Consider the following 57,671-nt stretch of genomic DNA (forward strand, 5'->3'; position numbering starts at 1 on the left):
CGAACGCCTCGGGGGCGTCCGCGGTGGCGAAATTGAGTCCCTGCGCGGCGGCCTCACCGGCCAGCGCCTCACGCAGGGTGTGCGCGGCCCCGGCATTGAGCAGCGCCTTGGTCTGGGCCAGCGCGACCGACGGACCCGAGGCCAGCCGTGCGGCGAGATCACGTACGTACGAATCGATCTCGTCCTCGGGCACCACCCACGTCACCAGGCCCAGTTCGCGAGCCTGAGCCGCATCGATGGTCTCGGCCAGCAATGCCAGCCGCTTGGCCTGCTGCAGGCCGACCAGTTTCGGCAGCAGCCACGAACCACCCAGATCCAGGGACAGGCCGCGCTGAGCGAAGATCTGCGAGAATCTCGCCCCCGGCGACGCGACGACCAGGTCACACCCCAGGGCCAGATTCCAGCCCGCCCCGACCGCGACCCCACGCACCTGGGCCACCGTCGGAACGGGCAACTCGTGCAGCAGCAGGGCGACATCGGTGAGTTCGCGCATCCGATACACCGGATGACTGTTGTCGGGCGGCGTGGAGATGTCCGCCCCGGAACAGAACTCCCCGCCCGCACCGGTGATCACCACCGCCCGCACCGAACGATCGGCCGCGGTGTGCCGCAACGCATCCGCGAGGGCCAGCCACAATTCGTGGTCGATGGCATTCTTGCGTCGGGGGCGGTTCAGGGTCAAGGTCCGCACGCCGCCGGTGTCATCGACCCGCAGGACAGGTTCGCCGGACATTACACCTCCTGAATCGTTGCAGCGCTGCGGAATTCGCATCGCCTCGTGGATCGGGTACAAGCCCTTTCGGGCCATGCGGCTTCGACGGACCGGCATGCCGGGTCCGCAGGTCCTGGGAGCAACACCGAGCACACCGCGATCACGCCGACTCCCGGCGTGGCTGCTCGTACCGCGCGCCGACTGCTCCGCTTTCCCTGAGTCCAGCGATATCATCAGCACTGCAACCGAGTTCGGCGAGCAGGTTGTCGGTGTGCTCGCCGAGGCCGGGCACCGGCCCCATGGGCGGTTCGAAGCCGTCGATCACCGCTGGAGGAAGTACCGCGACGATGCGACCGCCCGGGGTGTCGATGGTGCGCAGGCGATGCCGGTCCACCAGTTGCGGGTGGTTGATCACCTCGCTGGGCCGGTTGTAGCGGGAGTTGCCGATTCCAGCGGCATCGGCGACCTTCTGGATATGTGCCAGATCATGTGCGGCACACCAGCTTCCGATGGCCTCGTCGAGTTCCCCGCGATGTTCGCAACGGCCGGAGTTGGTCGCGAAGCGGGGGTCGCCGGCCAGGTCGGGGCGGCCGAGCAGATCACGGGACAGCCGCTGCCATTCCCGATCGTTGGTGGTGCCCAGGACGACGGTCTGGTCGTCCGCGGTGCGGTAGGCGCCGTAGGGGGCCACCGCCGGAGAGCTCATCCCCAACGGCACCAGATCCACGCCGGAATACCGCGCGTAGTTGAGGTGATACCCCATCATCTCGGCCATCATGTCGAACAGGCTCACCGCGATATTCGTCCCCGGGCCGGGCCCGTTGCGCAGCCGGCCGCACAGGGTGGCCAGAATCGACAGCGCCGCATACAGTCCCGTCGTCACATCCGCCATCGGCGGACCGGGTTTGGCGGGTTCCCCGGCGGTGCCGGTCACCGCGCACACCCCGGACTCGGCCTGCACCAGCAGGTCGTAGGCACGTTTGTGAGACAGCGGCCCGCCCGCGCCGAATCCATCGATCTCGACCGCGATCAGCCCCGGATGCCGCGCCGACACATCCTCCGGAGCCAAGCCCAGCCGCGCGGTCGCCCCGGGCGCCAGATTCGACACCAGGACATCGGCCCGATCCAGCAGCCGATGCAGGAGTTCCACGCCCGCATCGGATTTCAGGTCGAGAGTCACCGATTCCTTGCCCCGGTTGCACCACACGAAGTGGGCGGCCTGGCCGTGCACCACCTCGTCGTAGTAGCGGGCGAAATCACCGCCCGACGGATTCTCGACCTTGATCACCCGCGCCCCGAAATCGGCCAGGGCGCGCGTGCACATCGGCGCGGACACGGCCTGTTCCAGTGCGACGACGGTGATTCCGGCCAGCGGACCGGCGCTGCGCTCCAGCATCACATCACCATGCCGCCGTCCACCGGCAGCACCTGGCCGGTGATGAAGGAGGCGGCGTCGGTGGCCAGGAAGACGAACGCGCCCGCGACCTCCTGCGGATCGGCCCAGCGCCGCAACGGAATCCGGTTCAACATCTGCTTGGCGAACTTCTCGTCCGTGCGGATGGTATCGGTCATCGGGGTGGCCGCCAGCGGCGCCAGCGCGTTCACCAGGATGTTCTTGCGAGCCAGTTCGCGGGCAAGGGATTTGGTGACGCCGATGATGGCTGCCTTGGCGGCGGAGTAGTTCACCTGCCCCAGGGTGCCGACGATTCCGGCGGAGGAGGTGACGTTGATGATCCGGCCCTTGCCGTCGGTCGGCAGATAGGGCAGCGCCGCCTGCGAGCAGTTGAAGGTGCCCATGGTGTGGATCTCCAGCAACCGCCGCACCGAATCCGCGGTGATATCGGCGAACATGTGCGGATCGGTGACACCGGCGTTGTTCACCAGGATATGCAGGGTGCCCCCAGCCAATTCGGCCGCGCGGGCGGCAGCGGCATCGGCGGCCTCGCGATCGGACACGTCCAAGGCGAAACTCGCCGCGGTGCCGCCGTTTCCGGCGATCTTCTCCGCGACCGCCGCGGCGGCCTCACCGTTCACGTCGGTGACCAGCACCGCCGCGCCCTGGGCCGCCAGTGCCTCGGCGACCGCCGAGCCGATGCCCCCGGCGGCTCCGGTGACCAGCGCCGCCCGCCCGCTCAGATCGAACAATCCGTTGTTGCCTGCCATCGGCCGACTCCCTGTGTCTCTAGGTGATTCGTATACCGGGTGACTCCGCGTCCCGGGTCACTCCGCGTCTTTCCTGTCGCGCTCGCGACACCCATCGGTTCCAGCAGCCCGTGGCAGGGCTCGGAAACTCCTGCGGCTCAATAGCTCCGGGGCAGGCCCAGCGTGTGCGAGCCCAGATAGTTCAGGATCATCTCCTGGCTGATCGGCGCGATCCGCATCACGCGCGCCTCCCGGAAATACCGCGCCACGTGATACTCCTCGGCATATCCCATCCCGCCGTGGGTCTGCAGCGCCCGGTCCGCGGCGGTGAATCCCGCGTCGGCGCAGAGGTATTTGGCGGTGTTCGCCTCCCGCCCGCACGGCTTGCCCTGGTCGTAGCTCCAGGTCGCCTTGCGCAGCACCAGTTCCGCGGCATCCAGGTGCGCCAGCGAATCCGCCAGCGGGAATTGCAGGCCCTGATTCATCCCGATGGGCCGGTCGAATACGACGCGCTCCTTGGCGTATCGCACGGCCCGATCCAGGGCCACGCGCCCCAGTCCCAACGCCTCGGCGGCGATCAGCATGCGTTCGGGATTGAGCCCGTCGAGCAGATACTTGAAGCCCATCCCCTCCTCACCGACTCGATCCTCGACCGGAATCCGCAGCCCGTCGATGAACAGTTCGTTGGAGGTGACCGCATTGCGACCCATCTTCGCGATCGGCCGGATGTCCACGTGCGCGCGATCCAGATCGGTGAGGAACAGCGTCATGCCGTCGGTCTTCTTGGCGACCTCGTCGTAGCGCTGGGTACGGGTCAGCAGCAGGATCTTCTCCGACTCCATCGCCTTGGAGATCCACACCTTGCGGCCGTTCACCACATAGTGGTCACCGTCGCGCTTGGCGAACGTGCTGATCCGCGACGTGTCGAGTCCCGCACCGGGTTCGGTGACGCCGAAGCATACGTGCAGATCACCGTTGGCGATCCGCGGCAAGGTGCGCCGCTTGAGCTCGTCCGAGCCGTGCACGACCACCGGATGCATGCCGAAGATCGACATGTGGATGGAGGTGGCCGCGTTCATCCCGCCGCCCGAACGCGAGACCTCCTCGGCCAGCAGGGTGGCCTCGGTGATGCCGAGGCCGTGGCCGCCGTACTCCTCGGGAATCGTGATGCCCAGCCAGCCGCCCTTGGCGATCGCCTCGTAGAACTCGGTCGGGAACTCGTGCGCGGAATCCTTGGCCATCCAGTACTGGTCGTCGAACTTGCGGCACAGCTCCGCGACGGTCGTGCGAATCAGCTGCTGATCCTCGGTGAGCTCGAAATTCATGCCGCAGCTCGTCATCGTGGGACTCCTTTCCGCCCGCAGGGGCCGGACTCTTCGACTCGGGCCCGCCGACGAGCCGGGCACGCAACACTAGGGAAACTATATTCTCTTATTTGGAGAATCACCATCCGATCCCGGGACAAACAGGGTGGAACCGACAGCACGCCAGGTCGAAGCACACTCTCCGTGGCCTCGATTTTCCCAGGCCGCAGCCCCGGCGTTGACTAACGCACGGCTTCATGGAAATCTAGTCCTCAGTTTTAGAGAATCCGATTCTCACGAGAGGAGGTCGGCATGCGCCTGCCGCCGCTACCGGCGGACCAGTGGGACGACCGCACCCGCGACGCGTTCCGCGCCCTGCTGCCCCGCGCGATGCGCAACCCCGAGTCCGCGGGTCCAGCCATGGCACCGCTGGCCCGGCACCCGGACCTGACCGAGGCATTCCTGGGCTTCAGCGTCCATCTGCTCTTCCGGTCCACCCTGCCGCCCCGTCTGCGGGAACTGGTGATCCTGCGGGTGGCCCACAACCGCCGCTGCGACTACGAGTGGGTGCACCACATCGCCTTCGCCAAGGAGGCAGGACTGACCTCCGCGGAGATCGACGCCGTCGCTCGCGGGGAGGGGACCGACGAGTTCGATCGCCTCATCCTGTCCTGTGTCGACGAGCTCGACGCGAAATCCGAACTGTCCGACGAGACCTGGGCCGCCCTGGCCGAGCGCCTGGACGAGAAACAACGCATGGACCTGGTCTTCACCATCGGCGGCTACATCGCGATGTCCATGGCGCTCAACACCTTCGGCGTACAGCCCGAGCCCGATCACTGAGAGGTAAATCCCTTGCCACACTTCACAAAACCGGCTGCCGGCAGCTGGACGGAGAATTATCCCGAACTGGGAACCGAGGTGGTCGACTTCACCGACTCCACCGATCCCGCCTTCTACGCCGACGAGCAGGAGGCGATCTTCAAGAAGAGCTGGCTCAACGTCGGACGCGTCGAGCGCCTGCCCAAGGTCGGCAGCTACTTCACCCGCGAACTCGCCTGCGTGAACGCGTCTTTCGTCGTGGTCAAGGACCACGACAAGCAGATCCGCGCGTACTACAACATCTGCCGCCACCGCGGTAACAAGCTGGTCTGGGAGGACTACCCGGGCGAGGAGACCGCCGGAGTCTGCCGCCAGTTCACCTGCAAGTACCACGCCTGGCGGTACAGCCTCGAGGGCGATGCCACCTTCGTCCAGCAGGAGAAGGAATTCTTCGACATCGACAAGAGCAAGTTCGGGCTCAAGTCGGTGCGCTGCGAGGTGTGGGAAGGGTTCATCTTCATCAACCTCGACGACAACGCGCAGCCGCTCGAGGACTACCTCGGCGCGTGGGCGAAGGGGCTGGAGGGCTACCCCTTCCACGAGATGACCGAGGTCTACAGCTACCGCGCCGAGATCGGCGCCAACTGGAAGCTGTTCATCGACGCGTTCGCCGAGTTCTACCACGCACCGGTGCTGCACATGAAGCAGGCGGTCAAGGACGAGGCCGACAAACTGCTCGAGGTCGGCTTCGAGGCGCTGCACTACGAATGCTGGACCCCGCACTCGATGGTCTCCTCGTGGGGCGGCATGGCCCCGCCGAAGGACCCGAACATGGTCAAGCCGATCGAGCGGGAGCTGCGCAGCGGCCTGTTCGGACCATGGGACCGCCCGGACATCGAGGGCCTGGACCCGCTGCCGTCGGGCGTCAACCCCGCGGGCCACAAGGCTTGGGGCGTGGACGAATTCGAGGTCTTCCCGAACTTCGGCATCCTGATCTGGGCGCCGGGCTGGTATCTGACCTACCACTACTGGCCGACCGCGGTGAACAAGCACATCTTCGAGGCGAATCTGTACTTCGTGCCGCCGAAGAACGCCCGCGAGCGGCTGCGTCAGGAATTGGCCGGGGTGACCTTCAAGGAGTACGCGCTGCAGGACGCCAACACCCTCGAGGCGACCCAGACCATGCTCGAAACCGGTGCGATCACCGAATTCCCGCTCAACGACCAGGAGGTGCTGCTGCGCCACCTGCACATCACCGTCCAGAACATCGTGAAGGAGTACCGCAATGCCCGCGCAGCCAGCTGAGACCAAGACCCTGCCCGCCGAATTCGCCGACCTGCAACGGTTCTCCGACTGGATCCTGGCGACCGAGCCCGAGCGCTACGCCAAGCGACTGGCCTCCTCGATGGAGCAGATGCAGGACGTCTACGAGACCGTCTTCCCGCGGTTGCAGGAGGCGCTGGATCACATCGAGAAATTCGATTGGAACGATCTGCCCGACGAGCAGCGCCACCTGTTCCACCTGCTGCAGTCGCTGGTGATGGTGTCCTTCCCGGTGGAGGTGTGGAAGCAGCCCCGGGTGCCGGACTCCGGCGCGGCCTATCTCGATGTGATCGCCGAGCCGGTGGTGTAGGCCATGCTCACACTCCAAGCGGCCGGTCTGCTCGACATCGACACCGGCGAGATCATCCGGCCCGGCGTCGTGCACGTCGAAGGCGATCGCATCGTCGGGCTGGGGGGTCCGGCGCGCGGCGAGGTCTTGGACCTCGGTGATGTCGTGCTGCTGCCCGGGCTGATGGACATGGAGGTCAATCTGCTGATGGGCGGTCGCGGGGAGACCGGCCTGTCCTCGAGTGTGACAGATGATCCCGCACTGCGGATGCTGCGTGCGGTGGGCAACGCCCGCCGCACGCTGCGTGCCGGTTTCACCACCGTGCGCAACCTCGGCCTGTTCTGCAAGACCGGTGGTTACCTGCTCGACGTCGCGCTGGGCAAGGCGATCGACCGGGGCTGGATCGACGGCCCCAGGATCGTGCCCGCCGGACATGCGATCACCCCGCTGGGCGGACATCTGGATCCGACCATGTTTTCCGCCTTCGCCCCCGACGTGCTGAAGCTGACCCTCGAGGAAGGCATCGCCAATGGGGTCGACGAGGTGCGCAAGGCGGTGCGGTACCAGATCAAGTACGGCGCGCAGCTGATCAAGATCTGCGTCTCCGGCGGCGTCATGTCGCTCACCGGAGCCCCTGGCGCGCAACATTATTCGGACGACGAACTGCGCGCCATCGTGGACGAGGCACATCGGCGCGGCCTCAAGGTCGCCGCGCACACGCACGGCGCGGAGGCGGTCCGGCACGCGGTCGACTGCGGAATCGACTGCATCGAACACGGATTCCTCATCGACGACGAGACCATCGACATGATGGTCGAGCACAACACCTGGCTGGTGCCGACCACCCGCCTCGCCGACGCCATGGACATGTCCCACGCCGACGAAGCGCTCAAAGCCAAAGCGGCCGAGATGTTTCCGAAGGCACGCAGCTCGGTTCTGGCCGCGTACAAGGCGGGCGTGCGGATCGCGGTCGGCACCGACGCACCGGCCATTCCGCACGGCAAGAACGCCGACGAACTCGTCGCGCTGGTCTCGCGCGGGCTCGATCCCTTGGACGTCGTGCGCGCGGCGACCGTGAACGCCGCGGATCTCATCGACGCCGAGGACCGCGGACGGCTGGCCGAGGGGATGCTGGCCGACATCATCGCCGTGCCCGGCGATCCGATCCAGGACATCACCGTCACCCAGAACGTGCGGTTCGTGATGAAAGGCGGCAAGGTCTTTGTCCAGCGATAGCGGTTCACGATACGAGGACCTCCTCGACATCCAGCAGTTGCTCGCCCGGTACGCGGTGACCATCACCAAGGGTGATATCGACGGCGTGGTCGGGGTGTTCACCCCCGACGGCAGTTACAGCGCATTCGGCGACACCTATACCCTGGACCTGTTCCCGGACCTCGTCGCCGCCGCACCCAAGGGCCTTTTCCTCACGGGCACACCGCTTCTGGACATCGACGGGGATACCGCCACCGGCACCCAGCCGCTGTGCTTCATCGACCACAGCACGCACGACATGCGGATCGGCTACTACAGCGACACACTCGTGCGCACCGAGGACGGCTGGCGGCTGCGCACCCGGAAGATGACCTTCATCCGGCGCAACGGCGACCACGATTCGGGCATTCCGCACGCATTCGAGAACACGCGGCAGTAATGCAATCCGGTGGAATGACCGGGGCAGCAACGACTCCGGCCATCCGCGTCACCGCCAACCGCGGGCGACACCAGCCGATCGGTCCGGGTGACGGGCGGTAATTCATCGGGCCGGGCCGCCAGGCGAGGTCCAGGCAGCTCCGAAGAGAGTGCAAAACACATGGATATCAATGAGTTTCGGTCGGGGGTGCGCGCCTGGCTGGACGAGAACGACCTGTCGCCCGGCCCCGATCACTCGCTCGACGGCGAGCTCGAGCAGCTGTGCCGCGTGCGTCGCGCGCTCTACGACGCGGGATGGATGCGGTACGGCTGGCCCGCCGAGGTCGGCGGGCTGGGCGGCCCGGCCGTACTGCGGGCGATTCTCGGCGAGGAGGTCGCCATTCGCGACCTGGCCGAACCCGGGAACTACTCGATGATCGAGGTGCTCGCACCGACGATGATCTCCTATGCCCGCCCCGAACTGGCCGCGGAGATGGTACCGCGGCTGCTGTCCGGGCGCGAGCAGTGGTGCCAGGGGTTCTCCGAGCCCGGCTCGGGCAGTGATCTGGCCTCGCTGAGCACGAAAGCCGTTCCGGACGGCGATCATTGGGTGGTCAACGGGCAGAAGGTGTGGACAAGTCTGGCCCAGTACGCGGCGCGCTGCGTCCTGCTCACCCGGACCGCACCCGGCCACGACGGGGTCACCGCCTTCTTCCTCGATATGGACACTCCCGGCATCACCGTGCGCCCACTGCGCACGATGCACGGCGTGGACGAATTCGCCGAGGTGTACTTCGACGACGTCCGCATCCCGGCCGACCGCATGCTGGGACGTCCGGGCGACGGCTGGCGGGTGGCGATGGATCTGTTGCCGCACGAACGCTCGACCTGCTTCTGGCATCGGATCGCCTACCTGTTCACCCGATTGGACCGAGTGCTCGACCAGACCACGATCGCCGACGACGCCGAACTCGGGGCGGCCTATCTGGCCCTGCACACCGTCCGATGCCGATCGCGGGAAACCCAGCGGCGCTTGGCATCCGGCGCGTCGTTGGGTCCGGAGACCTCGGTGGACAAGATCCTGCTGGCGACCGCCGAGCAGCAACTGTTCGACACCGCCCGCGACCTGCTGCCCGGCGCGGTGGAACTGCGGGATTCCCCGTGGCGCACCGAATTCCTGTACTCCCGCGCGGCCACCATCTACGGCGGCACCGCCGAGATCCAACGCAATATCGTCGCCCGGCGACTGCTGGATCTGGGGAAAGAACAGTGATGCGCGCTGGGCGGGTCGGACAGCACACGAACCCTGATCGCTCCGCCGGCCGAGGTCTCCGCGCGCCGAGGAAGGAAAGTCCCGATGACCGACACCGATTCCGCAGAAATCGAGCTGATTGCCGAGAGTTTGAGTAAGGCGATGGGCTCCGCCTCGGGAGCCGCGCTCGATCGTGCGCTGGGTGAGCTGGGGTGGACCGAGATGCTCGCCGAGATGCCCGATGTCGCGATACCTCTGGTGTTCCGGCTGCTCGGGGAGACCGGTGCGCATGCACCGGTGCTCAACGACGTACTCGCGCAGGCTTCCGGAAATCCGTTGGGCGGCACCGTGGCTCTACCGTTCGCCGGTGGATCGTGGGTCGTCTGGGAGCGCACGGACCAGCCCGGCGGCACGGTCGACGAGGATCTGCCGCTGCATCCGACGGCACCGGGTGCGGATATCCCGCTCGGCCCGGGACGTCGGGCGCTGGCCTGGTGGCTGATCGGCAGCGGCCGCACCATGCTGGCGCTCGCACGACGACATGCCCTGGACCGCAAGCAGTTCGGACGTCCGGTTGCTTCATTCCAAGCGATCCGGCACCGGCTGGCCGAGACGCTGGTCGCGCTGGAGGGGGCCGAGGCGACGCTGAGCACCGCCGACGACGAATTCGGCGCCCTGCTGGCCAAGGCCGCCGCCGGACGGGCGGCACTGCTGGCCGCGAAACATTGCCAGCAGACGCTCGGCGGGATCGGGTTCACCGCCGAACACGAGTTACAGGGACATATTCGGCGCGTTCTCGTGCTGGACGGATTGCTGGGCAGCACAAGGGAATTGACTCGCGAAGCCGGGGCACGAATCCGCGCGGAGGGATCCGCGCCCCGGTTGGCGCAGCTGTAGAACCGGTGATCCGCGGCAGAAGGGCCGGTGCGGATCGCACCGGCCCTTCACTCGTCCGCGCCGAACCAGGCTCAGCTACAAGCCGGCGACTTGCCGCCCTGCATCGTCATCAGCTGGCAGAAGGTGGCCGCGGCGACCTTCCACTTGCCGCCGTCCTGCACCGCCTTACCGGACTGGTTGGGCAACACCGGACTTCCGCCCATCAGGATCGTGTACGTCACCGAGGCGTGGGTGGGATCGTCGAGGGTCACGGCCGACACGGAGGCCGAGGTGCCCTGTGCCTGCGGGTTGCTCGCCTGGGCCTGGAGCACCGGCGCGAACGCGTCGCCCTTCTCCACCAGGGCGGCCTTGTCCGCGGCGGAGGTCTTGGCGTCGAAGAACTTCGTGAAGACCTCGGTGATCGCCTGCGTGGTCGCGGCGTCTGCCTTGGTCCCGGCGCTCGACGTGGTCGCCGCCGCGGAACTGGTCGCGGCCGCCGTGGTCGATTTGCTCGTATCGCTGTTCGACGAGCCGCAGCCCGCCAGCACGGAGGCGCCGACGGTCACCAGGACGGCGCAGATCGCGGTCCGGCGGAAAAGGGTATCGCGCATGGGTATATTTCTTTCCGGAAGGAATTTCGGACTGGGTGATATTCCGCCGCGGGTGCTTCGGCGGAATCGATCTATGCGGTCGATACGAGCCGCGAGCACCGATCCGGCGCATCGCCGACCCGAGATTCGTGTATTCAACTGCTTCGCCGCCGTGTCACGTATGGCGAAGCACTGCCGGCGTATTCGAGTGGGATGCCGACAGCAGCCATGTTAGCCAAATACTGGTCCGAGGTGTGCGAATCTCGCGATTCCGCCGGAAATACTTCCAATTATTTCAACTTCTCCTTCATCTCGGCCAGATGCGCGAGAATCGGCATACCGGTATGACTCAGCGCGTTGCCGTGGCCGGTCTGATGTACGTCGAACACCGATTGAATGGCCGCGTAGAAGCCCTGGATATCAAGGGTCTGATTCACCGCGCGTTTGGCCTGGCGCAGGCCGAACGGCGGCATCGTGGCGATGTGCCGGGCCAACTCGGCGGTCTCGTCGTCCAGCGACTCACGCGGCACCACCTTGTTCACCATGCCCACCTGCTCGGCCTCCCGCGCGGTGACCGGACGTCCGGTGAACAGGATCTCCTTGGCCTTGCGCGGACCCAATTCCCAAGTGTGCCCGTGGTATTCGACCCCGCCGATGCCCATCAGCACCACCGGGTCGGAGAACAGCGCGTCCTCGGACGCCACGATCAGATCGCACGGCCAGCACAGCAGCAGCCCGCCGGAGATGCACCGCCCCTGCACCGCCGCGATCGACGGCTTGGGAACATTGCGCCAGCGCAGCGAATATTCCAGATATCGGCGCGCCTCGGTCGTGTAGATCATGTCGAGCGTGATCTTGTCCGGCCATTTCCCGCCGCCGCGCAGATCGTGCCCGGAAGAGAAATGTTTTCCCTCGCCCCGCAATACGATCACCGTCACGTCCTCATCGGCCGCAGCGCGCGTCCAGGCCTGATCGAGTTCGTCGAGCAGCTCCGGGTTCTGCGCATTGGCGACCTCGGGGCGATTCAGGGTTATGGTCGCGACCTTGTCGGCGACCTCGTAGCGGATCAACAAATCGGGCTCCTCACCTATCGGGGGAGGCCGAGTACGCGCTCGGCCACAATATTGCGCTGAATTTCCGAGGTGCCGCCGGCGATCGTCCCGGCGAAACTCCGCACATACCGTTCGAACCAGCTGCTGACCATATTGTCGTTGTTGAGCGGAGTGAACGGCGCGGTCATCGCCGGATGATCCAGACCGTCGATTCCCTTGGCGTACAACGCCGAATCGGCCGCACTCTGCACCGCCTCCGAACCCAGCAGTTTTAGCACCGACAGCGAGGCCACGTCCTGTTCGCCGCGCGCCTCGCGGGCCAGCGCCGCCGAACCCAGCAGCCGCAGTGCCTGATTGTCCATCGCGAGCGTCGCGTACCGGTCCCGGTCCAGCACCGTCCTGGGCCGGAAGTCCTCGAGCAGTTCCTGCAGCCGATCGGCGAAACTGAGCCACAACAGGGTGCGTTCGTGCCCGAGCGAACCGTTGGCGACGCCCCAGCCGCCGTTCAGCGGGCCGACCAGATTCTCCGCGGGCACCCGGACGTTCTCGAAGAAGACCTCGTTGAAGTCCAGATCGTGCGGTCCGCAGATGGAGGCGAACGGCCGCCGGGTCAGTCCGGGCGAATCGGTGGGGATCAGCAGCACGCTGATTCCCTTGTGCTTGGGCGCATCCGGATCGGTGCGGACGAAGGTGAGCAACACGTCGGCGTCGTGCGCGCCCGAGGTCCACACCTTCTGTCCGTTGACCACGAAATCATCGCCGTCGCGCACCGCGCGGGTGCGCAGCCCGGCCAGATCCGAGCCCGCACCCGGTTCGCTCATCCCCAGCGCCGCGGTGATCTCCGCGCGCAGAATCCTTCGCGCCCAACGGGTCTTCTGCTCCTCGGTGCCGAAGGACAGCAGCGAGGCCGCGATGATGCCCAGACCCTGTGGGTTGAAGCTCGGGTAGATGCGGCGGTACGAGAGCTCCTGCAGATGTACGTACTGCTGCAGGATTCCGGCGTTGCGGCCACCGAATTCGGGCGGGTTGCCGGGCAGCAGCCAGCCGTTGTCGAACAGCAACCGCTGCCACTCACGCGCCCAGGGCGGCACCTCGGCACTCGAGATCGGCCGATCCGCGGCGGCGGCGACCTTGTCGGGCAGGTTGTCGGCGAGGAAGGCGGCGAATTCGGCCCGGAACTCCTCGACCTCGGGATCAAAACTCAGTTGCACGGTACTCCTCGGCGATCAGTGCGCGGTGCTCGGCGGCGCCGCCGAGCAGCAGCTCGCCGGACTTGGCCCGTTTGAGCGCGAACTGCAGGTCGTTCTCCCAGGTGAAACTCATCGCGCCGAACAGCTGCATGCCGTGGCGGAAGACCAGCGCCTGGCACTCCCCCGCGGCGGCCTTGGCCATCGCCGCGGCGATGCGCCGCCGCGGGTCGTCCTCGCGAATGGTCAGCGCCGCGAAATAGGCCAGGGCACGGGCTCTTTCGATGGCGATGTGCATATCGGCGGCCTTGTGTTTGACCGCCTGGAACGAGCCGATCGGCACCCCGAACTGCTCGCGGGTGCGCACATGCTCCAGCACCAGATCCAGGACGCGGCGGCAGGCGCCGACCATGGTCAGCGCCATCCCGGTCAACGCCACATGGCGGGCGCGCTCGGTATCGGGGCGCAGATAGTTCTCCTCGCGCACCCGCGCACCGGCCAAACTCACCTCACCGATGTGCAGCACCGGGTCGAACACCATGCTGCGGCGGGCACTCACCTCGGCGGCGGGCACCACGAACACTCCGGCATCGGTCACCACCGCGAACTGTTCGGCACGATCACCATCCAGCACGTGCCGCGCGGTCCCGGTGAGGACCCATCCTCCGGCATCACGGAAGGCGTTGACGCCGTCGTAGATCGCCGTCCCGGAAACTTCCGGCCGCGCGAATTCCGGTGCCAGCGGCGCGAATTGGGTCATCGTGGCCAGATAGGGCGTCGGATCGGTCGCGTATCCGAGTTCTTCGAGCACGATCCCCAGCTCGACCGCGGCAGCCGGATCGGTCAGCTCGGTCCAGCCGTGCCCGATGTAGTTGCGCCACAGCGCATCACTGTCGGCCCCCTTGTCGGCGATCTCCCGAATCAGCGCCGGCGGGCACTGTTTGGCCAGCACCTCGCGCACCGTGTCGTGCCACAGCCGCTGGTCGGAGTCGAACTCCAAAAGCATCGCGGACAGCCTCCTTGCCGGCAGATTTTCCCGGGCAGCGCAGCGGCACGAGCCAACGCTCGGCCGCCACGGCTGCCTTTCATCGTTCTGTAGCGAGAATAACATTCTCGCTCAGTGGAAGTAATAGTCTCCAACATGTCGCAGAACACGCCACCCAGCAACCCGATGGAAATACGTTCTCCGGTACAGTGCATTCATGTTCTCTTCACATAACCGAGGAGCCGTGAGCCCGTGAGTGAGTCCGCGAGCACACCGACGACACAGCCGTGGGCGTCCCACGTCGAGGTGCAGTCGTGAGCAGCCCCAGCGAAGAGCCCGCCTGGAAGCAGCGCGCCGTCGAGCGTTCGCTGCGCACCGCCAAGTTGCGCGCCGAGCAGCGCGTGCAGCGGTTTTTGGATGCCGCCCAGGCCATCATCACCGAGAAGGGCACCACCGACTTCACCGTCCAGGAGGTGGTGGACCGCTCCCGCCAGTCACTGCGCAGCTTCTATCTGCAGTTCGACGGCAAACACGAACTGCTGCTGGCACTGTTCGAGGACGCGCTGAACCGCACGGCCGATCAGCTGCGCGCCGCCGCGGACGCCAAGAGCGACCCGCTGGAGCGGCTACAGGTCACCGTCGAGCTGCTGTACGAGCTGTGCCGTCCCGATCCGAATGCCCAGCGCCCGCTGTTCACCGATTTCGCACCGCAGCTGCTGGTCTCGCATCCCTCCCAGGTGAAGGTCGCGCACGCTCCGGTGCTCGCGCTGTTCACCGAGCTGATGGAACAGGCACAGGAGGCCAAGCAACTGCGCAGCGATGCCAATCCGCGCCGAGTGGCGGCCATGGTGATGCAGACGGTCATGTTCACCGCGCAGTCCAATGGCGGCACCGACGAGGAGACCACGCACCCGATCAGCGCCGCCGAGGTCTGGAGCTTCTGCGCGCACGGCTTCGCCCGCAAGTGAGAATCTTATTCTCAATCTTCGAGAGTTTCACTTACACTCGGGTGTATGCCCGACCTGTGGAGTGATCTTCTCGCCTGCCTCGAACTGTCGACCCGGTCGTCCCTGGACGATGAGATCGTCTTCGAGGGCGCCAACCAGCAGCTGGAGTACTACCGCGTCTTCGGCGGGCAACTGCTGGGCCAGTTCGTCCGCGCGGCCGCGCTGAGCTGTCCGCACAAGTCGGTCAAATCGGTGCACGCGCTGTTCGCGCGGGAGGGCCGCACCGACGAGCCGATCCGCTACCGGGTGCGTCGCCACCACGAGGGCCGTTCGTTCGCCACGGTGAGCATCGTCGCCGAACAGGATTCCGGTGTCGCGGCCACCGCCTCGATCTCGCTGCACGCGCCCGAGGACGGACCCGAGCGGCAGAGCGTGCCCGCGCCCGCCGTGATGCTCGGCGACGAGCACAAGGTGGAGTGGGGCCTGCTGCCGTGGGAGACCCGCGCGGCCGCCGATCTGGACGATGCCGCCTCCGGGCCACCGGAATTCGAGTTCTGGATGCGCACGCCGCAGGTCTCCCCGGAACTGGCGCCGGCGATCCTGGCCTACGCCACCGACCTCAATCTCATCGGCACCGCGCTGCGTCCGCTGGAGGGAATTCGCCAGAGCGGCAACGGAACCGCCTTCCGTTCGGCGGTGACCTCGCACAGCCTGTGGTTCCACCGGACCTTCCGCACCGACGAATGGCTGCTGCTGCGTCAGGACAGCCCGATCATGTCCGGCGGCCGGTGTTTCGGTCGCGGCGATGTCCTCACCGAGGGCGGGCAACTGGTCGCCTCGTACGCGCAGGAGGCCATGGTCCGCTTCCCGCAACCCGGCACCGAGTCGGCGGTGAAGTGAATAATGGAGCCGAATACGTTGCTGGACCACACTTCTCACCGCGATCCGGATAAGCCCCGATACCGGGTGGTGCAGTGGGCGACCGGCACGATCGGCACCCGTGCGCTGCGCGGGGTGATCGAACATCCGGATCTGGAACTCGTCGGCCTGCTGGTGCACTCGCCCGACAAGGCCGGGCGGGACGCGGGTGAGCTGTGCGGTCTACCGCCGACCGGCGTCCTCGCGACCGACGACATCGAGCGGATCATCGATCTGGACGCGGACTGCGTACTCTACATGCCGCTGATCTTCGACGGCGACACCGTGGTCCGCCTGCTCACCGCCGGCGCGAATGTGGTGACCACCTGCGGGGCCTTCCACCATCCCGCGAGCATGGATCCCGCGCTGCGGCACCAGGTTCAGCACGCGTGCGGGCTCGGTCGGTCCTCGGTGCACAGCACCGGGAGCAGTCCCGGATTCATCAGCGAGGCCGTACCGCTCGTGCTGTCCTCGATTCAGCGCCGCTTGGACCGCCTGGCGATCGACGAGTACGCCGACCTGTCCCGACGGGATTCGGCGGCCATGCTGTTCGACATCATGGGTTTCGGCCGACCGCCGACGGAATTCGATCCCGCCCGGGCCGAATATCTCGCCGCGAGCTTCGGCCCGTCGCTGCGCCTGGTGGGCGACGCCCTGGGCCTGCCCGTCGACTCGCTCACCGCACACGGCGAGGTCGCCACCGCACGCGAGACGTTCACCATCGCCGCGGGCACGATCGAGCAGGGAACCGTTGCGGCGCAACGCACCACGATCACCGGCCTGGTCGGCGGCCGACCGCTGCTGAGCTTCCGCGCCACCTGGTACTGCGGCAAGGACATCGAACCCGCCTGGGACCTGCACGACACCGGCTGGCACATCTCGGTGGAAGGCGACGCCCCGCTCGAGGTCACGCTCCACTTCCCGGTCCCGCTCGAGCGCATGGCGGAGATCTCCCCCGCCTACACCGCCAACCGCGCGGTCAATGCCGTGCCCGCGGTGTGCGCTGCCGAGCCCGGTATTCGCACCACACTGGACCTACCGCACATCATCACGACACTGGGCTGAGCCTCACGAAACCGGGCTGAGCCTCACGAAACTAGGCTGAGCGCGATTCGATTGCGGCGCACTGTACTGCACTTCAGACGGCCGTAATGCGCACTCACCGTGCGTAACTCGCAGTCACCGCATATGACGAGCCGCTCACGGTTGTGCCGCCCTGGACGGGCGCACGTATGCACAGATGCGTTTGGGCACAGAGCAATTCGCATCGGATGGCTTGGCCCGGAGTTAGTGGCCGTCGGCTGCCAGATCTGCGAGCAACGCGTCCACCCGGGCCTGGGCTCGCTCGGCGACGCCCGCGCCGGGCGCGGCGTGGACGCGCCCCTGTTCCACTGCTGTGAGCGCCGCCTCGGCTACCTCTCGAGGAGAGAGGATTCCGCCGCGGGCCGCGGCCAGGGTGCGCATCGAGGGGGCGGGGGCGTCGGCGGGCGGGGGTGTGATCGCACCGAGGGTGGCCGAGTTCCGGCCGAGCGGGGTGTCCACCAGCCCGGGGCACAGGACGGTCGCGCCCAGGTTCGGTGATGCCTGTTTCAGTTCCAAATCCAGGGTTTCGGTGAGACCGACGACCGCGTGCATCGTACCGGTGTAGGGGGTGCGATCCGGGAGCGGGGTCAGGCCGCCGGAGGAGGCGGTGTTGAGGATGTGGCCGGCGCCCCGGGCGATCAGCAGCGGCGCGAAAGCCTTGACGCCGTGGATGACTCCGAGCATCTTGATGCCGATCATGCGCTGCCAGGTGCGCGCGTCCTGCTCCCACATCGGGGTCGCGGGGCAGACGACTCCGGCGTTGTTGCAGACCAGATCCACGCGGCCGTAGGCGGTCATGGTGGCCCGGGCGAGCGCCTGCACCGAGGGCTCGTCGCTCACGTCGGCGACCACGGCGGTGACCTCGGCTCCGGCGCCGCGCAGCGCGGCCGCGGCTTCGGTCAGGCCGTCCTGCCGGATGTCCGAGAGGATCAGGCGGACCTCGCGGGCGGCGAGCGCCTCGGCCAGGCCGTAGCCGATACCGCTGGCGCCGCCGGTGATGACGGCGACCTGGCCCGACCGTATCTGCATCACGGCTCCTCTTCATCGGAACCCTTGCGGTGCAACGGGCTCGAACGTGCATGGAAACTACATTCTCAATAAATGTACACACCATTCTCACGCCTGTGAACAGCCGGCGCGCCGAATCGAAGGTATTGCTTTCGCTATATCTTACGATATAACTTGAGAGCGTGAGTCCACGACGACCTCCTATTCCAGGCGGCATCGGCCCGGGTCCGGGGCGGTTCTTCGGGCCCGGTGAGCTGCGGCTGGCATTGCTCGCGCTCATCGCCGAGCAGCCCGGCCACGGCTACGAACTGATGTCCCGGCTGGAGGATCGCTGCCGCGGCGCGTATCGCCCGAGCGCGGGCGCGGTCTACCCCACCCTCCAGCAGTTGGAGGACGAGGGGCTGGCCACGCTCGAGATCGACAGCGGCAGAAAGGTTTTCCACATCACCGTCGCGGGCCGAACCGAGGTGGACGCACACGGCGAGACCGTGGAACAGATCTGGGACCGCGCCACCGAACGCGGTGAGTGGGGCATGTTCCGCGATCCCGACGCCGCCGAGATCGTCGGCCCCGCACTGCGTCTGTTCAAGACCGCGGTCTCGGTGATCGTGCACTCCCACGGCGACCCGGAGGTCGTCGACCGGGTCCGGGCGGTCCTGACCGAGGCCACCGGCGAGCTGCGGCAGCTGAAGACCGAGATCAAACACGCACACCGGGCTCATCATCAGCAGCGGCGTCGCGGCCGCCGCACCGAGTGATCGCATCTCCCGATACGAAGGTATTCCCATGGCGCACAACGACACTCCCGCGCACACGACCATCGCCGAGGCGAATCCGCCGACCGACTCGCCCCGCGGCCTGCGGAACCGCCTGATGGACCGCTTCTTCCTGGAGGGCCAGGTCCTCGAGACCGAACAGATCGCCGCGCGCATGCGCCGCATCCGCATCGGCGGACCGGCCCTGCGCGGCCTGAATTGGTCTCCGGGACAGCAGATCCGGATCGCGACCGGCGATCCGAACGCCGAGGGCGTCATGGGTCGGATCGGCGATCTGCGCACCTATTCGGTCTGGCACTACGATCCGGACGCCGCCGAGATCCACATCTGCGTCATGGATCATGGCGAGGGCCCCGGCGCCGTCTGGGGCCGCCAGGCGAAACCCGGTCTCGCCGTGCGCTTCCGCGGCCCCGAGGGCTCGTTCACCCTCCGCCCGGACGCTCCGTACCACCTGTTCGCCGGGGAGGAGACCGCCTCGGCGGCCTTCGGCCCGATGTTGCGCGCGGTCCCCGGCCACGTCCCGGTCTACGGCGCGGTCGAAACCGCCACCGAGACCGACCGCCTCCCCCTGCACCGGGCCGTGGCCCTGACCCGCCCGCTGCGCGGCACCGCCTCGGCCGCCCGGTCGCAGACACTGCTCGACGCGGTCCGCGCGATCGACCTCCCGGCCGAACCCGGTATCGCCTACCTCGCCGGAGAAGCCAGGACTATCCAGATGATCTCCGGATATCTTGTCCGGGAACGGCATTGGCCGCGACGGTCGGTCGTCACCAAACCGTTCTGGACACCCGGCAAGCGCGGCATGGACTGACAGCGCGGCGCGCGTACAGACCGCCGTGCCGGGTCCGGCCGCGAACTCCGCCGACAGCGACCGCCGCCACTCAGCACAGCGCCCATTGGGCCGGAATCCGGTCGGCTGCAAACAGACCCAGGTCGATCAGGGGTGCCCTCACGTACCGCGAACTACCGGGCCGCCGACCGGCGAACTCAGCGCTTGGCGGCGGTGAGCTTCGCGATATTGGCCTTGAAGTCCTCGCTCTGGAAGGTGAGATCCTCTGCGGTGAGCGCGAAATCGAGAGTCTGCAACACCGTGTGCTCGAGCTGCATGTTGAACAGGCGTTTGGTGCTCTCCACCGCCTGCTGGGGCAGTTCGAGAATGCGCTGCGCGCAGGCCAGGGCCTCGGCGACCGGATCGGCGACGACGTGGTTGGCCAGACCCATCTCACGGGCCCGCTCGGCGGGGATGCGCGCACCGGTGATGGCGTACTCCTTGGCCAGCAGCATGCTGGTGTGCAGCGGCCAGGTGAGCGGGCCGCCGTCGGCGGCGACCAGGCCGACCTGCACATGCGGATCGGCCAGGTACGCGGTCTCGGCGATGTAGACCAGATCGCTCAAAGCGACCAGGCTGCAACCCAATCCGACGGCAGGTCCGTTCACCGCGGCGATCACCGGAATCCGGCAGCGCGCCATCCCGAGCACGATGTCGCGGCCGTCGGCGATGGACTTCGCGCGCAGGTCGCGGTCGTTGCTCAACTCGTCGAGATAGCTGAAATCCCCGCCCGCGGAGAACGCGCGCCCGGCGCCGGTCAGCACGGCGACTCGCGCGGTGGGATCCGCGCTGAGCCGCGGCCAGAGCCGGGCCAGCCCCGAGTGCAGCGAATCGTTGACCGCGTTGAGTGCGTCGGGACGGTTGAGGGTGATGATCCGGACCGGCCCCTCGGCGCGGACGTCGATTTCGGCGGGCATGTCGTACATGTCAAACTCCCAATCCCAGGATGCGTGCGGCGATGATGTTCTTCTGAATCTGCGAGGTGCCACCCATGACGCTCTGCGCCCGGCTGTACATGTACGAGCCGAGCAGTTCGGGATCGCGGCTGCCGCCCACACTCAGCGCGGCATGTCCGACCGACTGATCGACCCAGGTCATGAGCAGTTTGTCCAGCGATCCGTCCGGACCGTGGGTCACCCCGTCGAGCTGCTCGGAGAGCCTGCGGCGCACGTGCAACCGCAGCATCTCGGTCTGCACCGCGGCCCAGGCGAGTTCGGCGGGCGGCGGCCCGTCCACTCGGGAGGCCAACTGGCGCACCAGCTTTCCGTATCGCGCGGCGAATCCGAGGGTGGAGGGCTCGCGTTCGTGCCCGACCACGGTCATGGCGAGCTTCCAGCCGTCGCCGGGTTCGCCGACGATCTGATCGGCGGGCACCGTCGCGCCGTCGAAGCGCACCTGCCCGAACTCACGGGTGACACCGCTGATCATCTTCAGCGGCCGCTGTTCCACGCCCGCCTGATGCATCGACAGGATGAACGCCGAAATCCCCTTGTGCCGAGGCACATCCGCATCGGTGCGGGCCAGCAGCAGACACCAGTCCGCGACATCGGAGTAGCTGGTCCAGATCTTGTGCCCGTGGATGACGTAGTGGTCGCCCTCGCGGGTGGCGGTGGTCGTCAGCGAGGCCAGATCCGAGCCCGCACCCGGTTCGCTGAAGCCCTGGCACCAGCGTTCGGTGCCGTTGATCATCCCGGGCAGGAAGCGCTGATGCAATTCCTTGCTGCCGTGCCGCCCCAGCCCCTGCACCAGATAGCCCAGGCTCGGGCGCGGCGGCGCTCCGGCGATCGCCAGTTCCTCGTCCAGGATGACGTCGAAGACCGGCGGCAGCTCCTGCCCGCCGAACTCCCGCGGCCAGGTCACGCCGAAGAATCCCGCCGCGTACAGGGCCTGATGCCATTCGCCCTGCCGCGCCCAGTACTCATCGCCCGAGGTCGGGAAGCGTCCGGCGGTCTCGGCCAGCCAGTCGCGCAGGCGCGACCGGAATTCGGCCTCTTCGGGTGAATCACGAAAGTCCACAGTCGATCTCCTCCAGACGCACAGGGAACAGTTCTGTCGAGTTCAGCGCGCGCCGCAGATAGACGTGCGCCAGGCATTCCCAGGTGTTGCCGATACCGCCGTGCACCTGGATGGCCGTCTCGCACACCGTCAACGCGGACCGCGCGCAGTACAGCTTGGCGATCTGCCCGGCCCGGATGGCCTCGCCGGGAGTGAGTTCGTCCACCGCCCACGCCGCATGTCGCAGCACGCTGATCGACCCCTCGATCAGCGCCTGACTCTCCGCGAGCAGATGCGCGACGGCCTGATAGGAGCCGATCGTATTGCCGTACTGCTCACGCACTTTCGCGTAGTCGACCGCGAGAGCCTGTGCGCCACGGGCACATCCGACCAGGTCGGAACTGGTCGCGGTGAGCGCCAGCGCCTGCCAGCGGCCGAGCTGGTCGGCGCCGAGTTCGCCCAGCGGTTCGGGGACACCATCGATCAGCGCGTCATGTCTGGTCAGGTCCGCGCCGGGTGAATCCTCGCCGACGCCCGCGGCCAGCAGCCGGGATCCCGCCACGATCAGCACCCGGTCGGCAGCGCGGGCATCGATGGCCCGATCGTCGACGGCCACGGTCCAGCGGGTATCGGCCTGGCCGGACTGTCCGCGCAGGTCATCGGCCAGGACCGGGCCGAGGAACGGCACGTCCACCAGTCCGCGCGCGAACTCCTCGGCGACGATCGCGACCTCGACACCGGTGGCCCCGTCCGAGCGCAACGCTCGCCAACCGGTCTGCGCGACCGTCGACTCCAGCCTGTGCACCCGGGCCTGGTCGTCCAGCCCCAGCACCGAGCCCGGTCCCAGGTCGTCGGCCAGTTTCGCGGCGGCGTCACGCAGCTGCCGCTGTTCACTCGTGTATCTGACGTCCATACTGCTCCTTGAGAATTCGGCGCAACACCTTGCCCGACGGCAGGCGGGGGATCTCGGATACGAAGACCACGCGGCGCAGCCGCTTGTACCCGGCCAGACGGTCCGCGACCAGCGCGGCCAGTTCGTCGGCGGTGACTTCGGCGGCGCGGGTGACCGCGGCGACGATCGCCTCGCCGTCGCCCGGGTCGGCCACACCGAACACCGCGCAGTCGGCCACGGCCGGATGCGCGTGCAGTACGGCCTCGATCTCGGCCGGTGCGACCTGGAAGCCGCGCACCTTGATCATCTCCTTGGACCGGTCGGTGAGCCGGATCCAGCCTTCAGCGTCGATACTGCCGACGTCGCCGGTGCGGTACCAGCCCTCGTCGAACGCGCTCGCGGTCGCCTCGCCGGGGAGATATCCGGCCATGAGCGAGGGGGCGCGAGCCTGTAGTTCGCCGATCTCCCCCGGGCCCAGCGGTTCCCGGGTCTCCAGCGAGATCACGCGCATCCGCACGCCCGGCGCGGCCTTGCCCACACTGTCCAGCCGCGCACCGCCGATCGGGCTGCACGCGATGACCGGCAACTCGCTGGCGCCGTAGGCGGGCAGCCAGGGCACACCCGTTCGGGCGGTGACGGTTTCGGCGACACCGGGTGCGACCGGCGTCGCACCCCACATGATGTAGCGCAGCGAGGACAGATCGTAGGACTCGAGTCCGGGATGGGCGGCCAGCGCCAGAGCGATGGGGGCCACGGCCATTTCGACGGTGATCCGGTCCTCGGCGATGCAGCTCAGCATGCGTTCGAGGTCGAAGCGCCGGTGCAGCCGCATCCAGGCGCCGGCCTGCAGGACGGTGACGATGTTCAGCAGGCCCAGGATGTGCGAGGGCGGGGTGAGGATCTGCAGGCGGTCATAGGAATTCAGCTCGAGCACGCTGATCCAGTGCTGTACCGCCGCGGCCATCGAGGCGTGCGTATGTCGCACTGCCTTGGGCAGACCCGTTGTGCCGGAACTGAACACGAGTACCGCATCGGACTGCGGATCGGGCCGGGTGGCCGGATGCGGACGCGGGGTGATCGGCTCGTCCAGATGCCGCATCGGCAGCGCCTGCGCGAGCAACGGCGAATCGCCCACGCCGAGAACGGGTTCGGTCAGTGCCAGTGCGTGGTCGATCTCGGTCCGCTTCCAGGCCGGACTGATCAGCACCACCGTCGCGCCCAGCTGCCACAACCCCAATACCGCCATCACGAATTCCGGCCGGTTGGAGGACATCAGCGCGACGCGGTCACCCGGCCGCACGCCACGTTCGGCCAGTTCGGCCGCCAGGCCCGCGGCGAGACGGTCCAGTTCCTGCCGGGTGTACTCGCGTCCCTCGAAGACCAGCGCGACCGGATCGGCGCGGAGCGGCCCGATAGCGCCCGGCGCGCTCACGGCGACTCCCGAGTGGTGCACGACACCATCGCGACCGTCCAATCTCATTGATGAGAATCTAATTCTCTCTATACTAGAATCTTAATACCAGAGGAGGGTAGTTCATGGCGAGACCACCGATGTTCCAGCGCGCGACCGTCACCAGGATCAGCAAGGAGAGCGCGGACGCACGCACCTTCGTGCTGGCCCCGCACGAGGGGCCGATCACGTACCGTGCCGGGCAGTTCTGCACATTCCGGGTGAATGTCGACGGCCGGGCCCTGTTCCGCTCGTACTCGATGTCCAGTGCGCCCGAAACGGATGGCGAACTGATGACCACCGTCAAGCGGGTGCCCGGCGGCGCGGTCTCGAACTGGCTGCACGACAACGTCGTCGAGGGCGACGAACTGGAGATGTCCCAGGCCGCGGGCCGATTCTGCCTGCGCGAAACACCGGCGCCCCTGCTCGGATTCACCGGCGGCAGCGGGATCACCCCGGTCCTGTCGCTCACCAAGAGCGCCCTGGCCACCACCGACCGGCGGGTGCGACTGCTGTGCGCGGACCGGGATCGCGCGTCGGTGATCTTCGACACCGCGCTGGCCGACCTGGCGGCGCGGTATCCCGGACGACTCAGCGTGATCCGGCACCTGGACTCCGACAGCGGATTCCTCACCCCCGAGGCGATCGCCGAGTTCGTCGGGTCCGACGGGGACGCCGACAGCTACGTCTGCGGGCCCGAACCGTTCATGGAGATGATCGAGAAGGCCCTGCCCGGACCGGGCCTGATCTTCAGTGAGCGATTCGGCGCTCCGGCGCCGGTGCTGCCCGAAGCCGGCCCCCTCGACACCGCGACATCGACGACCGCGGCTCCGGTCGCTCCCGCCGGGGCGGCAGCCACGGGCGAAGGCACCGTCACGATCATCCTGAACCGCAAGAAGAAGACCGTCCCCCGCAACGAGGGCGAAACCCTGCTCGAGAGCGCCCGCCGAGCGGGTCTGACCCCGCCCTTCTCCTGCGAGGCGGGCAACTGCGCCACCTGCATGGCCAAGGTCACCGCGGGACATGCGACGCTGCGCCAGAACAACGCCCTCACCGACGACGAACTCGCGGAAGGCTACGTACTGACCTGCCAGGCCGTCCCCGACACCGATTCCATCACCGTCGACTACGAGTGAGACCCGAGAACGCCCTCCCGCCCCGGCCCCGCGAAGCGGATCCCAGCCGATCCGCCCGCGGGGCCTCGCGCGTACCGGGAGTCTCACCCGTCGCGCCGCCGGATTGCTCCATTTTCCGCGCCACGCCACGCAGTTGCCGAATCACGGTGCGGCGACGCATGACTCGGCCGCTCGCCCGGGCTGCTCGAACGTCCGTGGCGCAACGCCTCTCGATGCATGCGCAGCGGACTCCAACTCCCGCGTCCGGACCCTCGTCGCACGGCATCTCTGTCGACGATCGGCCTCGTCCGGGTTCGGCAGTTGCCGATACCCGGCGATGCGGATCGGCTTCCGCCCGCACACGAAGCATCTCGCGAATGCGGTGCCGAGATGTTCCCGGCTCCGGTATCCCGCTGCACGAGAGTGTCTTTCAATACCCGGCCTCGCCCAGGACCGGGGGCGGGCCGTACTCGGGCTCGTACCCGGCGATCTTGATCGGGTTGCGGATCAGGCGGAAGTCGCCCGCGGTGACGATCGCTTCGGGGGTCGCGGCCAGCGCTTCGGGGAGGGTGCGCACCGCTGCTGCGGGAATTCCCAAGGGGCGCAGCCGATCCTGCCAACCGGCGGCCGTGTCGGCGGCCAGGGCGGTGGCAACCGCGGCGAGCACCTCGTCACGACTGGAGGCGCGCTCGGCCATGGTCTCGAAACCGGCGACTCCGGCCTCGGCGGCGAAGGTCTTCCAGAATCCGTCATGGGTGATGAACAGCGCGAGATAGCCCTCGGCGGTCGGGAAAAGTTGCGCCGGAACGTAATACGAGTGCGCACCGAAGGGACGGCGGCGGGGTTCGGCGCCGGTGCCCAGATAGGCGGCGGCGTGGTAGTTGAGCTGGGAGAGCATCACGTCGTAGAGCGAGACGTCGACCTGTCCGCCGCGGCCCGACACGATCTGCGCGAGCAGGCCCAGCGCGGCGGTCAGACCGGTGGAATTGTCCGCGGAGGAGTATCCGGGCAGGGTGGGTGGGCCGTCCGGATCGCCGGTCATGGCCGCGATGCCGACCGATGCCTGGATGACGTAGTCGAAGGCAGGGTCATCGCCGCCTTCCAGGCCGAATCCGGTGACGGCCACGCACACGATCCGCTCGTTCCAGCGGCGCAGTGCGGCATAGGTCAGTCCGAGCCGCCGGATCGCCGAGGGCTTCAGGTTCACCAGCAGCGCATGCGATTGCGCGACCAACTCACCCAGCCGATCCTGTCCGCCGGGCGAGGTCAGATCGATGCACAGGCTCCGCTTACCGCGATTGAGGCTGGCGAAGTAGGTGTCGCTGACCTGCCGGGAGATCTCGCCCGAGGCCGGTTCCAGCTTGGTCACCTCAGCACCCAGATCGGCCAGCATCATGGTCGCGTAGGGCCCGGCCAGCATGGTGCCGACTTCCAGGACCCGGACCCCGGCCAGCGGACCTCCGCCGGTCGCGTCCGGATCCGGCGACACTCGTCCATCCGCTCGCATCTGCATCACCCGTTCTCCGCGAACCTCGCCGACGCGCGATCCGCCCCGACGTTCCGACCCGAATGCCATTGCCCTGCAGGGACTAACGCAACTCCCGCGCGACCTCGGCGATCATCTCGCGGGTGCGGCGCTTGGAGGCGCGCAACTCGTCGAGCGTGTCCCCGATCGGCAGCAGCCGCACCGACACATCCGTCGCGCCGGCCTCGGCGTACCGGCGCAACCCCGCCACGATCGCGGCCTCGTCGCCGGCGACGCACATATCGCCGATATCCCGGGCGTCGCCCTGATCCAGCAGCCGTTGATAATTCGGCGAAACCTCCGCCTCGGCGAGAATGCGGTTGGCTCGCTCCTTCGCCTGATCCACCTCGTCCGGACGGCACAGGCACACCGGCAGCCCCGCCACGATGCGCGGAGCCGGGCGGCCCGCATCGGCGGCGGCCTTGGTGATCTTCGGCGCGATGTGGTCGGCGATCGCGCGCTCGTCGGCCATCCACAGCACCGTGCCGTCGGCCCGCTCCCCCGCGATGCGCAACATCACCGGTCCCAGCGCGGCCACCAGCACGGGGATCGGCGCAACCGGCCCCAGGTCCAGCGGATTGTGCACGGTGAACGCCTCGTTCTCCACATCCACCGAACCGGGCCCGCGCAGTGCGGGATCGAGCACGTCGAGGTAGTCGCGAGTGTAGGCGGCCGGCTTGTCGTACGGCAGGCCCAGCATGTCCCGCACGATCCAGTGATGCGACGGCCCGACGCCGAGCGCGAGCCGCCCGCCCGCCGCAGCCTGGGCCGAAAGCGCCTGCCGCGCAAGAGCGATCGGATGTTGCGCCTGCAAAGGCACCACGGCCGTGCCCAATTCGATGCGCGTGGTCTTCAGGCCCATCAGCGCGATGGTGATCAACGCGTCGAAATCGGTGGGTATCTGCGGAATCCACGCCGTGTCCAGACCGGCGGACTCCGCCCATTCGATATCGGCCAGCATCCGGTCGAGCTTGCGCGCCGCATCGCCCTTCTCCGGGCCGATCATCACTCCGATACGCACGAATTTCCTCCAGTTCCAGGCACTTTCACAGTGCGGCCGCGATTCTCCGCGGCGTGATCAGGACGACGCCGCTGTGCCGGTCAAGGCACGGATCTCGGCGACCAGGACTTCCAGCGCGGTGCCGGTCGGGAACACCGCCGCGGCACCGGCCTCCTCCAGTCGCGGCACGTCCGCCTGCGGAATGGTGCCGCCGACGACCACGGCGATATCCCCGGCGTCCGCGGCCCGCAGCGCGTCCACCACCCGCTTGGTCAGCGCCAGATGCGCACCGGACAGGATGCTCAGCCCCACCACGGCCACATCCTCCTGCAGCGCGATCGAGACGATGTCCTCCACGCGCTGGCGGATTCCGGTGTAGATCACCTCGAAACCCGCATCCCGCAACGTGCGCGCGACGATCTTCGCGCCGCGATCGTGCCCGTCCAACCCCGGCTTGGCGACCAGTACCCGCGCGGCCATCAGAACACCACCGGCTGCTGGAATTCGCCCCACACCGATTTCAGCGCGGCGGTCATCTCCCCGACCGTGCAATAGGCATTGGCGCAGTCGATCAGGCGGTCCATCAGATTCTCGTCTCCCTCGGCGGCGGCGCGCGACAGTGCGTTCAGGGTGGATTGCACTGCGGCGGACTCCCGTTCGGCCTTCACCTTGGCCAGGCGTCGCAGCTGCACCTCGCGGCCCTGCGCATCGAGTTCGTAGGTGCCGATATCGGGTGCGGGCTCATCGGAGACGAACCGGTTCACCCCGACCACCGGACGTTCGCCCGATTCGATCTGCTGATGCGCCTTGTACGCCTCGTCGGCGATCAGGCCCTGCAGATAGCCGTCCTCGATGCAGCGCACCATCCCGCCGTGCTGGTCCAGATCGGCCATGATCTCGACGATGCGGGCCTCGGTCTCGTCGGTCAGCGCCTCGACGAAGTACGAGCCGCCGAGCGGATCCGCGACCCGGGTCACACCGGTCTCGTAGGCCAGGATCTGCTGGGTGCGCAGCGCCATGGTCGCCGATTCCTCACTGGGCAGCGCGAACGGCTCGTCCCAGGCCGCGGTGAACATCGACTGCACCCCGCCCAGTACCGAGGCCAGCGCCTCGTAGGCGATCCGGACCAGATTGTTCTGCGCCTGCGGCGCGTACAGCGACGCACCACCGGAGACGCAGCCGAACCGGAACATCGATGCCTTGTCCTTCGTCGCGCCGTACCGCTCGCGCACGATCGTGGCCCAACGGCGCCGTCCCGCACGGTATTTCGCGATCTCCTCGAAGAAATCGCCGTGCGTGTAGAAGAAGAAGGAGACCTGCGGAGCGAACTGATCGATACTCATCCGCCCGCGTTCGACGACGGTGTCGCAGTAGGTGACGCCGTCGGCGAGGGTGAACGCCATCTCCTGCACCGCCGTGGCCCCGGCATCGCGAAAGTGCGCGCCCGCCACCGAGATCGCGTTGAACCGCGGCACCTGCGCGGCACAGAATTCGATGGTGTCGGCGATCAGCCGCAGCGACGGTTCGGGCGGCCAGATCCAGGTGCCGCGCGAGGCGTACTCCTTGAGGATGTCGTTCTGGATTGTGCCCGTGAGCTTTTCGCGCGGAACACCCTTCTTCTCCGCGGCCGCGACATAGAACGCCAGCAGGATCGCGGCCGTGCCGTTGATGGTGAAGCTGGTGGAGATCTTGTCCAACGGGATTCCGTCGAACAGGATCTCGGCATCGGCCAGGGTGTCCACCGCGACACCGACCCGGCCGACCTCCTCGCTCACCTCGGGATCGTCCGAGTCGTAACCGCACTGGGTCGGCAGGTCCAGCGCCACCGACAGACCGGTGCCGCCCTGTTCGAGCAGGTAGCGGTAGCGCCGATTGGACTCCTCGGCGGTGCCGAATCCGGAGTACTGGCGGAACGTCCACAGTCGCCCCCGATAGCCGGAGGCGAAATTTCCGCGCGTGAAGGGATACTCGCCCGGCGCGGGCGGATCGGCTCGCCGATCCTGCGGTCCGTACACCGCTTCGAGCGGTATACCGGACGAGGTCTGCACTTCGTTGTTCATCAGTGAATACGGTACTTGCCAAAAAAGAGAATGCCAATACCATCAGGAGTGAATGCCTGATCACGAACCTGTTGCGACCGAGGAGCACGATGTCCGACCACCTTCCGCTGACCGATCGCACGATGGTGATCTCCGGTGCGAGCCGCGGCATCGGCCTGGCGATCGCGATCGCCGCCGCCCGGCAGGGGGCCAATGTGGCACTGCTGGCCAAGACCGCCGACCCCCATCCGCGCCTGCCCGGCACCGTGCACACCGCCGCCGCGGAAATCGAGGCGGCGGGCGGCAAGGCCGCCGCCGTGGTCGGCGACGTACGCCGCGAGGAGGATGTCGAGCGGGTCGTGAAAACCGCGGTGGAGCGCTTCGGCGGCGTCGACATCTGCGTCAACAACGCCAGCGCCATCGCGACCGAACCCACCGAGCGGCTCGCGGCCAAGAAGTTCGCGCTGATGACCGATATCAACCTGAGCGGCACCTTCCTGCTCACCCGGGCCTGCCTGCCGCATCTGCGCAAGTCGGCGAATCCACATGTGCTGACCATCGCCCCGCCGATCAACATGAATCCGCGCTGGCTCGGCGCGCACCCGTCCTACACCCTGTCCAAGTACGGGATGACCCTGCTCTCACAGGGTTGGGCCGCCGAATTCGCCGATGCCGGAATCGCTTTCAACTGCCTGTGGCCGCAGACGTACATCGCCACCTCCGCGGTGGCGAATCTGCGGGACGGTGATGATCAGCTGGCCGCCGCGCGCAGTCCGGAGATCATGGCCGACGCCGCGATGGCGATCGTGTCCCGCCCCTCGCGCAAGACCACCGCCAACTGCTTCCTGGACACCGACGCGCTGGCCCACTATGCGGGGGTCAACGACTTCTCCCGCTACGGCGGCGGGCCGAATCCGACACCGGATCTCTTCCTCGACTGAGCGAGCGAGCAGGGCGAGAGCGTAGCAAGCGAGTTCTGAAAATGGTGCTTGTGCAATCCGAGAATCCGCTTACCATGAATGCCTAGCGAGACCTCGATCACATTCGAAATCGCATTCATATTGCCCTGCTTCAGGAGCTTCCCATGTCCACCACCGAAACCAGTCCTCCGCCGGACCACCTCGACAGCCCTGTCGAGAACGACACCGGCCGCTTGGACGGGGCATCCCGCGTGCGGATCTTCGCCATCCTCATCGTGATCGTCCTCTACACCGAAGTCGTCCCGCTGCAGTACACGATGGTCTCCGCAGCCCTGCAGAAGATGACCAAGACGTTCAGCACCGTCGGCGGCAACATCAACTGGGCGGTCATCATCCTGGGGTTGGTAGGCGCCGCCGCGACGCCGCTGATCGGTAAGGCCAGCGACGCCTGGGGCAAGAAGAAGCTGTTCCTGGCCACCGGAGTCTGCTTCTTCGTCGGCTGTGTCATCTGCGCGTTGACCAGCAACTGGACCATCTTCCTGATCGGCCGCGGCCTGGCGGCGTTCTCCATCGCCAGCCAGGTCGTCGCCTACGGCCTGATCCGAGACCTCATCCCGCGCAAGTACATTCCGCTCGGCGTCGGCATGATCGGCGCGGGCCTGGGCTTCTCCGGGGCGATCGCACCGCTGATCGGCGGCTTCCTGGTCGACCACTTCGAGTGGCGCGCGATGTTCTGGTTCCTGGCCGCGTTCACCCTCATGCTCACGCCGCTGGTGATCTGGGTCGTGCCGGAGACGAAATTGCGGGTGCGCGAACGCTTCGACCCGTTCGGCGCGATCCTGCTGTCCGCGGGCGCGCTGTTCACCCTGCTGTACCTCGACAACGGTCAGACCTGGGGCTGGGGCCGCCCGTCGGCGCTGGCCTGGCTCATCGGCGGTCTGGTCATGCTGGCGCTGTTCGTCGTGGTCGAGTTCCGGGTCTCGCGGCCGATCATGGATATGAAACTGCTGGTCAACCCGAAAGTCAGTCTGACCCTGCTGATGACCGCGTTCGGCGTCGGCATCACCGCGGTCCAGCCGCTGGCCCTGGGCTATATGACCCAGACCCCGAACGTCGACGGCCTGCGCGAGAACGTCGTGCAAGGCGTTGTGGCACAAGCACATCAGATGACCGGGATGACCCTGCCGGCGAGTCTCGTGCACGTGAACTTCGATCCGGGATACACCTACGGCAACGGCTTCAGCATGCTCGGATACGCACTGCACGTGGGCATCTGGGCCGGCCTGCTCGGCATGGTCGTCGGCCCCTTCGCCGGTGCGATGGCACGGCGACTGGGTGCGCGGATTCCGGCGATACTCGCGTTCAGCATCCTGACGATTTCCGGTATCGGATTCGTCGTCTTCCACTACAGCTGGATCACATATCTGGTGCTGTATCTGCTGGCGGGCATCGGATTCGGCTGCTTCTACGCCGCGGGCCCCAACCTCATCATGGATGCGGTGCCGCAGGAACAGCAGGGCATCAGCGCGGGCATGCTGGGGGTCACCATGAGTATGGGTTCGGCCATCTGCATGGCGGTCACCACCGCGCTGCTGAACAACCATCCGGTCAAGGCGCACATCGACGTGATGGGACATTCCACCGTCCAGACGATCCCGCAGGTCTTCGCCGACCGCGGGTACACGCTGAGTTTCTGGGTGGTGCTGGCCACCACGATCGTCGCGCTGATCATCGCCGTGCTGATGCGGCACGGCCGCAGCCCCGCCACCGGCGGTGCGCCGGTGACGAGCGAGGCATAACGAAAAATTCGGTGCCCGAACATGTTTCGGGCACCGAATTTTCGCGGCCGCGATCAGCGGGCCGAGGTCCGCTCCATCGAGGAAGTCACCGGGCTGTCGTGCCCCAGGTGCGCGTCCACGCCCTGCACGGCGTCACCGTGCACACTGACCTGCATGACGACCGGCGCATAACCGCTCACCACCACGGTGTAGTCGCCGTCGGACAGATTGCCGAAGGTGTAGCTCCCATCCGCACCGGTCGTCATGGTGTCCACCACGTGCCCGGCCGGATCCATCAACGTCACCTGCGCGTCGTGCAGCGGCCGATCGTCCGAGCGGACCCGGACCACACCGCTCAGCCGCGCGCCGGGCCGCAGCATCACCGAGATCTCGGTGATGCCGGTGCCGCTCACCAGCACCGGAACGGCCGTGGGGTGGAAGCCGTCGGCGCTCACCGCGACGATGAATTCCCCCTCGGGCAGATCGGACAGACCGAACCGGCCCAGGATATCGGTCTCGGCAGAGGCCACCACCTCACCGCGCGGGTCCAGCGCCGCGACGCGCGCCTCGGGCACCGGATCCTCGCCGGGAACGCGAGTGACGGTTCCGGCCAACGTGCCCATCCCGGCGAGGGTCACCTCGCAGGCGGTCGGGACCGGACCCACCGCGACCGTCGAGGCGTCGGGACGGCGGCCCTCCGCCGAGGCGATCAGCACATACGAGCCCGCGGCGGGCACGGCGAGTTCGTAGTACCCGTCCTGGCGAGCGATCGCACGCCCCAGCTGACTGCCCGACATCGAGATCAGTGTCAGCGTCGCGCCGGGCACCACGGGCCCGCCCGCATCGCGCACCCGGCCGTATACCGAAGGGCCGGTGACGGTTTCGGCGATCGTCTCGGCCGCGTAGCGGTCCGCCGCAATCTGGACGGCGGCCGGGACGACCCCGGCAACCGGCAGCGAATCGACTTCCGCGGCAACGAGATCGGCCTCCTCCGCGGTATGCGCGATCGCGGCCTCCGCGGCGGCGGACGCGGCGCGACGCACCGGGATCAGGATCGCGATCACCGCGGCCACGATCGAGACGCCGCAACCGATCAGCAGGCCGACCCGGAATCCGCTCTCGGTGGGGATGCTGCGTCCGGCGAAGTTCACGCTCATCTGCGCCAGCACCACGCCGATCACGGCCGAGGAGACCGAGGTGCCGATCGAGCGCATCAGGGTGTTGAAGCTGTTGGCCGCGGCCGACTCCGTCACCGGCACACCGCCCATGATCAGCGCGGGCATCGCGCCGTAGGCGAATCCGGTGCCCGAGCTGATGATGATCGTCACCAGCATCAGCGTCCAGGGGTTGCCCATCAGTACCATGGACACGCCGTAACCGACCGCCATGATCAGGCAGCCGATGGTCAGGGTCACCTTCGGCCCGCGCGCCGCCGACAGCTTCGCGCTCGGCGCCGAGAGCAGCATCATCATCAGGCCACCGGGCGCCATGAACAGGCCCATCGCCATCATCGACTGGCCCAGGCCGTAACCGGTGATCTTGGGCAGCTGCAACAACTGCGGCACGATCAGCGACTGCGAGTACATCGCGACACCGATCCCGATCGACGCGAGATTGGTCATCAACACCTGTGGACGCGCGGTGGTGCGCAGATCGACGAGCGGTGCGCTGGTTCGCAATTCCCACCAGCCCCACAGCAGCAGCACGACCACCGTACCGATGAACAGCCCGATGATGCTGCCGCTGCCCCAGCCCCACGAACCGCCCTTGGACACCGCGAGCAGCAGGCAGACCAACCCGGCGCCCAGGCCGATCGCGCCGAGTACGTCGAAACGCCCGGTCGAACCGGCGGGCGAGATCTTCGGCAGCGCGATGTAGATCAGCGCCGCGACGATCACCCCGGCCACCGCGACGCCCCAGAACAACACCCGCCAGTTGCTGTACTGCACCACCGCGGCGGACAGTGGCAGCCCCAGTGCGCCACCGATTCCCAGTGACGAGCTGATCAGCGCGATACCCGACCCGAGCCGCTCGGGCGGCAGCAGATCGCGCAGCGCGGCGATGCCGACGGGGATGATGCCGACGCTCATTCCCTGCAAACCACGGCCGATGATCATCGGCAGCAGCGAGGAGGACAGCGCGCACACCACCGAACCCACGATCAGCGGGACGGTCGACCCGAGCAGGACCAGGCGTTTCCCGTACATGTCACCGAGGCGGCCGGCCACCGGCGTGCAGACCGCGGCGACGAGCAGGCTCGCGGTCACCACCCAGGTCGCATTCGACGTCGAGGTGTGCAGCAGCTGCGGCATCTGGCCCAGCAGCGGAATCACCAATGTCTGCGTCAATGACGCGACGATGCCGGCGATCGCCAGCACCGCCAGGACGCCGCCGGAGCGGGCGGCGGCTTTAGTTTCGGCCACGTCAATCTCCTTACGAGTCACGCCGTTGATATGTAGTATGCATAGTATGTGCGCAATGCACAACATTTGCCGAGTGCACAAGGATGTGGCGTCCGTCTCGGTGGCGGCCCACAGCGAGCACGGCAGAAGGGAGTTCGGCATGGACGGGCCGGTTGACCTGGTCGAATTCGAGAGCATGCTGCTCACGAAGTACACCCTCAACCCACGCTTCCGCAGCGGCGACGGCCTGCTCGAGCGCAGCGCCTACCTACTGCTCAGCCGCATCGAGCTGGCCGGACCGCAATCCATCCGGCAGTTCGGCGACGCACTGCGCCTGGACGCCTCGACCCTGAACCGCCAGACCCGGGCGATGTTGCGGGACCGGCTCGTCGAGCGCATCGCCGATCCCGACGGTGGCATCGCGCGCAAATTCCAGCTCACCGAGGCGGGCCGTCGCCGCCTGCACGCCGCCCGCGCGGTCAACGTCGAGGGGATGACCCGGGTGATGGCCGACTGGACCGCCGATGACATCGCCGCCTTCGCCGCCTACCTGCGCCGCTTCAACATGGATATCGAACGTCTCGACGGCCGCCCGTGGCCACACCCCGACTCCCGCGAAACCACCCCGGCGAACCCGCACTGACGCCGGGCCGCGGACTTTGCCGCAGCCGCGCTATCAGGTCAGCGAATTCTGTTGTGGTGGTTCACTTCTCACGGTGGCGCTCGGCGCGTTCGAGTGCCACCGCGCGGCGCATCACCTCGCGAGCGCGGGTGCGGTCCCCCGCATAGTCGTAGGCACGGGCCGCGCGATAGTTGTTGCGCCAATCATCCGGCGCGGCTTCCCATTCCGCCTTGATCTTCTCGAAAAGCGCGTCGGCGGCGTCCTTCTCGATCCGGCCGGACGGGCGGCGCGGCAGATCGGAGACGTCCAGCTCACGACCTTCCTCGTGGATTCGCCGGGCCAGATGCTGATGGGCCAGCGCCGCACGGATACTCGTGGCCACCACCCAGATACCGATGAGTCCCAGGATGAAAACGCCGATGCCCATCGCGATACCGGCGGCCTTCCCGGAGGCGATGAGCGCCACCGCGATCCGGCCCAGCAGCAGGAAGTAGACCACCAGGGCGACCACCAGGAACACGATCGTCCCGACGGTCCGCACCAGGCGTCCGTTGTCGTTCGTCTCACTCACAGCAGGCCCCGAACGCACTCGGCCTACTTCCACCCGGTTCGCCGCACTCGCCGGTCGGAGCCACCGAACACCCGCTCACAGGTCCAGCAGGGGGTCGAGGCCGACGGTCAGGCCGGGCCGCGACCCGATCTGCCGCACCCCCAGCAGCACCCCCGGCGCGAACGAGGTCCGGTCGAGGGAGTCGTGGCGAATGGTCAAGGTCTCGCCCTGGGTACCGAACAGCACCTCCTGATGGGCGACGAGTCCGGCCAGCCGCACCGAATGCACCCGCACCCCGTCGACGCTCGCCCCCCGCGCGCCGTCGAGTTCGGTAGTGGTCGCATCGGGGCTCGGGCCCACGCCGGCACTTTTGCGCGCCTCGGCGATGATGCCCGCCGTGCGGTACGCGGTCCCCGACGGCGCGTCGGCCTTGTTCGGGTGATGCAGTTCGATGACCTCCACCGAATCGAACCAGCGTGCGGCCTGTTCGGCGAACCGCATCGACAGCACCGCGCCGATCGCGAAGTTCGGCGCGATCAGCACCCCGGTCGCCGGCTGATCCGCGAGCCACGCGCGCACCTGCGCGAGACGGGCCTCGTCGAATCCGGTGGTGCCCACGACCGCGTGAATCCCGTGTTCGACCAGCCACCGAAGATTGGGCATCACCACATCGGGATGGGTGAAATCGACCACCACCTGCGCACCGGCCTCGGTGAATCCGTCGAGCGCATCCCCCTTGTCGAGTCCGGCGACCAGATCCAGATCCTCCGCCGCCTCGACCGCCGCACAGATCGCCTGTCCGACCTTGCCCTGCGCGCCGAGTACACCCACCCGGATCCGGTTCGCGCTCACCCTTGACTCCTCACATGCCGGTCGACAACCTCCGCCGAGCCTACTGCGCTGGACCACCGTCGACCCGACGCCCCCGCACGGCACATGAGGTCTCAGTCGAAGACGATGACCTGCCGTAGTCCGTGCCCGGCCGCGAGCTCGTCCATCCCGTGGTTGATCTGCTCGAGCCGGAGCCGGGAGGAGACCAGCCGCTCGACCGGCAACCGGCCCGCGCGCCACATCCGCACATACGCCGGAATATCCCGGGCGGGCACCGCGGACCCGAGGTAGCTGCCGATGATGGAACGTCCCTGAGCGACCAGGCCCAGCGGTGAAATATTCGCCCGCGCTTCGGGATTCGGCAATCCGACGGTCACCGTGGTACCACCGGGCGCGGTCGCGGCGACCGCGGTTTCGAAGGCCCGCACATTGCCCGCGGCCTCGACCACGATCTCGGCGGTGACCGCCTGCTCGGCCAGCTGGGCCGGGGTGTAGACCTGATCCGCGCCGAGTTCCGTTGCCAGAGCCAGTTTTTCGGGCAGGGTGTCGACCGCGATCACCTCGCTGCCCAACTCCTCGCGCAACGAGGCCGCCACCAACACCGCCGCCATCCCGACCCCGCCCAGCCCGACCACCATGACCCGATCCCCCGGACCCGGCGTCGCCGAATTCAGCAGCGCCCCACCGCCGGTCAGCACCGCACAGCCCAGCACCGCGGCGACCTCCGGAGGTACGTCGTCGTCCACGGGCACCACCGAACGCCGATCGACGACCGCGTGCGTGGCGAATCCGGACACACCCAGATGATGCTGGACCGTCTCGCCGTCGCGCCGCAGTCGCCTCCCGCCGCCGAGCAACTCACCGGCATTGTTCGCGACACTGCCGGGTACGCACGGTGTGCGACCGTCCGTCGCACACCCCTCGCACTCCCCACAGCGCGGCAGGAACGTCATCACCACGCGCTGCCCCACCCGCAGATCGCTGTCGCCCGGACCGATCGCCTCGACCCGCCCGGCCGCCTCGTGCCCGAGCAGCATCGGCACCGGACGCACCCGGTTCCCGTCCACCACGGACAGATCCGAATGACACAACCCGGCCGCCTCGATCCGCACCAGCAGTTCACCGGGGCCGGGTTCGCCCAGGTCCAGCTCGCCGACCACGAGCGGGCCCGATTCGGCGTACGGCGCGGGCGCACCGATGCGTTCCAGAACTGCACCACGAATCTTCATGATTCGAAAGCTACCGCCTCGCCGCGGGACGCCGGCGCGATCCGCGGCACGAATCCGCGCGGCCTACAAGTGGTAGTCGTACGCCTTGGCGGTGGTCCGCAGCCCCTCGTCGAACAGCAGATACCGCAGGTCGATCGGCATGTCCTGCCAGGAACGCAGGTCGCGCTCGCCCTCCAGGCCGAGATTGTGCACCTTGTGATCGAAGACCGTCATATCGAACCCCGCGGGATCGAGCCCGGTGAATTCGCCGACGTCGCGGGCCGCTACCTCCCGATCGGCGATGAAGTCCTCGTAGCGCACCGATAACACCGGTATCGAGCCGGTTTCCAGGAACGAGGTCGCGATCCGCTTCCAGTGGCCGAACGACAACTCGGTATCCGCGCGGGTCCACCAGCCGCGACTTTCCCATTCGTCCAGACTGGACAGCACATCGCGAGGATCACGCACGATGAAGATCACCCGCAGGTCCGGCAGGTATCGCTGCAACCGCGTAGCGAACTCCAGGTCGAACCGAACTTCCTTGAATCCCCATACCCGGGCGTCCGGCGCGTGGAACAGCCGGGTGAGGAACTCCGTCGACGCCTCCCGCATCCGCTCCGGCTCCGGCATGAGATTCGCCAGGAATCCCTGATGGCCGTGCACCGCGAACTCCGTGCGACCGGCCTCGCCGAGCACCTCGCTGTGACCGATCAGCCCATCGACCGCATCGAGGACCTGCCCGAGCCACCCGTGCTGCTCGCCCCAGATGAACGCCTCGGGATGGGAGGAGATCAGCCGCTGCACCAGCGTGCTGCCACAGCGCTGACCAGCGCCGAAAATCAAAAGCGGAGAGGACACGTCGCGATGTTAACTTGCGGGTGGAACCTGTGCAGCGCCTGTGCCGCTCAGTTCGCCGTCGGCGGCAAGGGGGCCGGAGGCCAGGTCTCGGGGGTGATCCGCGAGGGTTTGCGGGTCGGATCGACGTCCCAGTCGACGCGAACCCCCACCCAGGCTTTCGGAGTGTCGAACCGGGTGCGCTGGGTCTCGAAACGTGCTCTGCGGAAAGTGATCTCGCCGAAGAAGTCGCCGTCTGAGAAATCTGCCTCCCGGCCCTCGAAGACGGTGTCGTCGAGCGAGATCGCGCCGTGGTACTCGGCGGCGGAGAAGTCGACGGTGAGCGTCGGGCTGCGCCGCCAACGCGAACGGGAGCCGAATCGCGCGCCGTCGAAGGCGACCCGCGCGGCATAGAAGCGGGCGCGGGCGAACGATATTCGGGCACTGTCGAATTCGGCCCCCTCGAAACGCACCGCGGTGCCGTCGAAGGTGGCGCCGCCGAATTCTGTCCTCTCCGTGCGGAATACCGTCTCGGCGAAAGATGTTCGCTCCCCGAGGAAAGCCACGTCGCCGAAAATCACAGCGGGCCCGCGAAATACGGTTCGATCGAAGGAGACCGGCGATTCGAAAACCGCGCCTTCCAAACGTGTTCCGGCTCCGGGTAGTTCGGTACCGGCTCGCTCGGCCGGGGCGAACTCCGCGTCCCGGAACAGGGTCGTGCCGCCGCGAAACTCACAGCTGCGAAACGAGATGTACTGCCCGATGAATCGCGCGTGCTCGAAAGTGGTGGCCCGCTTGCCGATGAACACCGCCCGCGCGAAATAGGTGCGCTCGCCCGCGAAGACCGCGTACCGGAAGTCCGAATCCTCCAGCACCGCACCGGAGAAGTCGAAATTGCACTGCGACCAGGACACCTCGGCGGACGCGCGCACATGCGCGACGGTCACGTCGACGACGGCACGACGCACCTCCCGGTCGTTCTGCCGCAGTTGATATCGCAACTCCCGCTTGACTCCCGCCTCCTCGACGGTTTCGGTGCGCTGTGCCAGATGATCGGCCCCCGACTCCGGGTCGTACGGCAGTCGCAGATATCCGCACAGCACATCGATGCACTGTTGCCGCCGACCCGGTGCACCGAATTCGTCGGCGACTCCGGCCATGGCGTAGACCCCGGCGATTCGCACCGCCACATCGGCATCGCCGAGTTGTCGCGCTGCCGCCCCGAACAATTCGACGAATCGCCCGCGTTCACCATCGCGCTGTTTTCGATAGGCGACGACCAATGCGACCGCACCGCCCACCCCGGCCGCCACCGACAGCGCGATCTTGGTCAAATCGACCTGGTCGGGCGTCTGTGCCTTGGCGCCCAGCAGAATCCACAACACCCACCAGGCCAGAACCGCGATACCCAGTCCGCCCAGCACCACGAACACGACCGACAACAACAACGCGGACCGCTGCAATCTGCCGGTGAGGCGTTCCCGGGTTCTCCCCCTCCACCGCATAGCGGCATGGTAACCACAAATCGCCGCCCGCGGCAGTGCGAGCGGCGATCCGTGGTCAAACCCGTTCGGCCCGCTGGCCACGCACGCCGATCACCGCGGCGCCCACGCAGGCCAGCGCCACCACGATCACGAACCAGGGGAAGATCGCGGCCATTCCCCACCGGGTCGCGGCCCATCCCGCGAGCACCGTCGGCAGCGCCATCGCGGTATACGCGAGCAGGTAGTACGCCGACATGGTCTCCCCGCGCCGGTGCTGCGGCACCACATTGGACAGATGCCGGAGCGATCCGCCGAAACCGAGTCCGAAGGTCGCACCCAGGAACACTCCAGCCAACAGAACCAGCACCCAGTTGCGGGTTGCCAGCGCCGGAATGGTCAGCAGCAGCGCGACGGCCATGCCCAGATCACCGCCGATGGCCGCGCGCCGGGCCGGGATTCCGGTGGCGAACAACTGCACGAGCGCACCGGACGTCGCGGTCGAGGCCACCACCGCACCACCGAAGATCAAATTGTGCACACCGGTTTTCGCCGAAGCCAGCGACGGATACAGCGAGAGCAGAACGCCGAGCACCGACCACGCCGCCATCACACCCAGCGCCGAGAACCAGAAATCCGCCCGAATTTCTTGCGGCACCGCGGGTTTCGCAATCCGGATGCGTCCGGCGACACGCGCGGTATGCGGTTCGCGCATGACCAGCACCCCCGCCCCGATCAGCAGGCACAGGATCGTGATCACCAGATACGGAGTCCGCAGCGGATGCGGGACGTACTGTGCCAGCGCGGCCGAACCCAGAATCGCCACGGCCATACCGACATTGAACGACACTCCGCTGAGTTGCCCGGACCGCGCGCCGTGCGCGGGCCTGAGATCCAGCAGCGCGGCGGCTCCCGCCACGACCATCGATCCCACCGCGAGACCGTGTAATGCCCGCGCCAGCACCAGCATCGCCACATTGTCCGCGAAGACGAACACCACGAGCCCGACGATCATCGTCCCGATTGCCCCGAGCAGCACGGGTTTTCGACCCACCACATCGGAGATGCGGCCGGACACCAGCACCGCTGCCAGGGCCGCGACCGCGTAGACGGCGAACACGATCGTGGTGGTGAACGGTGAGAAGTGCCACTGCTTCTGGTACAGCCCGTACAGCGGCGCGGGTGCGCCGGACACCCCGAGCGCCACCCCGGTGGCCAGCAGTATCAGCGCGTACGCCCAGGGTTGCACAGCCCCTTTCACAGGGGTCGGGGCTGTCGCCGCGTTCGCTACCATGTCGCTCCCCATCAGGTAAGTTTGATTATTATCGAACTCAACGACCGTCGGCTCGGTTTGATTCCCATCAAACCCGAAGTGAGGTGGGTCATGGTGAATGCGACAGCGACAGTGGAGTCCTTTCCGGTCGGCTCGGTCCAGGACGTCCTGGCCGCACTCCAGGACCCGGTTCGCCTGGAAATGGTGCGCCGCCTGGCGAACGCCGGTATCGCACAGCGTTGCGGCGCCCTTTACGACACGATCAACAAATCCACCGCGACCCACCACCTGAAAACCCTGCGCGAGGCCGGTCTCACCGAACGCATCATGGATGAGGGCCAGGTCTACGCGCGCCTGCGCCGCGCCGAGGTGGACGCCGAACTCCCCGGTCTACTCGATTCGATCGTCGCCGCCGCCAACCGCGCACACACCGACTGATCACCGAGCGCGCAACCCGTCCAGCACGAACGTGAGCCGGCGCCGCCGGGCCGGTGCCCCGACGTTCTCGCACAGCTCCACGCGGTTCCGGTCGTGTTCCGACGCTGCCGGATGACACTGAAGATCGGCTGAAGATCCGGACGCCATCGAGCCCCGCTCGGGCGGCTTTTTCCCAAGTCGTACAGCATTTCTCGGGCGTTTCGGGCCACCTGCGACATCGGGCGGGACTGGCTACGCTCGCCACCGTCCGATCCCACACACAGGAGGTACTCGAGATGCGAATTTCCAAGCTGCGGTTGGGAATTGCCACCGTCGTCGGAGCGGTGGCGTTCACCGGCATCGGTGCGGGCGCGGCCTACGCGTTCCAGCCGCATATGCTCACCGCGCGCGGCGACCTGCAGTCCGCCCAGGGCGAGTTGCAGCAGGCGGTCCCGGACAAGGCAGGTCATCGGGTCAACGCCGAGCGTCTCGTACAGCAGGCGATCAACGAGGTGAATGCCGGAATCCAAGCGGGCGCACAGTAATCGAACGAGTCGGGGAGCCGCGGGCCTGGTTCCCCCGTGCGCGCGGGAACCAGGCCACCGCCCGAAGCAAAGGTGTCCGCTGACCAGGCTCAATCCGCCAAACGGCGTACCGCGACCGGCAGATCCCGGGCGCGGCGGTAGGGGCCCGCTACCGAGACGGCGAAAGGGCGGGACAGCAGGGTGCGGGCTACCGCCGAGACCTCGGCGGTAGTGACCGAATCTATGCGGGTGAGGGTTTCCGAAACGCTGCGGTGGTTGCCGTAGCTGAGTTCGCTGCGGCCGATGCGGTTCATGCGCGAACCCGAATCCTCCAGGCCCAGAACCAGACCGCCACGCAGTGAGCCCTTGGCGCGGGCGCATTCGGCGTCGGTGATGCCGTCCGCGGCAACCTCTTCCAGGACATCGCGCGCCAAACTCGCGACCTGGCCCAGGTTTTCGGGCTGACAGCCCAGATACACCGAGAACGCGCCGGTATCGGCGAAGGTGTCCACGCTGGAATACACCGAGTACGCCAGGCCGCGCTCCTCCCGGATGCGCTGGAACAGCCGCGAGGACAGACCACCGCCGAGCACGGTGTTCAGCACCGACAGCGGCCAGCGCTTCTCCCCCTCGTGCCGGCCGAACGCACGGACACCGAACACCAGATGCGCCTGCTCGCTGTCCCGGTACGTCCACTGCAACTGCGGGGAAGTGTGCGTGCGGAACCGGCCCTCCCGCCGCGGGGCGGGCTCGCGAACCGGATCGAGCCGGGCCGCGAACGCCCGGTGCACCAACTCCACCGTGTGCTCGTGCTCGACGTTCCCGGCCACCGCGACAACCATCCGGTCCGGACGGTAGCGACGCTGATGGAATCCGCGCAGCTGATTCGCGGTCATGGACTCGATGGACTCGACCGTGCCGATCACCGGGCGGCCCACCGGATGATCGCCGAACAACGCGGTGAGGAACGAATCGCCGACCATGTCCTCCGGATCGTCGTCGCGCATCGAGATCTCCTCGAGCACCACCTGACGCTCCACATCCACGTCCGACGCCCGGCACAGCCCGTTGAGCACGACATCGGACACCAGATCCACCGCCAGCGGCAGATCCTCGTCCAGCACGTGCGCGTAGTAACAGGTCTGCTCCTTGGCGGTGAACGCGTTCAGCTCACCGCCGACCGCGTCCACGGCCTGCGCGATATCCAGTGCCGTGCGGGTCGGAGTCGCCTTGAACAGCAGATGTTCCAGGAAATGCGCGGCGCCGGCCACGCTGGGCCCCTCGTCGCGCGAACCGACGCCGACCCACACCCCGACCGATGCGGACCGCACCCCGGGCACATGTTCGGTGACCACGCGCAACCCGCCCGGCAGCACGGTGCGCCGCACCCCGCTGTCTCCGGGCAGGGCGAGGGTCGTCTTCAGCAGAGACGAACCCCCCTGCTCGCTGTCCAGGAGCAAGGGGGTCGAAAGCGCTGCGGCGTTCTTCTTCGTCACACCAGAGTTTTTACTCGGCACCGGCCTCGACCGCAGCACTCTCGTCGGCGGCCGGAGCCTCGGCGGCCTCTTCCTCCTCGACGGGGACGAGGGAGATCTTGCCGCGATTGTCGATGTCGGCGATCTCCACGCGCAGCTTGTCGCCGACGTTGACCACGTCCTCGACCTTGCCGACACGCTTGCCGTTGCCCAGCTTGGAGATGTGCACCAGACCGTCGCGGCCCGGCAGCAGCGAGACGAACGCGCCGAAGGCGGTGGTCTTCACGACCGTGCCCAGGAAACGCTCGCCGACCTTCGGCAGCTGCGGGTTCGCGATGGCGTTGATCGCGTCGATCGCGGCCTGCGCCGACGGACCGTCGGTCGCGCCGACGAACACCGTGCCGTCGTCCTCGATCGAGATGTTCGCGCCGGTGTCCTCGGTGATCTGGTTGATCACCTTGCCCTTGGGTCCGATCACCTCGCCGATCTTGTCGACCGGGATCTTGATCGCGGTGACGCGCGGGGCGTAGGGGCTCATCTCGTCCGGGGTGGCGATGGCCTCGGCCATCACGTCCAGGATTGTCAGGCGCGCGTCGCGGGCCTGGTTCAGCGCGCCCGCGAGCACCTTGGACGGGATGCCGTCCAGCTTGGTGTCCAGCTGCAGCGCGGTGACGAAGTCCCGGGTGCCCGCGCACTTGAAGTCCATGTCACCGAAGGCATCCTCGGCGCCGAGGATGTCGGTCAGCGCGACGTAGCGGGTCTCGGTCTTGCCCGACTCGTCGGTGACCTCGTCGGAGACCAGGCCCATCGCGATGCCCGCGACCGGGGACTTCAGCGGCACACCGGCGTTCAGCAGCGACAGAGTCGAGGCGCAGACCGAACCCATCGAGGTGGAACCGTTGGAGCCCAACGCCTCCGAGACCTGACGGATGGCGTACGGGAACTCCTCCTGCGAGGGCAGCACCGGAATCAGCGCACGCTCGGCGAGTGCGCCGTGGCCGATCTCGCGACGCTTCGGCGAACCGACGCGACCGGTCTCACCGGTGGAAAACGGCGGGAAGTTGTAGTGGTGCATGTAGCGCTTGGAGGTCTCCGGGCCGAGCGAGTCGACCTGCTGCGCCATCTTCACCATGTCGAGGGTGGTGACGCCCAGGATCTGGGTCTCACCACGCTCGAACAGCGCCGAACCGTGCGCCCGCGGAACCACCGCGACCTCGGCCGACAGCGCGCGGATATCCGCCAGGCCGCGACCGTCGATGCGGAAGCCGTCGGACAGGATGCGCTGGCGCACGAGCTTTTTGGTGACCGAGCGGAATGCCGCGCCGATCTCCTTCTCGCGGCCCTCGAAGTCCTCGGCGAGGCTGGACAGCACCGCGAGCTTGATCTCGTCGGTCTTCTCGTCGCGCTCCTGCTTGCCCGCGATGGACAGCGCCTCGTTCAGCTCGCGCTTCGCGGTGCCCTCGACGGCGGCGTAGACGTCCTCGCCGTACGGCGGGAACAGCGGGAACTCCTCGGTGGGCTTGGCGGCCAGCGTCGCCAGGTCCTGCTGCGCGCGGCACAGCCGGGCGATGAACGGCTTGGCGGCCTCGAGACCTTCCGCCACAACGGTTTCCGTGGGCGCCTGGGCGCCCTCCTCGACCAGCGCGATGACCTTGTCGGTGGCCTCGGCCTCGACCATCATGATCGCGACGTCACCGTCGACGACCCGGCCCGCGACGACCATGTCGAACACCGCGCCCTCGAGCTGCTCGACGGTCGGGAACGCCACCCACTGGCCACCGGCGGCGGAGCCGCCCTGTCCGCCACCGATCAGCGCGACACGCACGCCTCCGACGGGCCCCGAGAACGGCAGTCCGGAGATCTGGGTCGACGCCGAGGCGGCGTTGATGGCCACCACGTCGTACAGATCCTTGGGATCCAGCGACATGACCGTCACGACGACCTGGATCTCGTTGCGCAGGCCGTCGACGAACGACGGGCGCAGCGGGCGGTCGATCAGACGGCAGGTCAGGATCGCGTCGGTGGAGGGACGGCCCTCGCGGCGGAAGAACGAGCCGGGGATGCGGCCCGCGGCGTACATGCGCTCCTCGACGTCCACCGTCAGCGGGAAGAAATCGAACTGATCCTTGGGCTGCTTACCGGCCGTGGTGGCCGACAGCAGCATGGTCTCGTCGTCCAGGTAGGCCACCACGGAACCGGCGGCCTGCTTGGCGAGACGTCCGGTCTCGAACCGGACGGTGCGGGTGCCGAAGGACCCGTTGTCGATCAGGGCGACCGACTCGAACACACCCGGTTCGACCTCGACGGCCGAGCTCACTGTGTCTGTCATCTTCTTTTCCTCAACCTCTCGTCTTCGCCGGATCCAGCGCACGTGAGCGCGATCCGACTGTTCAGCCCTCAACCATGTCCCCGGCTGAGGGATCAGGCCGTACCCAGGCTTGGGCGCGCGACAACCCTCCTGGTTGCTACGCGTACACCCGACCGGTTCCCCCTCGACTGTGTCTCGGGGTGGAGAATGGCGACGCGGAGGCGGCCATCGATCGAAGCCCCACGGCGGAGTCGTCTCCTGCCGAAAGGCCACTACCGAGGACCGACGCCACGAGGACGGATGCGTACGGCATGTGGCACCGCCGTACCGGAACCTCACGAGGTCCGCATGCACGACTAGCCGACGGGGAGATTGTATGCCTCCCCGTCGGCTGCCCTGTCAACTGCCTCACTGTGTCGCTGCGGAAACCGGGCGATCTCCGACATCGCGAACAGTCCTAGCGACGCAGGCCCAGACGCTCGATCAGCGAACGGTAACGCTCGATGTCCTTGGCCTGCAGGTACTTCGACAAGCGACGACGACGACCGATCAGGGCCAGCAGACCGTGCCGGGTGTGGTGGTCGTGCTTGTGCACCTTCAGGTGCTCGGTGAGGTCGGAGATCCGCTTGGACAGCAGCGCGATCTGGGCCTCCGGCGAACCGGTGTCCTTCTCGTGCAGGCCGTACTCCGCGAGGATGGCCGACTTCTGCTCGGTGGTCAGAGCCACGAATCACTCCTGATGTTTCAGTCCGCGCTCGAGGGACCGGGAACGAATCCCGGGCGGGCGCCGCCGCGAACCGCAGCAAACCCGACGAGCCAGCATACCGGATCACCTGCGGCGATCCGAATCGGTGTCCGCGGCCGCCACCGGTCCGGTTGCGACGATTACCCGAGAGGTAATCGCTTTCATTCCCCCGGGGCGCGAATATCGGTGGCACACCACAGAACAGGAGAAGACGATGCCGTACTTCCAGAGCACCGACGACACCACCCTCGCCTACGAGGTGTACGGGTCCGGCGCACCGATCGTGTTCCTGGCCGGGTGGTCGCTCGACACCGATATGTGGGAGCACCAGGTGCCGTACTTCGTCGAGCGGGGTTACCGCTGCATTCTGCTCGACCGGCGCGGACACGGCCGCTCCGATCGTCCCGCCGACGGCTACGACAACGACACCCGCGCCGACGACGTCGCCGCGCTGCTGGATCACCTCGATATCCGCGATGCGGTACTGATCGGGCACTCCGGCGGCGGCGCCGAAGCGGTGCACTACCTCGCTCGCCACGGTCAGGACCGGATTCGGCGCTTGGTGCTGGTAGCCGCGGCGGTGCCGAAGCTGAGTTGGAGCCAGGTCCATCCCGCCGGCGTTCCGCAGGCCGCAATCGACGCCTCCATAGCGGCGCTGTGCGCCGACCGGGCCAAGTGGATGACCGATCGAGCGCAGGGCTATTTCGCGACCCATCTCGGTAACGACGTGTCCGCGGCACTCATCGACCAGGAGGTCCAACGCTGTCTGTCGGCCGCCCCCTGGGCCGCGAAGACGATGCAGCGCGCGATCGCAGAATCCGATCTGCGTCCCGATCTGGCCGAGATCACCATTCCGGTGCTACTGCTGCACGGGCTCGCCGATCAGTCCATTCCGATCGAGCCGACCAGCCGTGTCGCGGTGGAGCTGTTGAAGGACGCCGAACTGAAGGAGTACCCCACCGCCGGACACGGGCTCTACGTCACCCACGCGGCCGAAATCAACGCCGACATCGCCGAATTCATCTCGGCGTGAACGGTTTTCGCGACCCCGGACGACACCGAGCGCCGACTGATCCCACTCGCGCCACTACTGCCCCATACCTTCGAGGCCGCGAACGACACCGAGAGCCGGGCTACCGCCCGGGTTCGGCGAGCAGTTCGCGGGTGCGGTCCACGTCGCGGGCGATCTCGGCGGTCAATTCCTCGACCGAGGCGAACGCGCGCATCGGGCGCAGGTGTTCCACGAAATCCACCGCGACGTGCTGCCCGTACAGGTCGGCGTCGGTGTCCAGGACGAAAGCCTCCACGGTGCGGGTGCGGCCGGAGAAGGTCGGATTGGTGCCGACCGAGATCGCCGCCATCATCCGTTTGCCCGGCTGGGTCGTGCCGACGACCGCGCCGGGGGTCAGCACGGTGAACCATCCGGCGTACACGCCGTCGGCGGGGATGGCCGCGTGCATGGGCGGGGCCACGTTCGCGGTCGGGTAGCCCAGATCGCGGCCGCGGCCGTCGCCGTGCACGATGACACCCTCGAGCCGGTGCGGGCGGCCCAGCGCATCGGCCGCCGCGGCCATATCACCGGCGTCGACGCAGGCGCGAATGTAGGTGGAGGAGAAGGTGACCGCGTGCTCGCCGACCAGTTTGACCCCGTCGACCTCGAAGCCGAAACGCCCGCCGAGCTCCTGCATGGTCGCCACGGTGCCCGCGGCCTTCTTGCCGAAGGTGAAGTTGTCCCCGACCACGACCTCGCACACGTGCAGCTTCTCCACCAGCAGATCGTGCACGTAGCGCGCCGGGGTGAGCTTCATGAACTCGTGGGTGAACGGCATCACGCAGAAGACGTCGACACCGAGTTCCTCGACCAGATCCGCGCGACGGGTCAGGGTGGTCAGCTGCGCGGGATGCGAACCCGGGCGCACCACCTCCATGGGGTGTGGGTCGAAGGTCATCAGCACCGAGGGGACGCCGCGCACGGCCGCGGATTTCACGGCGCGACCGATCAGCTGGGCATGACCGCGGTGCACGCCGTCGAACACCCCGATGGTCAGGACGCAACGGCCCCAGTCAGCGGGCATCTCCTCGAGACTTCGCCATCTCTGCACACACCGCAGCCTAGTCACGCCCGCTCGGGGCGGGCATTCCGCGGTGTGGATGTTCACAGCCGCGCCGGACGCGGATCCGTCGAGCGTCACGCACGCGTCATCTGCTCCGGGAGTCGCGCATTCGCCCGCACGCCACCCGCACCGCTGCGGCTCGGTCGTGGCGACCTGCCCGGCTAAGCTCGTTACGTGCCCGGAAAACGAGATATCGCCACCCGACGTGAGCTCGTCGACCCCGCCGTGCCGCCGGTATCCGAGGGCTCCCCGTACACCGAGCCCGGGTCCGGTTCCGGCGGGAGTGTCGCCCCGGTGCTGTCCTCGGTCGCGCAGGACTATCTCAAGGTGATCTGGACCACGCAGGAGTGGTCACAGGAGAAGGTGACGACCAAACTGCTGGCCGAACGCATCGGCGTCTCGGCGTCCACAGTGTCCGAGGCGGTGCGCAAACTCGCCGATCAGGGCCTGGTCGAACATGCTCGCTACGGGGCGATCACGTTGACCGAAGAGGGCCGCCGTGCGGCCGTCACGATGGTGCGCCGCCATCGGCTCATCGAGACGTTCCTGGTCAACGAGCTCGGCTACGGCTGGGACGAGGTGCACGACGAGGCCGAGGTGCTCGAGCACGCGGTCTCCGAGACGCTGATGGAACGCATCGACACCAAACTCGGTCATCCGGACCGCGATCCGCACGGCGATCCGATTCCCTCGGTGGACGGTGCGGTGCCCACTCCCCCCGCGCGGCAGCTCAGTGATTTCCAGGCCGGTGAAAACGGCCGGGTGGCACGGATTTCCGATTTCGACCCGGCGATGCTGCGGTATTTCGATTCGGTGGGCATCGCGCTGGATACGCCGATCACGGTGGTGGAGCGGCGAGATTTCGCGGGCACCATCGCGATACGGATCGGCGAGCAGATCGTGGATCTGGGAAGTCCGGCCGCGGAAGCCATCTGGCTCACGCTCTGAACGCCTCGCGGGAAACGAAGGCGGCGGCCCGGACGACATGCCGGATATGACTCGTCGAACCGTCGCGGTATTGCTCGGTCCGGCCGCAAGCCTGGTCTTTGCGGGCACGGCAGCGGCCGGGACCACGATTCCCGCTCCCCCGCCGACGTTGCACTGCCATACACCCTGGCAGTTCCCGCACGAGCAGAACGGGCGTTGGACCTGCGTCGGCGGGCACGGGCCGGTGGCGCCGCGGGGGCGGCATCACTGATGCGAATCACGGTGCGGCGTCAGCGAACCGACGACGGCCCTCGCCGCCGCCGACGCCCGAAAGCGGCTCAGATGCTCATCGAGCGACCGGCGGCGGTCGTATCCGAGACAGTGCCAGGTAGGCCCGTAGGCAGCCACCGGTCACCATCAGGTATTCGGTGCTGCGGCCGCTGTGGATCTGCCATATCTTCATCGGAGTCGACAATCCGGCGCGCAAGACTGCGCCCGCACCGAAAGGGTGACCGTATGCCTACGCCCGACCGTGAAGTCAGCTTGTTCCCGGAATGGCTGGATCGCATCCAGACCCGGTACATGAATCCGGTGATACGGCCGCTGGCCCCGTATCTTCCGTGGTTCGCCGTCGTCGAACATCGGGGGCGCAAGTCCGGCCGGGCGTATTCGACGCCGGTCAACGCCTTCCGCTTCGACGGCAGCCTGTGCGTTGGCCTGGGGCACGGCCGCACCGACTGGGTGAAGAACGTGCTCGCCGCCGGCGAGGCCGAGGTGCGGATCCTCGGGCGCCGGCGGCGGATCGTCAATCCCCGCGTCGTGGATCGCGAGGAAGCCGGACCCGGGCTGCCACTGGCCGCGCGCCTCGCCGGGGCCCGGGTCAAGCTGTTCCTCGCCGATATCGCCACGGACTGACCGGCCTGTCGGCGAGCCGGCATCCCCGCCAGGGACCACACCGGCAGCGATATTCGCCCGGCACACCGCCGAGCCGCCGTGATCGCGACGGCTCGGCGGCCGAAACCGGTTGTCGCGTCAGGGAATCAGGCTCACCGCGCGCTCGGCGATCGCCGTGCCGACCTCCGTGGTGGTGCTGGTTCCGCCCAGGTCGGGGGTGCGGACCGCGCCCTCGGCCAGCACATCGCAGACCGCGCGGTCGATGGCGGCCGCGGCCGCGCGCTCGCCCAGATGATCGAGCATCATCGCGGCGGCGAGGATCTGGGCGACCGGGTTGGCTATGCCCTGCCCCGCGATATCGGGTGCGCTGCCGTGCACGGCCTCGAACATCGAGGGCGTATCGCGCTGGGGGTTGATATTGCCCGACGGCGCCAGGCCCAACCCTCCGGTGACAGCCGCGGCGAGGTCGGAGAGGATGTCGCCGAACAGGTTCGAGCCGACGATGACGTCCAGCCGGTCCGGATGCAGCACGATCTCCGCGGCCAGCGCGTCGACATGCATCTGTCGCGTCTGCACGGCGGGGTATTCGGTCGCGATGCGTTCGAAGACGCTGTCCCAGTACGGCATCGAGTGGATCAGGCCGTTGGACTTGGTCGCCGAGCACAGCCGCCCGCCGCGCTGGGCGGCCTGCTCGAAGGCGTATCGGATGATCCGCTCACAGCCCGCGCGGGTGAACACCGATTCCTGCAGGACGAACTCCTCCGGACGGCCCGGATTGTGGATGCCGCCTATCTCGGAGTACTCGCCCTCGGAGTTCTCCCGGACGATGAGGATGTCCAGATCCGCCGCGGTGCGGTCGCGCAGCGCCGATTCGGTGCCCGGCAGCAGACGCACCGGACGCAGATTCACGTACTGCCCGAACGCGCGGCGCAGCGGAATCAGCAGACCCCACAGGGAGATATGATCCGGCACCCCCGGAAAGCCCACCGCGCCGAGCAGAATCGCGTTGAACCCGGCGAGCCGGACCGGGCCGTCCGGCGGCATCATCGATCCGGTGCGCGAATAGTTCTCGCACGACCAGTCGAATTCGGTCCATTCGATACCGGGCAGTACCGCGTCCACGACGCGCACCGCCTCGGCGGTCACGTCGACCCCGATGCCGTCGCCGGGAATGGTCGCGATTCGGTAGGTACTCAACGAATCTCCCTCACAGTGTCTGATGTATTCCGGCGCCCGCGTCGCGACGCTCAGAGCTTCACGCCGATGTACTTGGTCTCCAGGAACTCGTCGATTCCGGTAAACCCGCCCTCGCGGCCCAGGCCCGACTCCTTCACCCCGCCGAACGGGGCCGCGGGGTTGGAGATCACGCCCTGATTCAGTCCTACCAGACCGGTTTCCAGCGCCTCGCTCACACGCAGGCCGCGGCGCAGGCTCTCGGTGTAGACGTAGCCGATCAGGCCGTAGGGGGTGTCGTTGGCGCGTTCGACCGCCTCGGCCTCGGTATCGAAGGCGGTCAGAGCCGCTACGGGACCGAAGATTTCGGTGTGGCACATCGCGGCGTCGTCCGGCACACCGGTGAGAACCGTTGCGGGATAGAAGTTTCCGGGACGGCCGTCGGCTTCGCCGCCGAGCAGAACGGTCGCGCCGCGCTGTTTCGCATCGGCCACCAGATCGGTGACCTTCGTCACCGCGTCGGCGTCGATGAGGGGGCCGACCACCGCGTCCGGCTCGGTGCCGCGACCCATCGGCAGCGCGGCCATCCGCTCGGTCAGGCGGCGGGCGAAATCATCGATGACGTTGCGCTGCACCAGAATTCGATTCGCAGCGGTGCACGTCTGGCCGATATTGCGCATCTTGGCCGCGAGCAGGCCCTCCACGGCCTCGTCCAGATCGGCGTCCTCGAACACCACGAACGGCGCGTTGCCGCCGAGTTCCATCGAGGTGCGCATCACCGTGCGAGCGCATTGTTCGAGCAGGATCTTGCCGACGGCGGTGGATCCGGTGAAAGAGAGTTTCCGGGAGCGCTCGTCCATGATCATCGGTGTCATCAGTGCGGCCGGATCGGAGGTGGTCACGACGTTCACCACACCCGCGGGCAGTCCGGCGCGAACGAGGATGTCGGCCAGGGCCAGCATGGACAGCGGGGTCTGCTCGGCGGGTTTGACCACGCAGGTGCAGCCCGCGGCCAGGGCCGGGCCGATCTTGCGGGTGCCCATGGCGAGCGGGAAATTCCACGGCGTGATGAGCAGGCTCGGGCCGACCGGCTGGCGGGTGACCAGGAAGCGCGAACCGCCGCCGGGCGCGGGCATGTAGCCGCCGTCCAGGCGGACCGCCTCCTCGGCGAACCAGCGGAAGAACTCTGCGGCATAAGAGATTTCGCCCCGCGCCTCGGCCAGCGGCTTGCCCATCTCCAGGGTCATGATCAGGGCGAGACGATCGGTCTCCTCGAGCAGCAGGCGGTAGGCGCGCATGAGCAGATCGCTGCGCTCGCGCGCAGGGGTGCGCGCCCAATCGGCCTGCGCGCCCGCGGCGGCCGCGAGGGCGTCCAGACCGTCGTCGGGTGAGGCGTCGGCCACCTCACACAGCACCTGCCCGGTCGCCGGATCCTCGACCGGCAGCCGCGCGGCGGTCCGGCGCCAGCCGCCCCCGATGAACAGTCCCGTCGGGACGCTCTCGATCGCCAGGCGTTCGGCCTCGTTCACGTCTTCGCTGGTGTGCGTCACTGCCTGCTCCTCAATCCCCGCAGACCATTGCTGCGGCCCTGCCCGCCATGATATTCATATTGTCAACAATCCTACAACAGACAATCCGACCCGACTTTCCGAGGCGGCTACCTATGTCCGAGCTTTCCCCCCTCCTCAAACAAGCCACTCCCGTCACGGTCGACCACGGCGAGGGGTGTTACCTGTACGGCACCGACGGCCGCCGGTATCTGGACTTCACCGCTGGTATCGGGGTCACCAGTACCGGCCACTGCCATCCGCGGGTCGTCGAGGCCGCCCGCGCGCAGGTCGGCAGCCTCATCCACGGTCAGTACACCACCGTCATGCATCGCCCGCTGCTCGAACTCACCGAGAAGCTGGGCGCGGTGCTGCCCGAGGGACTGAACTCGCTGTTCTTCGCCAATTCCGGCAGTGAGGCGATCGAGGCCGCGCTGCGTCTGGTCCGGCAGGCCACCGGCCGGCCGAATGTCATCGTGTTCCACGGCGGTTTCCACGGCCGCACCGTCGCCGCGGCGACCATGACGACCTCCGGCACCCGGTTCTCGGCCGGATTCAGCCCGCTGATGGGCGGGGTGCACGTCGCACCGTTCCCCACCGCGTACCGATACGGCTGGTCCGAGGAGCAGGCGACGGAATTCGCACTGCGCGAACTGGATTACCTGTTCGCGACGCTGAGCTCCCCGGCGGAGACCGCGGCGTTCATCGTGGAGCCGGTGCTCGGCGAGGGCGGCTACATCCCGGGCAACACCGCGTTCTTCCAGGGTTTGCGCGAGCGCGCCGACCGGCACGGCATCCTGCTGGTGTTCGACGAGATCCAGACCGGATTCGGGCGCACCGGAAAGTTCTTCGGGCATCAGCACTTCGACGTGCGGCCCGATGTGATCACCATCGCCAAGGGACTGGCCAGCGGTTTCCCGCTCTCGGGTATCGCCGCGTCGGAGGAGTTGATGGCCAAGGCGTGGCCCGGTTCGCAGGGCGGCACCTACGGCGGTAACGCGGTCGCCTGCGCTGCGGCCGTCGCGACGCTCGAGGTCATCGAATCCGAAGGGCTGGTCGAGAACGCCGCGGTGCGCGGACGTCAACTGGTCGAGGGCGTCCGCAAATCCGCCACCGCCGCGGTCGGCGACGTCCGCGGTCTGGGCCTGCTGGTGGGATCCGAATTCACCACGGCCGCAGGGGAACCCGACACCGCCACCGCGAGCGCGGCGCAGCGCCTGGCCGCGCAGAAGGGCCTGCTGCTGCTGACCTGCGGCGCGCACAGCAATGTCGTGCGGATGATTCCGCCGCTGGTGGTGTCCGAGAGCCAGATCGACGATGCCCTGGCCCTGTGGTCCGACGTCCTCGACGAACTCTAGGAGCCGCTATGGCGCGCTATCTGACCATCACCCTGACCAAGTCCGGAATCTCCTGCCGTGCAAGGCTTCTCGATGACGAAGCCCCGCTCACGTGTGCCGCGGTATGGGATGCCCTCCCACAGGAGGGCGACGCGTTCCACGCCAAATACGCCCGCAACGAGGTCTACACCCTCGTCCCCCGCATCACCGCCGCACCGCACCGCGAAAACCCCACCATCACACCGATTCCCGGCGACGTCTGCCTCTTCGACTTCGAACCCTGGGAAATCGGCAACCCCGCCTACGGCTACGAACCGGGCTCCGAAGCCCACCACGCCCAGGGCGCGACCGATCTCGCCCTCTTCTACGGACGCAACAACCTGCTCATCAACGGCGACGTGGGCTGGGTTCCCGGCAACGTCTTCGCGACGATCGAAGAGGGCCTGCCCGCCCTCGCCACCGCATGCAACAACCTGTGGCTGCGCGGCGTCGAAGGGGAAACGCTCGCCTTCGCCCGCGCGCAATAGCGAGGCATCGCCCGATACGCCGGAGCCCGGTCCACCAACCTCGTTGGTGGACCGGGCTCCGGCGTATCGGGTGCGGTGTTGGGTCAGGAAGCGAGCACCGTCTCCGCGAAACGGGCTACCGCCAGGACCAGGTCATCCGAGTGGCGGGGGCCGACGATCTGCAGGCCCACCGGCAACCCGGCGGCGGTCGTGCCCGCGGGGATGGAGATGGCGGGCTGCTGGGTCATGTTGAAGGGGTAGGTGAAACCGGTCCACTGCGGCCAGCTGCTCAAACCGCTGCCCGGGGGGACGTCGTGTCCGGCCTCGAAGGCCGGGATGGGCATGGTGGGTGTGATCAGGACGTCGTGGGCGGTGTGGAACGCGCCCATCACGATGCCGACCTCGGCGGCGATGGCGCGGGCGTCCAGATAATCGACCGCGGAACAGGTCTTGCCGCGATCCCAGACCTCGCCCAGGGCCGGATCGACGCGGTCGCGGGTGCCCTCGGGGAATTTCGAGAGCATCGTCGCCGCCCCCGCGGCCCAGAGCACTTCGAAGGCATCGAGCGGATCGGCGAATCCGGGGTCCGCGGCCACCACGTGCAGGCCCGCCTCGTCCAGCCGGCGCACCGCCGCGTCCACGACCGAGGCGACCTCCGGATCGACGCCGACATAGCCCAGCGTGCCCGAATAGGCGACCGTGCAGCCGCGCACATCGCGGGCGAGCTGGCTGCGGAAGGTCGTCAACGTGGGGGCGAGCGCGGTGGGGTCGCGCGGATCGGGCAGCGACAGGATGTCCATCAGCAGCGCCGCGTCCTCGACGGTGCGGGTCATCGGGCCCGCATGCGCGAGCGGTCCGAACGGGCTCGCCGGATACAGCGGGATGCGCCCGTGCGTCGGCTTGAAGCCGACGATGCCGCAGAACGAGGCGGGGATCCGCACGCTGCCACCGCCGTCGGTGCCGACCGAGATCGGGCCCATCCCGCCCGCGACCGCTGCGGCGCTACCGCCCGACGAACCGCCCGCGGTCTTGGATGGATCCACCGGATTGCGAGTGATACCCGTCAGCGGGCTGTCGGTGACACCCTTCCACGCCAGCTCGGGGGTCGTCGTCTTGCCTACGAACACCAGGCCGTCCTCGCGCAGCCGCGCGGCCACCGGACTGTCCACCGGCCACGGCACATCGGCCTGGATCGAGGTGGAACCGCGAAGAGTCGGCCAGCCCTCGGTCAGGAAGATGTCCTTGATCGAGATCGGCACCCCGTCCAGCAGCCCCTGTACGTGCCCGGAATGCCAGCGCGCCTCGGACTCCTTGGCCTGTACCATCGACCGATCCGGATCGACGAGACAGTACGCGTTGACCGAATCGTTGCGAGCGGCGATCGCGTCCAAGATCGCGCGGGTCGCTTCCACCGGCGATAACGCACCCGCCGAATATGCCGTGACCAGCTCGACCGCCGTCATGGCGGCAGGCTCGGTGGGAATATCGATATCGGGGTGGGCCATAGCTGACTCCCTTCAGGCGGGCACGTAACCCAGCCTCTTGTCGACCACGTTGTCCAGCGGCCGGCCATCGATCCACTTCCGGAAGTTGGCGGCGAACGCCGCGACGATCTCGCGACGCCATCCGACGAAATCACCGGAATTGTGTGGCGTGAGGTGAACATTCGGCAGATCCCACAGCGCATGGCCGGGCGGCAGCGGCTCGGGATCGACGACATCGAGCGCCGCACCGGCCAGAGCACCGGCCCGCAGTGCGGCGACGAGGTCGTCTGTCACTACTGATTCCCCACGACCCACGTTGATGAAACGGGCATGTGGTTTGAAAGCCGAAAAAGCTCGCGCGTCGAACATGTCCCGGGTCTGCGCGGTCAGCGGCGCGACGGCGACGACATAATCCGCTGCGGGAAGTTCGGCGTGCAGATCGGTGCCGACGGTGCCGAAATCGGGATCGTCGGTGCGCGGGCGACGCCCCAGCCCCCGCACGCGCATACCCGCCGCACGCAGCAGCCGCGCGATCGCCCGGCCGATCGATCCGGTACCGACGATCAGCACCGACGCAC

Annotated in this window: 56 protein-coding genes and 1 pseudogene (2 of these 57 cut by a window edge); 24 read left to right on the forward strand and 33 right to left on the reverse strand. The window is 67.6% G+C overall.

From position 1 onward, the window contains the following. The 4 genes from NV1_RS09115 to NV1_RS09130 form a co-directional block, all read right to left on the reverse strand. On the reverse strand, positions 1-733 hold the 5' portion of the coding sequence (locus NV1_RS09115) for an enoyl-CoA hydratase/isomerase family protein (RefSeq protein WP_067888774.1). The gene continues 83 nt to the left of window position 1, outside the view; only the first 733 of its 816 coding nucleotides appear in the window; its start codon is at positions 731-733; the stop codon falls past the left edge of the window. Positions 734-872: 139 nt separating this feature from the next. Beyond that, positions 873-2,108 (reverse strand): CaiB/BaiF CoA transferase family protein, encoded by a 1,236-nt coding sequence (locus NV1_RS09120; RefSeq protein ID WP_067888777.1) that lies wholly within the window; start codon positions 2,106-2,108, stop codon positions 873-875. Further along, entirely contained in the window at positions 2,108-2,875 is a 768-nt protein-coding gene (locus NV1_RS09125; RefSeq protein WP_067887897.1) for an SDR family NAD(P)-dependent oxidoreductase, read from the reverse strand. The genes NV1_RS09120 and NV1_RS09125 overlap by 1 nt, the downstream gene beginning before the upstream one ends. Positions 2,876-3,012: 137 nt before the next feature. Next, entirely contained in the window at positions 3,013-4,179 is a 1,167-nt protein-coding gene (locus tag NV1_RS09130; RefSeq protein ID WP_067888780.1) for an acyl-CoA dehydrogenase family protein, read from the reverse strand. Positions 4,180-4,470: 291 nt separating this feature from the next. Between NV1_RS09130 and NV1_RS09135 the strand changes: the two genes are divergently transcribed. The 7 genes from NV1_RS09135 to NV1_RS09165 all read left to right on the forward strand — a co-directional run bounded on the left by NV1_RS09135 (position 4,471) and on the right by NV1_RS09165 (position 10,373). Beyond that, complete coding sequence (locus tag NV1_RS09135; protein ID WP_067887900.1) at positions 4,471-5,001, forward strand: carboxymuconolactone decarboxylase family protein; 531 nt, start codon at positions 4,471-4,473, stop codon at positions 4,999-5,001. 12 nt (positions 5,002-5,013) lie between these two features. Next, complete coding sequence (locus tag NV1_RS09140; protein WP_067887903.1) at positions 5,014-6,285, forward strand: aromatic ring-hydroxylating oxygenase subunit alpha; 1,272 nt, start codon at positions 5,014-5,016, stop codon at positions 6,283-6,285. Further along, complete coding sequence (locus NV1_RS09145; protein WP_067887906.1) at positions 6,266-6,613, forward strand: hypothetical protein; 348 nt, start codon at positions 6,266-6,268, stop codon at positions 6,611-6,613. The genes NV1_RS09140 and NV1_RS09145 overlap by 20 nt, the downstream gene beginning before the upstream one ends. A 3-nt stretch (positions 6,614-6,616) precedes the next feature. Further along, complete coding sequence (locus NV1_RS09150; RefSeq protein ID WP_067887909.1) at positions 6,617-7,828, forward strand: metal-dependent hydrolase family protein; 1,212 nt, start codon at positions 6,617-6,619, stop codon at positions 7,826-7,828. After that, positions 7,815-8,246, forward strand: a complete 432-nt coding sequence (locus NV1_RS09155; RefSeq protein ID WP_067887912.1) for a nuclear transport factor 2 family protein — start codon at positions 7,815-7,817, stop codon at positions 8,244-8,246. Before NV1_RS09150 ends, NV1_RS09155 begins: the two co-directional genes overlap by 14 nt. Positions 8,247-8,405: 159 nt before the next feature. Continuing rightward, positions 8,406-9,497 (forward strand): acyl-CoA dehydrogenase family protein, encoded by a 1,092-nt coding sequence (locus NV1_RS09160; RefSeq protein WP_067887915.1) that lies wholly within the window; start codon positions 8,406-8,408, stop codon positions 9,495-9,497. A gap of 84 nt (positions 9,498-9,581) precedes the next feature. Beyond that, positions 9,582-10,373 (forward strand): acyl-CoA dehydrogenase family protein, encoded by a 792-nt coding sequence (locus NV1_RS09165; RefSeq protein ID WP_067887918.1) that lies wholly within the window; start codon positions 9,582-9,584, stop codon positions 10,371-10,373. Positions 10,374-10,444: 71 nt separating this feature from the next. On the opposite strand, the gene NV1_RS09170 is transcribed toward NV1_RS09165, so the two are convergent. From NV1_RS09170 to NV1_RS09185, 4 genes are all read right to left on the reverse strand, one after another. Next, the gene (locus NV1_RS09170) at positions 10,445-10,963 is read right to left on the reverse strand and encodes an MTB12 C-terminal domain-containing protein (RefSeq protein WP_067887921.1); all 519 of its coding nucleotides are present in this window, start codon (positions 10,961-10,963) and stop codon (positions 10,445-10,447) included. 269 nt (positions 10,964-11,232) lie between these two features. Beyond that, positions 11,233-12,015, reverse strand: a complete 783-nt coding sequence (locus NV1_RS09175) for an enoyl-CoA hydratase (protein ID WP_067887925.1) — start codon at positions 12,013-12,015, stop codon at positions 11,233-11,235. A gap of 14 nt (positions 12,016-12,029) precedes the next feature. Then, positions 12,030-13,205: an acyl-CoA dehydrogenase family protein gene (locus NV1_RS09180; protein WP_067887928.1), complete on the reverse strand. Its 1,176-nt coding sequence runs from the start codon at positions 13,203-13,205 to the stop codon at positions 12,030-12,032. Then, positions 13,189-14,187: an acyl-CoA dehydrogenase family protein gene (locus NV1_RS09185; protein WP_067887930.1), complete on the reverse strand. Its 999-nt coding sequence runs from the start codon at positions 14,185-14,187 to the stop codon at positions 13,189-13,191. Before NV1_RS09185 ends, NV1_RS09180 begins: the two co-directional genes overlap by 17 nt. Positions 14,188-14,480: 293 nt before the next feature. Between NV1_RS09185 and NV1_RS09190 the strand changes: the two genes are divergently transcribed. From NV1_RS09190 to NV1_RS09200, 3 genes are read left to right on the forward strand one after another with little or no spacing between them, the layout of a single operon-like run. Next, complete coding sequence (locus NV1_RS09190; RefSeq protein ID WP_067887933.1) at positions 14,481-15,134, forward strand: TetR/AcrR family transcriptional regulator; 654 nt, start codon at positions 14,481-14,483, stop codon at positions 15,132-15,134. 45 nt (positions 15,135-15,179) lie between these two features. Further along, a complete protein-coding gene (locus tag NV1_RS09195; protein WP_067887936.1) occupies positions 15,180-16,013 on the forward strand; it encodes an acyl-CoA thioesterase in 834 nt (277 codons plus the stop codon). A gap of 3 nt (positions 16,014-16,016) precedes the next feature. Then, positions 16,017-17,096, forward strand: coding sequence for an NAD(P)H-dependent amine dehydrogenase family protein (locus NV1_RS09200; protein WP_067887939.1), 1,080 nt, complete (start codon positions 16,017-16,019; stop codon positions 17,094-17,096). Positions 17,097-17,318: 222 nt separating this feature from the next. Here the strand turns inward: NV1_RS09200 and NV1_RS09205 are convergent, their stop codons facing one another. Beyond that, entirely contained in the window at positions 17,319-18,143 is an 825-nt protein-coding gene (locus NV1_RS09205; RefSeq protein ID WP_067887942.1) for an SDR family NAD(P)-dependent oxidoreductase, read from the reverse strand. Between the two features lie 161 nt (positions 18,144-18,304). Between NV1_RS09205 and NV1_RS09210 the strand changes: the two genes are divergently transcribed. Both NV1_RS09210 and NV1_RS09215 read left to right on the forward strand, forming a co-directional pair. After that, positions 18,305-18,880, forward strand: a complete 576-nt coding sequence (locus tag NV1_RS09210; protein WP_157116716.1) for a PadR family transcriptional regulator — start codon at positions 18,305-18,307, stop codon at positions 18,878-18,880. 28 nt (positions 18,881-18,908) lie between these two features. After that, positions 18,909-19,709, forward strand: a complete 801-nt coding sequence (locus NV1_RS09215) for a siderophore-interacting protein (protein ID WP_084525209.1) — start codon at positions 18,909-18,911, stop codon at positions 19,707-19,709. A 176-nt stretch (positions 19,710-19,885) separates the two neighbouring features. Here NV1_RS09215 and NV1_RS09220 read toward each other — a convergent pair whose 3' ends face one another. The 4 genes from NV1_RS09220 to NV1_RS09235 are packed head-to-tail and all read right to left on the reverse strand — an operon-like array spanning position 19,886 to position 24,094. Next, positions 19,886-20,653: an enoyl-CoA hydratase/isomerase family protein gene (locus NV1_RS09220; RefSeq protein WP_067887948.1), complete on the reverse strand. Its 768-nt coding sequence runs from the start codon at positions 20,651-20,653 to the stop codon at positions 19,886-19,888. Position 20,654: 1 nt separating this feature from the next. Further along, on the reverse strand, positions 20,655-21,743 hold the full coding sequence (locus tag NV1_RS09225; RefSeq protein WP_067887951.1) for an acyl-CoA dehydrogenase family protein: 1,089 nt from the start codon (positions 21,741-21,743) through the stop codon (positions 20,655-20,657). Then, positions 21,730-22,635 carry an acyl-CoA dehydrogenase family protein gene (locus NV1_RS09230; protein WP_067887954.1) on the reverse strand — a complete coding sequence of 302 codons (906 nt, stop codon included), beginning with the start codon at positions 22,633-22,635 and terminating at the stop codon, positions 21,730-21,732. The genes NV1_RS09225 and NV1_RS09230 overlap by 14 nt, the downstream gene beginning before the upstream one ends. Further along, positions 22,613-24,094 carry a class I adenylate-forming enzyme family protein gene (locus tag NV1_RS09235; protein ID WP_084525210.1) on the reverse strand — a complete coding sequence of 494 codons (1,482 nt, stop codon included), beginning with the start codon at positions 24,092-24,094 and terminating at the stop codon, positions 22,613-22,615. Before NV1_RS09235 ends, NV1_RS09230 begins: the two co-directional genes overlap by 23 nt. Positions 24,095-24,150: 56 nt before the next feature. Here NV1_RS09235 and NV1_RS09240 point away from each other — a divergent pair, with 56 nt between their 5' ends. Beyond that, positions 24,151-25,200, forward strand: a complete 1,050-nt coding sequence (locus NV1_RS09240; RefSeq protein ID WP_067887957.1) for a ferredoxin--NADP reductase — start codon at positions 24,151-24,153, stop codon at positions 25,198-25,200. A gap of 409 nt (positions 25,201-25,609) precedes the next feature. Here the strand turns inward: NV1_RS09240 and NV1_RS09245 are convergent, their stop codons facing one another. The 4 genes from NV1_RS09245 to NV1_RS09260 all read right to left on the reverse strand — a co-directional run bounded on the left by NV1_RS09245 (position 25,610) and on the right by NV1_RS09260 (position 29,764). Beyond that, positions 25,610-26,692: a CaiB/BaiF CoA transferase family protein gene (locus NV1_RS09245; RefSeq protein ID WP_245713621.1), complete on the reverse strand. Its 1,083-nt coding sequence runs from the start codon at positions 26,690-26,692 to the stop codon at positions 25,610-25,612. A 76-nt stretch (positions 26,693-26,768) separates the two neighbouring features. Then, entirely contained in the window at positions 26,769-27,725 is a 957-nt protein-coding gene (locus NV1_RS09250; protein WP_067887960.1) for an LLM class F420-dependent oxidoreductase, read from the reverse strand. Between the two features lie 57 nt (positions 27,726-27,782). Then, positions 27,783-28,184 (reverse strand): cobalamin B12-binding domain-containing protein, encoded by a 402-nt coding sequence (locus NV1_RS09255; protein ID WP_067887963.1) that lies wholly within the window; start codon positions 28,182-28,184, stop codon positions 27,783-27,785. Continuing rightward, positions 28,184-29,764, reverse strand: coding sequence for a methylmalonyl-CoA mutase family protein (locus NV1_RS09260; protein ID WP_067887967.1), 1,581 nt, complete (start codon positions 29,762-29,764; stop codon positions 28,184-28,186). The genes NV1_RS09255 and NV1_RS09260 overlap by 1 nt, the downstream gene beginning before the upstream one ends. 89 nt (positions 29,765-29,853) lie before the next feature. Between NV1_RS09260 and NV1_RS09265 the strand changes: the two genes are divergently transcribed. Both NV1_RS09265 and NV1_RS09270 read left to right on the forward strand, forming a co-directional pair. Further along, positions 29,854-30,684, forward strand: coding sequence for an SDR family oxidoreductase (locus tag NV1_RS09265; protein ID WP_067888790.1), 831 nt, complete (start codon positions 29,854-29,856; stop codon positions 30,682-30,684). Positions 30,685-30,827: 143 nt separating this feature from the next. Continuing rightward, the gene (locus tag NV1_RS09270) at positions 30,828-32,462 is read left to right on the forward strand and encodes an MFS transporter (RefSeq protein WP_067887970.1); all 1,635 of its coding nucleotides are present in this window, start codon (positions 30,828-30,830) and stop codon (positions 32,460-32,462) included. 53 nt (positions 32,463-32,515) lie between these two features. Here NV1_RS09270 and NV1_RS45565 read toward each other — a convergent pair whose 3' ends face one another. Together NV1_RS45565 and NV1_RS45570 are read right to left on the reverse strand one after the other, a co-directional pair. After that, positions 32,516-33,484, reverse strand: a complete 969-nt coding sequence (locus tag NV1_RS45565; protein WP_245713645.1) for an MSCRAMM family protein — start codon at positions 33,482-33,484, stop codon at positions 32,516-32,518. Next, positions 33,461-34,825: pseudogene (locus NV1_RS45570) on the reverse strand (MFS transporter); the annotation flags it as partial. The pseudogene NV1_RS45570 and the gene NV1_RS45565, both read right to left, overlap by 24 nt. Before the next feature lie 94 nt (positions 34,826-34,919). On the opposite strand from NV1_RS45570, the gene NV1_RS09280 reads away from it, so the two are divergent. Beyond that, positions 34,920-35,486: a MarR family winged helix-turn-helix transcriptional regulator gene (locus NV1_RS09280; protein WP_307628543.1), complete on the forward strand. Its 567-nt coding sequence runs from the start codon at positions 34,920-34,922 to the stop codon at positions 35,484-35,486. Between the two features lie 61 nt (positions 35,487-35,547). On the opposite strand, the gene NV1_RS09285 is transcribed toward NV1_RS09280, so the two are convergent. From NV1_RS09285 to NV1_RS09310, 6 genes are all read right to left on the reverse strand, one after another. Continuing rightward, positions 35,548-36,036 (reverse strand): hypothetical protein, encoded by a 489-nt coding sequence (locus tag NV1_RS09285; protein ID WP_174557419.1) that lies wholly within the window; start codon positions 36,034-36,036, stop codon positions 35,548-35,550. Positions 36,037-36,111: 75 nt separating this feature from the next. Then, positions 36,112-36,867: a 4-hydroxy-tetrahydrodipicolinate reductase gene (gene dapB, locus NV1_RS09290; protein ID WP_084525211.1), complete on the reverse strand. Its 756-nt coding sequence runs from the start codon at positions 36,865-36,867 to the stop codon at positions 36,112-36,114. Between the two features lie 92 nt (positions 36,868-36,959). Further along, entirely contained in the window at positions 36,960-38,075 is a 1,116-nt protein-coding gene (locus tag NV1_RS09295) for an alcohol dehydrogenase catalytic domain-containing protein (protein WP_067887979.1), read from the reverse strand. A 63-nt stretch (positions 38,076-38,138) separates the two neighbouring features. Then, positions 38,139-38,912, reverse strand: a complete 774-nt coding sequence (locus NV1_RS09300; protein ID WP_084525212.1) for a sulfotransferase family protein — start codon at positions 38,910-38,912, stop codon at positions 38,139-38,141. A gap of 47 nt (positions 38,913-38,959) precedes the next feature. Next, positions 38,960-40,393 (reverse strand): pentapeptide repeat-containing protein, encoded by a 1,434-nt coding sequence (locus NV1_RS09305; protein ID WP_067888799.1) that lies wholly within the window; start codon positions 40,391-40,393, stop codon positions 38,960-38,962. 55 nt (positions 40,394-40,448) lie between these two features. Then, positions 40,449-41,663, reverse strand: coding sequence for an MFS transporter (locus NV1_RS09310; protein ID WP_067888802.1), 1,215 nt, complete (start codon positions 41,661-41,663; stop codon positions 40,449-40,451). Between the two features lie 90 nt (positions 41,664-41,753). Here NV1_RS09310 and NV1_RS09315 point away from each other — a divergent pair, with 90 nt between their 5' ends. Then, positions 41,754-42,080: an ArsR/SmtB family transcription factor gene (locus NV1_RS09315; RefSeq protein ID WP_067888805.1), complete on the forward strand. Its 327-nt coding sequence runs from the start codon at positions 41,754-41,756 to the stop codon at positions 42,078-42,080. Positions 42,081-42,355: 275 nt separating this feature from the next. Continuing rightward, entirely contained in the window at positions 42,356-42,604 is a 249-nt protein-coding gene (locus NV1_RS09320) for a hypothetical protein (protein ID WP_067887985.1), read from the forward strand. Positions 42,605-42,693: 89 nt separating this feature from the next. On the opposite strand, the gene NV1_RS09325 is transcribed toward NV1_RS09320, so the two are convergent. The 3 genes from NV1_RS09325 to rpsO form a co-directional block, all read right to left on the reverse strand. After that, positions 42,694-44,010, reverse strand: coding sequence for a M16 family metallopeptidase (locus NV1_RS09325; protein WP_245713646.1), 1,317 nt, complete (start codon positions 44,008-44,010; stop codon positions 42,694-42,696). Between the two features lie 79 nt (positions 44,011-44,089). Next, complete coding sequence (locus NV1_RS09330; RefSeq protein WP_067887990.1) at positions 44,090-46,387, reverse strand: polyribonucleotide nucleotidyltransferase; 2,298 nt, start codon at positions 46,385-46,387, stop codon at positions 44,090-44,092. 436 nt (positions 46,388-46,823) lie between these two features. After that, entirely contained in the window at positions 46,824-47,093 is a 270-nt protein-coding gene (rpsO, locus tag NV1_RS09335) for a 30S ribosomal protein S15 (RefSeq protein WP_067887993.1), read from the reverse strand. A 232-nt stretch (positions 47,094-47,325) separates the two neighbouring features. Between rpsO and NV1_RS09340 the strand changes: the two genes are divergently transcribed. Next, positions 47,326-48,144 carry an alpha/beta fold hydrolase gene (locus NV1_RS09340; protein ID WP_067888811.1) on the forward strand — a complete coding sequence of 273 codons (819 nt, stop codon included), beginning with the start codon at positions 47,326-47,328 and terminating at the stop codon, positions 48,142-48,144. 100 nt (positions 48,145-48,244) lie between these two features. Here NV1_RS09340 and NV1_RS09345 read toward each other — a convergent pair whose 3' ends face one another. Continuing rightward, positions 48,245-49,213, reverse strand: a complete 969-nt coding sequence (locus NV1_RS09345; protein WP_084525214.1) for a bifunctional riboflavin kinase/FAD synthetase — start codon at positions 49,211-49,213, stop codon at positions 48,245-48,247. A gap of 306 nt (positions 49,214-49,519) precedes the next feature. Here NV1_RS09345 and NV1_RS09350 point away from each other — a divergent pair, with 306 nt between their 5' ends. From NV1_RS09350 to NV1_RS09355, 3 genes are all read left to right on the forward strand, one after another. Beyond that, positions 49,520-50,173, forward strand: coding sequence for a metal-dependent transcriptional regulator (locus NV1_RS09350; protein WP_067888818.1), 654 nt, complete (start codon positions 49,520-49,522; stop codon positions 50,171-50,173). A gap of 46 nt (positions 50,174-50,219) precedes the next feature. Next, positions 50,220-50,423 (forward strand): hypothetical protein, encoded by a 204-nt coding sequence (locus NV1_RS43370; protein ID WP_157116718.1) that lies wholly within the window; start codon positions 50,220-50,222, stop codon positions 50,421-50,423. Positions 50,424-50,668: 245 nt separating this feature from the next. Next, positions 50,669-51,067: a nitroreductase family deazaflavin-dependent oxidoreductase gene (locus tag NV1_RS09355; protein WP_067887996.1), complete on the forward strand. Its 399-nt coding sequence runs from the start codon at positions 50,669-50,671 to the stop codon at positions 51,065-51,067. A 117-nt stretch (positions 51,068-51,184) separates the two neighbouring features. On the opposite strand, the gene NV1_RS09360 is transcribed toward NV1_RS09355, so the two are convergent. Together NV1_RS09360 and NV1_RS09365 are read right to left on the reverse strand one after the other, a co-directional pair. Further along, positions 51,185-52,243, reverse strand: coding sequence for a tartrate dehydrogenase (locus NV1_RS09360; RefSeq protein WP_067888000.1), 1,059 nt, complete (start codon positions 52,241-52,243; stop codon positions 51,185-51,187). Between the two features lie 50 nt (positions 52,244-52,293). Further along, complete coding sequence (locus NV1_RS09365) at positions 52,294-53,730, reverse strand: NAD-dependent succinate-semialdehyde dehydrogenase (protein ID WP_218026948.1); 1,437 nt, start codon at positions 53,728-53,730, stop codon at positions 52,294-52,296. A 152-nt stretch (positions 53,731-53,882) separates the two neighbouring features. On the opposite strand from NV1_RS09365, the gene NV1_RS09370 reads away from it, so the two are divergent. Both NV1_RS09370 and NV1_RS09375 read left to right on the forward strand, forming a co-directional pair. Continuing rightward, complete coding sequence (locus NV1_RS09370) at positions 53,883-55,124, forward strand: aspartate aminotransferase family protein (RefSeq protein WP_067888003.1); 1,242 nt, start codon at positions 53,883-53,885, stop codon at positions 55,122-55,124. An 8-nt stretch (positions 55,125-55,132) separates the two neighbouring features. After that, a complete protein-coding gene (locus NV1_RS09375) occupies positions 55,133-55,630 on the forward strand; it encodes a DUF3830 family protein (protein WP_067888006.1) in 498 nt (165 codons plus the stop codon). An 83-nt stretch (positions 55,631-55,713) separates the two neighbouring features. On the opposite strand, the gene NV1_RS09380 is transcribed toward NV1_RS09375, so the two are convergent. Then, positions 55,714-57,099, reverse strand: coding sequence for an amidase (locus NV1_RS09380; RefSeq protein WP_218026949.1), 1,386 nt, complete (start codon positions 57,097-57,099; stop codon positions 55,714-55,716). A gap of 27 nt (positions 57,100-57,126) precedes the next feature. Continuing rightward, positions 57,127-57,671, reverse strand: the 3' portion of a protein-coding gene (locus NV1_RS09385) for a D-2-hydroxyacid dehydrogenase (protein ID WP_157116720.1). 421 nt of this gene lie beyond the right edge of the window; only the last 545 of its 966 coding nucleotides appear in the window; its start codon lies beyond the right edge, outside the window; its stop codon occupies positions 57,127-57,129.

Source organism: Nocardia vaccinii NBRC 15922, from assembly GCF_001613305.1.
Lineage (GTDB): Bacteria > Actinomycetota > Actinomycetes > Mycobacteriales > Mycobacteriaceae > Nocardia > Nocardia vaccinii.

Bases quoted from the DNA above. Each gene is read 5' to 3' on its own strand.
- NV1_RS09120 (WP_067888777.1), bottom strand. From the start codon at position 2,108: ATGCTGGAGCGCAGCGCCGGTCCGCTGGCCGGAATCACCGTCGTCGCA.
- NV1_RS09125 (WP_067887897.1), bottom strand. From the start codon at position 2,875: ATGGCAGGCAACAACGGATTGTTCGATCTGAGCGGGCGGGCGGCGCTG.
- NV1_RS09130 (WP_067888780.1), bottom strand. From the start codon at position 4,179: ATGAATTTCGAGCTCACCGAGGATCAGCAGCTGATTCGCACGACCGTC.
- NV1_RS09135 (WP_067887900.1), top strand. From the start codon at position 4,471: ATGCGCCTGCCGCCGCTACCGGCGGACCAGTGGGACGACCGCACCCGC.
- NV1_RS09145 (WP_067887906.1), top strand. From the start codon at position 6,266: ATGCCCGCGCAGCCAGCTGAGACCAAGACCCTGCCCGCCGAATTCGCC.
- NV1_RS09150 (WP_067887909.1), top strand. From the start codon at position 6,617: ATGCTCACACTCCAAGCGGCCGGTCTGCTCGACATCGACACCGGCGAG.
- NV1_RS09160 (WP_067887915.1), top strand. From the start codon at position 8,406: ATGGATATCAATGAGTTTCGGTCGGGGGTGCGCGCCTGGCTGGACGAG.
- NV1_RS09165 (WP_067887918.1), top strand. From the start codon at position 9,582: ATGACCGACACCGATTCCGCAGAAATCGAGCTGATTGCCGAGAGTTTG.
- NV1_RS09170 (WP_067887921.1), bottom strand. From the start codon at position 10,963: ATGCGCGATACCCTTTTCCGCCGGACCGCGATCTGCGCCGTCCTGGTG.
- NV1_RS09185 (WP_067887930.1), bottom strand. From the start codon at position 14,187: ATGCTTTTGGAGTTCGACTCCGACCAGCGGCTGTGGCACGACACGGTG.
- NV1_RS09195 (WP_067887936.1), top strand. From the start codon at position 15,180: ATGCCCGACCTGTGGAGTGATCTTCTCGCCTGCCTCGAACTGTCGACC.
- NV1_RS09200 (WP_067887939.1), top strand. From the start codon at position 16,017: ATGGAGCCGAATACGTTGCTGGACCACACTTCTCACCGCGATCCGGAT.
- NV1_RS09205 (WP_067887942.1), bottom strand. From the start codon at position 18,143: ATGCAGATACGGTCGGGCCAGGTCGCCGTCATCACCGGCGGCGCCAGC.
- NV1_RS09215 (WP_084525209.1), top strand. From the start codon at position 18,909: ATGGCGCACAACGACACTCCCGCGCACACGACCATCGCCGAGGCGAAT.
- NV1_RS09220 (WP_067887948.1), bottom strand. From the start codon at position 20,653: ATGTACGACATGCCCGCCGAAATCGACGTCCGCGCCGAGGGGCCGGTC.
- NV1_RS09230 (WP_067887954.1), bottom strand. From the start codon at position 22,635: ATGGACGTCAGATACACGAGTGAACAGCGGCAGCTGCGTGACGCCGCC.
- NV1_RS09235 (WP_084525210.1), bottom strand. From the start codon at position 24,094: ATGAGATTGGACGGTCGCGATGGTGTCGTGCACCACTCGGGAGTCGCC.
- NV1_RS09240 (WP_067887957.1), top strand. From the start codon at position 24,151: ATGGCGAGACCACCGATGTTCCAGCGCGCGACCGTCACCAGGATCAGC.
- NV1_RS09245 (WP_245713621.1), bottom strand. From the start codon at position 26,692: ATGCAGATGCGAGCGGATGGACGAGTGTCGCCGGATCCGGACGCGACC.
- NV1_RS09255 (WP_067887963.1), bottom strand. From the start codon at position 28,184: ATGGCCGCGCGGGTACTGGTCGCCAAGCCGGGGTTGGACGGGCACGAT.
- NV1_RS09260 (WP_067887967.1), bottom strand. From the start codon at position 29,764: ATGAACAACGAAGTGCAGACCTCGTCCGGTATACCGCTCGAAGCGGTG.
- NV1_RS09265 (WP_067888790.1), top strand. From the start codon at position 29,854: ATGTCCGACCACCTTCCGCTGACCGATCGCACGATGGTGATCTCCGGT.
- NV1_RS09270 (WP_067887970.1), top strand. From the start codon at position 30,828: ATGTCCACCACCGAAACCAGTCCTCCGCCGGACCACCTCGACAGCCCT.
- NV1_RS09280 (WP_307628543.1), top strand. From the start codon at position 34,920: ATGCACAACATTTGCCGAGTGCACAAGGATGTGGCGTCCGTCTCGGTG.
- NV1_RS09295 (WP_067887979.1), bottom strand. From the start codon at position 38,075: ATGAAGATTCGTGGTGCAGTTCTGGAACGCATCGGTGCGCCCGCGCCG.
- NV1_RS09305 (WP_067888799.1), bottom strand. From the start codon at position 40,393: ATGCGGTGGAGGGGGAGAACCCGGGAACGCCTCACCGGCAGATTGCAG.
- NV1_RS09310 (WP_067888802.1), bottom strand. From the start codon at position 41,663: ATGGTAGCGAACGCGGCGACAGCCCCGACCCCTGTGAAAGGGGCTGTG.
- NV1_RS09315 (WP_067888805.1), top strand. From the start codon at position 41,754: ATGGTGAATGCGACAGCGACAGTGGAGTCCTTTCCGGTCGGCTCGGTC.
- NV1_RS09320 (WP_067887985.1), top strand. From the start codon at position 42,356: ATGCGAATTTCCAAGCTGCGGTTGGGAATTGCCACCGTCGTCGGAGCG.
- NV1_RS09330 (WP_067887990.1), bottom strand. From the start codon at position 46,387: ATGACAGACACAGTGAGCTCGGCCGTCGAGGTCGAACCGGGTGTGTTC.
- NV1_RS09340 (WP_067888811.1), top strand. From the start codon at position 47,326: ATGCCGTACTTCCAGAGCACCGACGACACCACCCTCGCCTACGAGGTG.
- NV1_RS43370 (WP_157116718.1), top strand. From the start codon at position 50,220: ATGACTCGTCGAACCGTCGCGGTATTGCTCGGTCCGGCCGCAAGCCTG.
- NV1_RS09355 (WP_067887996.1), top strand. From the start codon at position 50,669: ATGCCTACGCCCGACCGTGAAGTCAGCTTGTTCCCGGAATGGCTGGAT.
- NV1_RS09370 (WP_067888003.1), top strand. From the start codon at position 53,883: ATGTCCGAGCTTTCCCCCCTCCTCAAACAAGCCACTCCCGTCACGGTC.
- NV1_RS09375 (WP_067888006.1), top strand. From the start codon at position 55,133: ATGGCGCGCTATCTGACCATCACCCTGACCAAGTCCGGAATCTCCTGC.